Below are 57,671 nucleotides of genomic sequence, written 5' to 3' on the forward strand. Positions count from 1 at the left end.
TTCATGAATATTTCATAGGGTATAATGTCAATTCCTTTGACCTTTAAGATAGAATATTGCCCGTTGGATTTTTATGTCGAAAATCATTTTTCCATTGATAAATACTACAGAAACAACTTTCAGAACGGTTGCAAACAAAGTATATTGTGGTTGAACTCTCTTTAATCAACTAAATCAATATGACTAATAATTCAGCGGAGCCATTAAAAGATGGCGATCAATGCACAGTTATTGTAGGCACACATAAAGGAAAATCTGGTACAGTAAGAGATTTAAATACTAGTAAAACCGGCCACCTGACAATTACGGTGGTACAAGAAAATGGTGTTCGGTTTAAAACGCTTGCGAAAAATGTAGTGGTTCAAAAAGAGTGATTATTGTAAGCTTTTTGTATTAATCTTTTTGTTGGGTTATGTATTTGAAAATTAGAATATTAAATGATATAAATAAGTCGTTTATATTTTTTAATTTGATAGTATAAAACTGAAGCACTATGAATCCTAACAAAGCATTATGGGAAAAGGGTGATTTCACCAAGATAGCAGAAACCATGCGGGAAAGTGGAGAGGCACTTGTCTCTAAACTAGGAATCACAAAAGATCTCAATATTCTAGATCTTGGCTGTGGCGATGGTACCACAGCAATACCTGAAGCAAAGCTTGGAGCAAATGTTTTAGGTGTTGATATAGCAAGTAATCTTGTTGAAGCCGGAAACATTCGGGCAAAAACTGCGGGCCTCACCAATTGCACTTTCCAGGAAGGGGACGCGACGGATTTACAAGATTTAAAAGATGAAACTTTTGATCTTTCTGTTAGTTTCTTTGGTGCAATGTTCGCACCCAAGCCATTTGATGTAGCCAAAGAAATGGTACGCGTTACACGTCCTGGTGGAAGAATCGTTATGGGAAACTGGATACCTGGTGATCCTACTCTTGTAGCACAAATACTAAAGATAAGCTCAGCGTATACACCCCCGCCTCCAGAGGGCTTCATTAGTCCTATGTTATGGGGGGTAGAGGATCATGTAACAGAACGTTTTGGAAACGCCGGTATTGCAAAAGAAAACATATCCTTTACTAAAGATACTTTTACATTTAATGCCTCTTATGCACCGTCAGAGTTCGTAAAAACCTTCAAAAATTATTACGGACCTACTATGAATGCTTTTGAAGCAGCCGAAAAAAATGGAAAGGCGATGGACTTGCAGCATGAATTAGAAGAACTGTTTAACAGTCAAAATAAAAGTGCAGACAAGAACGCCACTTCTATACCTGCTACTTTTTTAAGAGTGACTGTAATTCGCTGAATGTAAATTTTCTAAGTAAAATAGTTCGACATCTTAAATAAATTGATGCCGAGGCGGCGTTTGTGCATTTGTGAGATGAACGTCATAACAAGTCAATAATCACGAGATTTAATTATTTGGCGTGATTTGGCCGCTATACCTCTGGCTGAAAATCAGCTGATTATTCCCTTTACAAGGTGATATGTCCAAACAAACCATTGCCGAGGTGATCGTTAATTCGTAGTTTCGTTCCATAATAGCTTTTGATTACGTTGGATAGAAATGATAAAGATCACCAAAATCATTCCTACAGTTCTATCCTGGTAGTGTCATACACAAATAAAATGAACAAAATGTGTGGACTGATTTTGACTGAATACTAATAATAAAAGAACGATTATGTCTGAAGAGATGAAACCTTGTCCACAATGTGGATCACCTTATGGATACTTTTTAAGTGAAGAATTATATGCCTGCCCTGAATGTGGTCATGAATGGAATCCGGCAGAAGTGATTGACGAAGGCAAGTTGGTAGTAAAAGATTCGAACGGAAACTTATTGCAGGATGGAGATTCGGTTATTGTAATCAAGAACTTACCTGTTAAAGGAGCATCGGGGCCAATAAAGGCTGGAACCAAAGTGAAAAATATTCGCTTAAAAGAAGGCGACCATAACATTGATTGCAAAATTGATGGATTTGGTGCTATGGCATTAAAATCCGAATTTGTAAGAAAAGCTTAAAAAAAGCACTAAAATACCCCCAGAATAGGAACAAGGAACCCATTTTTGTACCTTATAAAAGGTGAACTTTAATGGTTCTTTGTTCCTATAAATTCAAGAAGTATTATACCTCTCCCTATCTCTTTATAGAAATCCACCTGATTTCCTACCTTCTAAATTGTTCCGACAAAAACATTTTTATGCTTCATAAAGCGGTTCGTTAAATAGTAAGTAAAAATGTACTTTGTTAGGCATAAGATTAAAAATCAATCCAAATAACTACAAACATAAAATATGAAATTAGGCGCTTTTTCAGTAAGTCTGAATGTCAAGGACATTCAGGTATCAAAAAAATTCTATGAAAATTTTGGATTTACCATCTTTGCCGGAAGCGAGGAAATGAATTATCTTATCATGAAAAATGGAGATACACTTATAGGGCTTTTTCATGGCATGTTTGAAAATAATATTTTAACATTTAATCCGGGATGGGATCAAAACGCCAATTTAATGGAGTCGTTTGACGATGTACGTGAAATCCAGCGCCAATTGAAAAGTAAAGGCATAAAATTAGAAAATGAAACGGATGAAAAAGGCTCTGGTCCGGGAAGCTTTATGGTGTTAGACCCAGATGGCAATGCAATACTGCTGGATCAACACGTGTAATGCTTCTGATAAACATTGACAAATCATTAATTGTTATTGATTTGTCAATGTTTAAGTTTTTAAAATACGTCGACTTTCATTTCCTCAAAATGCTTATATTGTATCATTCCTTGAGATATTAAGCATATACCTTCATCCTCAACGTCATTTCCACCGCATATACCTGTATCCAGTTCAATTAGTAAAAACTACGGATTTTTTTTGGATGTTAATGTAATTTAGGAGATTAGGTTTTTAATGAAACGATTATGGCACAGGAGTTTATGTTTTATATACGGAATTCTGGAGATGCGAAGGCTGCATTAAGCGATGATGAACATTTGAAGTTCATAAAACAATGCGAAGTATATATCGGACAGCTAAAGTCAGAAGGTAAGCTTGTTGCTGCACAGCCGATTATAAGAGAAGGAGTTGTAATTCGTAAAGTTAATAATGAATGGACTGAAGAATCGATCGATCCGACAAAAGAAGTCCAGGTGGGTTATTACCATATTATTGCGGATAGCATGAGCGAAGCTGTTGAAATCGCGAAACGTAATCCTGAGTTTGAATACGTTTCATCAGCAAGTATTGAGATCAGACCTGTTAAAACAAAAGAAGAGCAAACGGATTTTGAATATCCTAAATAGAATATGCATTTAGCGTTATCTTCATCTTAATCTCTCCGGCTTTAAGCTGCTGAGAGCTACTACTTAACTATTTTTCCTTATCCTCCATTTTTCTAGATAGCTAGCTAAAAAAGAGTTGGTGCTTATCTGCAAACATATAGTAACCATAAGCTCCAAAATGATATATTGCAGTTCCGCTCTCACAACTTTAGTGACTATTCAATAACCATTTTATGCTATTAAAAGGAAAAACAGTTTTAATCACAGGAGGAGCTTCAGGTATAGGTAAATTAATGGGTGAAATAGCCTTGCAAAAAGGAGCGAAGCTGATCATTTGGGACATCAACAAAGAAAAGATTGACGAAACAATAAGCGAATATTCTTCAATTGGTGATACGAGCGGATATGTTGTCGACGTAACCAATATTAAACAAGTTGATGAAATGGCTGCCATGATGAAACGTACTCATGGAGCAGTTGATGTTTTAATCAATAATGCCGGTATAGTTGTAGGTAAATACTTTCATGAGCATACAACAACCGATATTTCCAGAACCATGGATTTAAATGCCAATGCCCCAATGTTCACCACACTTGCATTTCTACCGGATATGCTAACTCGCAATTCCGGACATATATGTAATATCGCATCTTCTGCCGGATTAATTTCCAATCCAAAAATGTCTGTTTATGCCGCCAGCAAATGGTCGTTAATAGGCTGGTCCGACAGTTTACGTCTTGAAATGAAACAACTAAAGAAAAATATAGGCGTAACTACCGTAACCCCTTATTACATTAATACCGGAATGTTTGATGGAGTTCGTTCAGTTATTCCTTTGCTGAAGCCTGAAAAAGCAGCCAATAAAATCATCAAAGCCATTGAAAATAACCGGATTTTCCTAAGCATGCCTTGGAGCGTTCGTTTTGTGCGCTTTTTTCAAGGATTGTTACCTATTTGGTTTTTCGATTGGTTTGTTGGGAAAGTAATGGGTATTTATTCAACTATGGAGCATTTTAAGGGAAGGTAAATCAAAATAATCAGATCCTTTCAAATTATGCAACCGATAACTACAACAGATATAAAAGAAGTTCTTTTACAGACGTTGCCTGCACAAAATGATTTTTCTGAAACAGATTATTCCGAATTGCTTGGAGAGTTACTTTATTTAGGAGTAACGACTAAGCTGGCATTGTTAGATATTATTGTTAAACATCGGGAAACTCTACTGGAAATTGATGCAGAACCCTTGGATGAAGAGCACATTAGATGGTATAGTGCAGATTATGGAGAAGAGTATGTAAATGCGAGAGTAGAGAATGGGTATTGGTTTTCGTTTCAGGCTTTATTACGAATAGCTTTGGAATTAGAATTTGGTGAACGATACCAGGAATATGCAAATAAAAGAGATGGGATTTAGTAGTAAGTATTTGAGGTGTTTTAAAGTATTTGGTTGGATAATTATCTCGTCTTTTTTGGCTTGCTCTAATGAGCAGAACAACTCATATGAACTTAAATTGATTAATCAATTTAATAAGCTCACATTACGGCATGATGATGATAACTGTGGGGAGTGGGGAGGAAATATAGAAACAATAATAATTTATAGAAAGACTGAAGATGGAGATCTACTTGCCGATTATTTGAAATTAGTGAAATACTGTGAGAAACCAGATTCAATAAGTCGGATATTGGCTAAAAACCAAGTAGTAATTACTAATAAAGAACAGAAATTAGTCCTGGAAAGTATTCACCAATTAATAAATGAGAAACTACAACGAATGGACGTTCCACCTTCTTTTGGTTATTATAACGAAGTTTCCTTAAGTGGCTCTGCTTTAGAGGTTAAAGATATTCCTTCAATTAAATGGACGAAATTTGAAGAACTTCGCGAATCTATTTTAAAAAGATAATAAATTAACTATCCAATGAACGATCCCTATCAACAAACTTTTCAAACCTGGAATAAAGTAGCCTCGCTCTATCAGGAGAACTTCATGGATCTTGATCTTTACAATGATACTTATGATAGATTCTGTAAGCTCATTGAGAAAGAAGGAGCTAAGGTGTTTGAAATAGGCTGTGGTCCGGGAAATGTGACAAAGTATCTTTTGGCCAAGCGTCCAGATTTGTATGTCGAAGGTATCGATATAGCTCCAAATATGATTGAATTGGCTAAAAAGAACAATCCAACAGCTAACTTTCAAGTGATGGATTGCAGGGAAATCGATAGGCTTACAGATATGTTTGATGCAATTATGTGTGGCTTCTGTATGCCTTATCTATCGAAGGAAGACTGTGCGAAATTAATTAAGGATTGCTCAAATTTATTAAACCCCGGTGGTGTTTTATATTTCAGTGTAATAGAAGATGAGTACAGTAAATCAGGCTGCGAAACCAATAGCCTTGGCGACAAAATGTACATCTATTATCATGAAGTGCCTTATTTGCAGGATTATCTGAAAGAGAATAGTTTTGATCAAATTGAAATAGAGCGTAAGGAATATGTTAAAGCAGGAGAACTCCATTCAATTCATATGATCTTTATTGCGAAGAAGAAATAGCGGATGCTGATAAAAAGTTAATAAAGAGGTTCATTGCCGTCAGTTTTAACTGATGGAGATGAATAAATGAACAGGATGAAAATACTAATTAACTTTTGACTTAACTTTACCCTTCCTTCTTCAAATTGCCTATAAACTGCGACGGACTAATCCCAAACTGTTTCTGAAAATCCCTTGAAAAGTTAGACGACAACGTATACCCGATTAAATCCGCCACTTCATTGATCTTGTAATTTCCTTCAGCCAATAATTCTGCACCTTTTTTCAAACGAGTTAGGTTAATCAGCTCGTTGGGGGTAAGGTCGGATAAGGCTTTGATCTTGCGGTACAACGTAGGTTTACTCATGTTCATCATTCTCGACAAGGTTTCCACATCTAAATCCATGTCGGTTATATGCTGATAAATAACCTGGTTTAATTGGTCAATAAAGGCTTTGTCAGCTTTCGAAAAGGAAATTCCCTTTACATGCGATAGAGGAGAGCGCGAAAAATAATCTTTAATAATGGTACGATTCATCAACAAATTATTCATTTGCGCAACTAAATGGTCGAGTGAAAATGGCTTTTCAATATAAGCGTCGGCCCCAACCTCCAAGCCTTCAATTTTTGAGTTTAGCGAATTTTTGGCCGTTAATAAGACAATTGGAATATGGCTGAATTGCAGATCAGATTTTAAATGACGACATAATTCAATACCATCCATCAATGGCATCATAATATCTGAAATAACCAATTGCACGTTTTCTTTTTGCAACACATCAATCGCCTCCAAACCATTTAACGCATGAACAATATTATAATCGGTTGAAAGCTCCTTTGAAAGGTAATTCAAAATCTCCACGTTATCCTCCACAATCAATATCAGCGATTTTGATTTATCCATTTCCTTGTTCGCAGCCGGTTCTACAATACTCTCCGTTTTATCTTCATAATTTCGCAAATTGATTTCGGTTTCCTGGTGGATAGGCAGCGAAAGCAAAAACGTATTGGTATCGTTGGAGGTGTGTTTTAACCCAAGCTTTCCATTATGCAACTCGGCAAGTGATTTGGCCAGTGATAAGCCAATTCCGGTTCCTGCTTCTTTGTCGGTTTCTTTAATGCGGAAAAACGGCTCGAATATCTTTTCACCCAATTCATTCGGAATAATAAAACCGTCGTTAATCACTTCAATATGGAATAACAGATCTTCACTGCTAAATGCCAGCAACTTTACCAAAACCTTTTGTGAAGAATACTTTATGGCATTATTGATCAAATTGCTGATAATTTTGCGTAAAGCCTCATTATCCGTGTAAGCGTGAAGCACAATACGTGGCATTTCCAATTTATAGTGTAATTGTTTTTGCTCAGCCACTGGTCTGAATTGCTCAAAGACCTCATTCAGTAAGTTATTAATGTTGTTGTCTGTAAAACTTAGGCTGAAATTGTTGGCTTCAGCTTTACGAAAATCCAACAGTTGATTGGTCAGATCAATCAGGCGGTTAGTGTTTTTATTCATCATCTCAAGACTTTCATTAATTTCTCCATCATCAATTTTTTGTGCGATCAATTTATCCAAAGGCATTTTTATCAATGTTAATGGAGTACGGATCTCATGTGTAACATTGGTAAAGAAATCAATTTTTGCATTGTAAATTTCGCGCTCCTTATTGATTTCCAATGCCGCTATCTGGCGTTTACTTTTCTCGCTAATGGCCAGGTAATAATACCTGAAAATCGTGAAAATAACAGCACCTATAATAATTGCATAGATCAGATAGGCCCAAATTGTAGCCCAGAAAGGCGGCAATATGTTAATTTTTAAAGTAGCTTCCTTCTTATTCCAGATGCCTTCACTGTTCGACCCTTTTACCTTGAAAGTGTAATTTCCGGGTGGAAGTTTGGTGAAGTAAATCTTCCGGTTGTTTTTTAGGTCCACCCAGTTTTTATCTAAACCTTCCAGCTTATATTGATAAGCATTCATTTCTGGGATGATAAAGCTCAAGGCAGCCACATCAATACTGATATTTGATTGATCATAAGGCAACGTAATGGAAGTAAGGTAAATTTGCGATTGTTTTAAAGGCGAATTCGTTGGGTTGATCGTTACTTCATTATTATTAACCTGAATACCGGTAATGTAAATAGGAGGGACATAGCTGTTGCGTATAAAATCTGAAGGATTAAAGCTGATCAGGCCTTTAACCGTTCCAAAAAATAGCGTTCCATCGTCATTTTTTAATGCCGAATTATAATTGAATTGTTCAGTTGGTAATCCGTTAGGTGTATGATAAATAGTAAACGTTTCCGTTTTGGGGTTAAAACGACATAAACCTTTTGAGGTGCTGATCCATAGTAATCCGCTGTTATCTTCCAACACCTTGAAAACCTGATTAACCGATAACCCGTTCTCCACTGTATAGTTCTTGGTTTTTCCGGTTGATGGCTCATAATGGATCAAACCACCTTCTGTACAAAACCAAAATGTTCCGTTACTATCCTGGTACAACGAGTTCACATAGTTATTAAAGAGCTTTACTTTATGGGGTTCATAAGTCTTTTCGCCATTTGACTTCGTTGCAATCTTGCAGAAGTAAACGCCATTCCCGTAACTGCTTATCCAAAGTGTTCCATTTTTTTCTTCATAGATCGATTGGATAGGGAAGTCGAAAAAGGGAATAGCTGAAAAATTATCGGCGCCTCGGTTATACTTAAACAGACCACTCCACGTGCCTACCAAAATATCCTTATCAGCAGTTCTGTAAAGCGTCACGATGAAATTGCTTCTGAAAGATTTTCCATCCAAGGCGGCATTATAGTGTTTAATTACCTTGTTTGTTTTCAAATCCATTACATCTAAACCGTGCTCATAAGTTCCGATCCACAATTTATCATCATCAGCCACCAATCCATGAAGATTATGATAAGATATGCTACCTGGTTTTTTATCCGGAAGAAAACTTTTTACCTCTCCGGTTTTGAGGTCCATGCGGTTTAAACCTGCATCTTCGGTACCGATCCAAAGTTTTCCATAGTTATCTTTACAAATCTCATGGACAATATTGCCGCTCAGGGTGTTCTTACCTGGTTCAGGAAAGTATTTTTGAAAATTGTTAAATTGTTTCGAATAATAATTGATCCCTCCAAAATAGGTTCCTACCCAAATGCCACCTTCTTTATCCCGATTAATAGCCGAGATCACATTATCGGTAATAGAATAGGGGTTGCTGAACTCTTTAGCCACATAACGATAGTTGCCCGTTTTTAGATTGTAAATACATAACCCTGCTTCAGTGCCAAGCCAGTATTCATCGGCAGCCTGCTTAAATATGGTATGTACATGAATATCCGTTTTACCATGATTCGGAAAAAGATTGCGAAGCTGCTGCGTTCTGTAATTAAAATGTAAAGCTTGGTTCATCGTTCCTATCAACAGTGTTGAATCACCGATAGAACATAAATCCAAAATCGAAGAAAGTGGTTTTCCTTTGTTTAATTTCGTTATATCAAAGCTCTGGAAATTATCCGTTTTAGACTGGTATTTCCTTATCAAACCATTTACTGTAGCGGTCCAAACTTCATTTTTTTCTGAAATATGTAACGCGATGGTATGATCCTGACTTTTAGAAAGCGGGTATGAAACTACCTTTTTGGAAACCTGATTATACTTATATAATAAGGAATTCGAAATGATCCAGATATTATTATTGCCATCACTCTTAATATACCTTACCTCACCAGAAGGTATTTTAGTAAACGTTGTAAAGTTTTCAAGCTGAGGATTATATAAATAAATTCCCTTGTAAGTTCCAACCCATAATTGTTCATTTGTATCCTCGTAAAGACTTAATATAGAATTGCTGCCAATGCTGGTAGCGTCTGCAGGGTTATTATTGAAAACTTTAAACGAAGTGCCCGAAAAGCGGTTAAGGCCATTTCGGGTACCAAACCACATAAATCCCTTTTTATCCTGTAAAATGGAGGTAATGATATTATTGGAAAGGCCATTTGAAACCTGGTAATTTTTAAAGTAAAAAGTACCCGATTGCCCCTTAACGGTCAAGGAAATTAGGCTAAATACGAATGCAATGATAAATTGTCTCACAATACAGTATTGAAAAGGTGGTCAGGTAAATGTATCGCCCTCAAAATCATAAACCAACACTTTTCAAAAAATGATACATTTTGAATTGAAATTGATAATCTCTGATTGCCTCTCTATTTCTAAAATCGATTACTTAGTTCATTATTATGAAATGGCTAGAAGCTGATTACTACGCACTGCAGGCCTAGGTAACAGCATAAATAGCAGCTATAGAACGACCAATTTAACACTGTATTAAAATTATGAATGTAATCTTATTTAACACCTCGTTGAACTTACTTGCTGTTGGTTGAATAAATGCGTATGTCCTACAGCAGCTCTTTAAATAATTCAATTTTTTCATATTGAACTAAGTGAACATGAAACACTTTTTACAAAAAAGAGGCTTACAATACGCTTCAGCGATTTTTTTAAGCCAGGTAATAGTAGCATCAGCAATAGTACCCTCTATTGCCGGTGTTCTGACCAAAACAACGTTTTCAGTATATAATAATCGTATTTCAACTCCAGTAAAAGGAGTGGTAACCGATTCAAAAGGCATGCCTTTACCGGGAGTTTCAATTACCGAAAAAGGAACAACAAATGGAACCTCAACAGATGCCGATGGTAATTTCAAATTGAATGTAGCCAATAATCAATCGGTATTGACTTTCAGTTATATCGGTTATACTCCTAAAGAAGTAACCGTTGGCAACAATCAAAATCTTTTTATCAAACTTGATGAAGATGTTAAAACCCTTGAACAAGTAGTTGTTGTGGGTTATGGAACGCAACGTAAAAAAGACTTAACGGGTGCGGTTGGTTCCATCAGCGGAAAAGATATTGCCTCACAACCGGTTCCGGATATTGGTCAGGCTATTCAGGGGCGTGCTGCCGGTGTACAAGTAGTATCAACCGGGGCTCCTGGAAGTAATGTAACCCTTCGCATAAGGGGAGTAGGAACCATTAACAATAGTGATCCATTATTGGTGATCGACGGTGTTCCTTCTGATGTACCCCTAAATACAATCAGTCCGGATGATATCGCATCCATGGATATTTTAAAAGATGCTTCGGCCTCAGCAATCTATGGTTCTCGTGGGGCAAACGGCGTAGTGTTAATTACCACTAAACGAGGAGTAGAAGGCAAAGGAAGCCTGGAGTTTAAAGTGTTTACGGGCGTTCAGGATGCTACCAGTACGATTGATATGCTCAATGCATCGCAGTTTGCATCCTTAAGTAATGAAATGCTGGCTAATAATAACCAGCCTCAAAACCCTGCATTTGCGAATCCGCCTGAGTTAGGTACCGGAACCAATTGGCTGAATGAATTATTCAGATCAGCTCCGATGCAGAACTATTCGTTAGCTTATTCAGCAGGAACAGAAAAATCACATTTTTACTTATCAGGTTCTTATTTAAACCAGAATGGTATCGTAATTAATAATTACTATAAGAGATATACGATCCAGTTTAATAGTGATTCAAAAGTATTCGATTGGTTAAAATTCGCTAATAACATAACGCTTAACCATGATGTAAAATCAAGTGGTTCATATGATATTCGTAATGCAATGGCAGCTTTGCCAACACAATCTGTATTTAATACCGACGGTACCTATGCCGGTCCGGTGGGACAAGCATTATGGTATGGCGATATTGCCAACCCTGTAGGTAAGGCGACAATAAATAATAATGCTACCAATGGCTATAACATTTTAGGAAACATCAATGCTGAGGCCACCATTATTCCTGAGTTAAAATTCAAAACTACGTTAGGTGCACAAGCGGTATTTTACGATTCAAAAAATTGGGCGCCAAAATACAACTGGCAGCCTATTCCACAGCCTGAAAGTTATTTGGCAGAAAGCTATAATAAAAGCCTTACCTGGATGTGGGATAACTACCTGACCTACGATAAATTCCTGACAGATAAGCATCATTTAACGGTTTTAGGTGGCATTAGCGCACAAACCAATCGTTACGATAACATGAATGGTTCTGTACAAGGATTTGTAAGTGACGCTACCCAACAACTGGAAAACGGAACGATGCTTCCTTCAATTGGTGGTACTGCAAATGAGTGGTCGCTACTTTCATTTATTGGCCGGGCAAATTATGCATATGACGATAAATATTTAGTTACTGCAACGCTGAGAAGAGACGGTAGTAGTCGTTTCGGTTCCAACAACCGTTGGGGATGGTTCCCGTCGGGTTCAGTGGCTTGGAGAATATCGCAGGAAGATTTCTTTGGTAATCCTTCATGGATCAATGATTTAAAGATAAGAGCAGGTTACGGTATCACCGGAAATCAGAATATCGGTAACTATTCATTTGCATCCGTTTATCAAACCGGACAATATGCTTTTAATGGTACAGCTGTAGGTTCAGTAATACCTTTAAGAATACCTAATCCAAGTGTTAAATGGGAGCAGGTAGAGCAAGCCAACTTAGGCGTTGATGCTTCTCTATTGAATAACAGAATTACTGTATCGATCGATGGTTATATCAAAAATACCAATGATATGTTGGTGCCAATGAGTGTGCCGATCTCTACGGGTTATTCAGACATAGATGTACCTAGCATTAATGCTGGTAATGTTCGCAATAAAGGGGTTGAGTTTACTGTTGCTGCTGATATTTCTAAAGGCGACTTTAACTGGAATGCCGGAATGAACGTTTCTTATAATGTTAACGAAGTGTTGAGCTTAAATGGTGATGTTCCTCTTTATGGAGGAAGCGTTGTTAACCAAAACGTAAACATCCAAAAGAATGGATTACCAGTAAATGCCTTTTATGGTTTCTTAACCAACGGATTATTTCAAACACAGACTGAAGTTGATAATTACGCAGTGCAAACTCCTGGTAATGATGTATACAACCGTACTTCAGCGGGCGATGTAAGGTTCCTTGATATTAATAACGACGGCCGAATTGATGATGCCGACAGAACATTCTTAGGAAATCCAAATCCTCGTTTCATTTTTGCGATGAATAATACCTTGTCTTATAAAGGAGTGGATTTAGCCATTTTCTTACAAGGAGTGGAAGGTAATCAGATCTTTAATGCCAATCGTATTTTCCAGGAAGGAATGGCCGTGGCCCAAAACCAAACTACCGCAGTTTTGGATCGCTGGCATGGAGAAGGAACAAGCAATACGATGCCTCGTGCGGTATTTAATGATCCAAATAAAAATACTCGTCCGTCAAACCGCTTTATTGAAGATGGTTCTTACTTAAGGGTTAAGAATGTAACGCTTGGTTATACGCTTCCGCAAAGTTTAATGCAGAAGATCAAATTGCAAAAAGTCAGAATCTATCTGTCTGCTCAAAATCTCTTCACATTCACTAATTACAGTGGATTTGATCCGGAGGTTTCGGCCAACGGAATTGATTTCAACGTGTACCCGGTTACTAAAACCATCAGTGCCGGAATTAATCTAAACTTTTAACAGTACGGAGATGAAACTATTCACAAAATATATAAGTGCCGCAGTGCTTGTTGCTGCCCTCACCAGCTGTAGTGATTTTTTAGATAAAGAGCCATTAAACAGTATCGGTACAGAAAACTTTTTTCAAACAGAATCGGATGCGATTGCTGCTATCAATGGTGCTTATCAGCCTTTGCAATGGCCTAAACTGTATAATTTCCAGTTATGGACAACAGATATATGGGCAGGTAATAGTATTGTAGGTGCTGGTGGTGGTACAGATGGTATTGCCACTCAAGATGTTTCCAACTTTGTAACCACAACCGCTAATGAAGCGGCACTTGATATTTGGCGCGGTCCTGCACCGGGTATCTTGCGCTGTAATACCGTACTTCAAAAAGTACCGGATATGGCTATCAATGAAACGATAAAAAAAAGGATTATTGGTGAAGCCAAATTCTTACGTGCATTGTATTATTTCAATTTGGTGAGAATTTTCGGAGATGTTCCTTTGATTACGGTTCCTCAAACTCCTGATGATAATTTATTGGTACCTCGTACTTCAAAATCACAGGTTTATGATTTGATCGTGAAAGACCTTACCGAAGCAGTTGAAATGCTTCCCAATAAACAAGCTTATAGCGGTAGTGATATCGGCAGGGCTTCTAAAGGCTCAGCAGCTGGTTTGCTAGCGAAAGTGTATTTGACGCTTGGCAACTATCAAAAAACACTTGAACTGTGTGAGTTCGTAAACACACTGGGGTATAGCCTTAATGAAGATTATACCAACAATTTTAACGCCTTAATGAAAAATACCAATGAGTCCTTGTTTGAAGTTCAGTATTTGGGTAAAACAAATGCTGATTTCTGGAACAATGACAATCAGGCGTCGTGGGTAAGCACTTTCACAGGGCCGCGTAACTCTGATTTTGTAGGTGGATGTTATGGATGGAATCAGCCTACGCAAGAATTTGCAAATGCATACGAGGCGGGCGACAAGCGTAAAGATCAAACCATTTTTTACGAAGGTTGTCCGGATTTCGATGGTAAAAAGTATAAAAGCTCGTACTCAATGACAGGGTATAACGTACGCAAATTCCTGGTTCCAAAATCGATCTCTCCAGACTATAATACCAACCCGTCTAATTTTCCGGTATTGCGCTATGCGGATGTATTGTTAATGCAGGCTGAAGCGCTAAATGAACTGGGCCGAGGTAACGAAGCGCAAGCCGCAGCAACTTCTATCAACAGTGGTGGACCGTTAAACCGTGTTCGTTTGCGTTCGGGCTTGCCAAATGTATCAGGACTTTCGCAGGCTGAGTTGAAGCAACGCATTTTGCATGAAAGAAGAATAGAGCTGGCTTTTGAAGGTCAACGTTGGTTTGATTTGGTAAGAGTTGATGGTGGCCAGTACGGATTAAACTTCCTTCACTCAATTGGAAAAGCAAATGCAACCACTAAGCACTTGTTAATGCCAATTCCGCAGAAAGAACGCGATGCTAACCCGAATCTGACTCAAAATGCTGGTTATTAAGCGTATTGCTAACTGTTAAAAACAAACAGAAATGAAGACGATCATCTCAACAATAAATAAAAAAGCAGTCGGATCGCTGCTCTTTATAATAATTTGTGCTGCCTTTATCTCATCGTGTAAGAAAGATATCTACGATTTGGGAAATATAGCAGATCAGCCTTTGGCCTTATCTGCTGTTAAGGACACATTGGTTTTGGAAGAAAAAAATTATGCAGCAGATGCACTGGTGCTAAACTGGACAAGCGGAACCAATCAGGGAACAAATGCTGCTATCAGTTATACCCTTCAGATTGATACAAAGGGTAATAATTTTCAGAATGCTGTTACAGTTGATTTGGGTAAGAGTATTTATACGAAAAAATATACCGTAAGAGAGTTAAATGACCTGCTAGTAACGAAATGGAACATTACTCCTGGCGTAGCAGCTGTTTTGGAGGCCAAAGTTAATACTACTGTGGCCGGCCATGATTCATTTTCAGAAACATCGGTGAAAGAGATAAAGGTTACTGCTTATGAGCCTGTAACCAAAACATTGTTTCTTATCGGCGATGCTGCTCCTAATGGTTGGAGTGCCGACAATGCCACTCCAATGAAAAATAATGCAGACGTTCCTGGATCATTTACATGGAAAGGTTTGCTGAACCCTGGTGAACTTAAATTTATCACTACAAAAGGTCAGTTTTCACCTTCTTATAACAAAGGAGCCGACAGTGGTCATTTGATGTATCGCACAAGTGATGAGCAACCGGATAATAAGTTCGCAATCGCTAAAAGTGGTGTATATGAGGTGACCATCAATTTGCTGGATCTTTCGATCTCTATCAGAGAAGGGAATGAGCCTCTTTATTCAAGATTATGGATTTTGGGAGATGCTGTACCAAATGGATGGGATATTGGTAACCCGACCGAAATGAGGGTTGACTCAGGTAATTTGTTTGTGTTCAATTATTATGGAGTGTTAAAGGCGGGTGAATTTAAAATTCCGGTCGCAACAGGCAATTTCGGAACGGATTATTACATGCCATTAACCAATCACCCTGATTTGAGCACTACCACAGTTCAATTAACTCCGGGCGGACAACCAGATAATAAATGGCAAATTACCAATGCCGGTCCGTATAAAATTAAACTCAATATGGAGAGCATGACCATCAGCATAAAACCATTTACTCCTTATGCCAAAGTATGGATGGTAGGTGACGCTACTCCAACCGGTTGGAATATTGATAACCCAACGGAGCTCACACGCGACGCCGCTGATCCGAATGTATTCAGTTATACAGGCTGGATGAATGTAGGTGAGTTTAAACTTCCTGTTGAAACCGGTGATTGGGGTGGAGATTTCTTCATGCCAGAAGTAAACGGAGCTGGTCCGGGCAGTACCCGTATGAAGTTTGTACCAAATGGTGCCCCTGATTTCAAATGGAAAATTACAGCCGAAGGAAATTATAAGATCACGATCAATCAATTACTGGAAACAATTTCTATTCAGAAACAATAACCTCCCCCGACCCCTCCTAAAGGAGGGGAGTCAATGGAGCAGAAGGATTCCACTCCAGGGAGTGGAATCCTTAATCAATGTAGTTGATAAAAATCCCCTCTTGAGAGGGGTTGGGGGTGTGTTATAATGCAAAGGAGGACAACATGAATTATGGTCTTCCTGATGAAAAAATTTAAATGATAAATAAAATGAAACTAGGATATGTGATTGCATGGGCGTTCTTTTCGTTTGCCGCTTGCAAAAAAGAAGCTCCGGCAACTGATAGGGTTGTTTATGGTGCAAGCTACAGGGTAAATATCGCTACTGATAAGGCGTTTTATAAACCAGGCGATAAAATAGAATTTTCAATTGATAAAGATTTGGCCGGATCTCCTAAGGTTAGGTATAAATTGTTGAATAATGTGATTCAAGAGGTGTCTTTAACAGGTAATACCTGGAGTTGGACAGCACCTGCCGCGGATTTTACAGGTTATATGGTGGAAGTGTATGATGTAGTGGATAAGGAAGAAAAAATTTATTGCACCATTGGCGTGGATGTATCTTCTGATCCCGCTCGTTTTCCAAGAAATGCCTTCCTGTCAGAATACGGTGCTATCGGTAACGAACAGATCGGAAAGGTAATGAAACAATTGAACCGTTATCACATGAACTGGGTACAGTTTCAGGATTGGGAATATAAACACCACAAACCATTAGCCGGAACACCTGAAAGTCCAAGCGAACAATGGATCGATATTGCAAGTCGAACCAATTATTTAACTACCGTTAAAGGATATATTGATGCAGCGCATTCGTACAACATGAAAACGCTATCTTATAATCTATGTTATGGTTCATTAAGTGATGCGGCAAGTGATGGCGTTTCAGAAGAATGGTACGCCTATACCGATAAAAATCATACCGCTAAAGATAAATTCGAATTGCCAAAGCCTCCGTTCAAGAGCGATATCATGTTCATGAATCCGGGCAATAAAGGTTGGCAAGATTACATTATAGCGGCTAATAATAACCTGTATAAAGTATTTGATTTTGACGGATACCAGATCGATCAAGTGGGGAACAGAAATAAAACTTTGTACGATTATAATGGAAATGCCTTTGACCTGCCTACTGGGTTTAAATCATTTATTAATGCAATGAAAACGGGAGCACCTCACAAAAGTCTTGTGATGAATGCGGTAACACAATATGGGCAAGAGCAAATTGCCACGTCACCGGTTGATTTCTTGTATAGTGAAGTTTGGGCGCCGGACGAAGGTTATAAAGACCTTGCAAGAATCATTCAAGCCAATAATTCCTTAAGCAACAATAAAAAAAGCACTGTACTGGCTGCTTATATGAACTATAATGTGGCGTCTAATAAAGGTTATTTTAATACACCTGGCGTTTTATTTACTGATGCGGTAATTTTTGCATTCGGGGCCTCACACCTTGAGCTTGGCGAGCATATGTTAGGAAAGGAATATTTTCCTAATAATAACCTGGAGATGAAAGACGACCTGAAAGCCGCAATGATCAGCTACTATGACTTTTTGGTAGGTTATCAAAACCTGCTCAGAGATGGCGGAACATTTAATAACCCGGTTGTTGCTTCTGCTGACGGAAAGATCAAGCTAAATAACTGGCCACCACAATCCGGACAGGTTTCTGTAATCGGTAAATCAGTGGGAAATAAACAGGTGGTTCACTTGATCAATTTCGCAACAGCCAGCAGTTTCGACTGGAGAGATACCAACGGCACTCAGACTGCTCCTCAATTAATTTCTTCTGCAAAAGTGAAAGTAACCACCGAAAAATCGGTGAAAAAGGTATGGGTTGCATCTCCGGATGTTAATGGTGGAGCATCTACACAGCTGGCTTTCACACAGTCGGGGAATGAAACATCGTTCACTTTGCCATCCCTTAAATATTGGGATATGGTTGTGATGGAATATGAGTAAAGGCTGGTAGAATAACATAAGCTGTCATCCTGAGGTAAGAAGGATTTTTTGCTTGAGATTGAATAGTTGCAACGGCAATGCTTCCATTTTTCGGAAAGGATGCTTCGTGCCTCAGTATGACACTATTGTTGTTTTTTATAACTAAAACCAAACCATTTAAGATGATGTGCTCGATGATCTACTAAATCATCCATTGTCTGATCATCGCAGAGTTCAACATTTTCCAAAGATTTCATCTATAAAAAACATTGGAATGAAACCTATCATTACAAATCTAATGCTATTGCTGTTTGCAGGTGCGGCCTCGGCCCAAAGCAGTAAAGAACTTTACCGATCGAAGGAGTTCTCCATTTATACAGATAAAGTTGTACAGGGTAAATACATAGCAAAAGTGTTATCTCCTACAGAAATGACCTCTGATTACCAGAGTCCGGTTAACCTGTATAAAAGTCCGAAGCTGACGTTTAAATTCAGCATAAACGGAAAAGATAACGAAATGATCTCGGGTCAGGATCATAGCATCAATGTTATGGCTAAAGATGGCAAGTTCATTAGTCCGTTGATCACTTTTGGTAAGCATTATGTGGATAAAAAAAATGTACCAGATAATACCTACCTCGAACCTAATATTGATTTTACAATCCGTTTGGATATGCGCAACGTATTGAACGCTTTTAAAACCGACGGATTTTACAAGGGAGCAGACGGGAAGAAGGTTTATAAAGAAGATTTTAAAGGCGTGTACGTTGCCGGAAGTACATTGCCGCTGATCTGGGATTTCGATAACCTGGTTCACCATCCTGATCTTCAATTAAAAGATGATGATGGTGATGGCATTTATGAAGTGAAGGTAGTGTTGAATGAATTTAAAGAACAACCCAGTGTCTCGTCGAACTGGAAACTGAAGAGGAATATATCTGCATTTCCACAATATCAGGCTTCATCTCCAATTGAAAACGCAATGTATAATTTATCGTTGGATGAAATGGAGAATGCCATAGAAGCCGATAGTACACTGCGTACAGGAAAAGAATGGGCAGGCGTGTGGACCCGTGATGTAAGCTACAGCATCATTTTATCGATGGCAATTTTGCAACCCAAAGTAGCCGAATATAGCTTGCTGCGAAAGGTTAAAAATGACCGCATTATTCAGGATACAGGGACAGGAGGGGCTTACCCGGTTTCAACAGACCGCATGATTTGGGCCGTTGCTGCCTGGGAAATCTATAAAACTACGGGCGACAAAAACTGGCTTTCAAAGGCTTACTCCATTATTAAAAATTCGATAGAAGATGATTGGAAAAATGCTTACGATCCCAAAACGGGATTGGTAAAAGGAGAATCTTCTTTTCTCGACTGGAGGGAACAAGAATACCCGAAATGGATGCAGCCGGCAGATATTTATGAATCGGAATGCTTAGGGACAAATGTGGTGCATTTCCAGGCCAATAAAGTATTTGCTGAAATGGCCATCTTGTTAGGCCAAAAAACAGTATCCGATGAACACAATGCAATTGCTCAAACGATTAAAACGGGTATTAATAATTATTTGTGGATAGCGAATAAAGGTTATTACGGACAATATTTGTACGGAAGAAATTATAAGATCTTGTCGCCACGTTCAGAAGCGTTAGGTGAGGCATTGGCGGTGATCTTTGGGGTTGCAGATAATGAACGACAAAAAACAATCGTACGCAATACGCCGGTAAATAGCTTCGGTATTCCCTGTTTTTATCCTCAGTTACCCAATACTCCGCCTTACCATAATAATGCTGTCTGGCCATTTGTGCAAACCTATTGGGCTCTGGCTGCTGCAAATGCCGGAAATGAGCAATCGGTAATGGAAAGTATTGCCGCTATTTATCGTCCTGCGGCTTTGTTCTTAACCAATAAAGAAAATTTCGTAGCAGACAATGGCGATTTTGCGGGGACGCAAATCAATTCGAGCAACATGCTTTGGAGCTTATCAGGAAATATTGCATTGGTTTATAAAGTGTTGTTCGGCATGCAATTCGGCGCCGATCGGTTAACATTTAAACCAACGGTTCCGCAAGCGTTGGCAGGCACAAGAATGCTTACTAATTTTAAGTATCGCAACGCTTTGCTTACCATTTCGATGCAAGGTTTCGGGACTCAAATAAAATCCATTACGATGGACGGAAAGCCATTAGTTAATGCAATAGTTCCGGCTTCACTAACCGGAAAACATACGATCAAAATGGTGTTGACGAATATGATGGAATCAAGCTCGACAACCATTTTGCCTGCTTATACTTCACTTACTATACCTCAAGTGGAACTGAAGAATGATGAAATTGTATGGAAAAAAGTGCCGAACGCGGTTAGTTACGTCTTTATAAAAAATGGCGATCGAATTGATAATGGCATTGATACGGCTTGTATCATCAATAATAACAGTTTTGCAGAATACCAGGTTATTGCAGTCGATAAAAACGGTGTGGAATCCTTTGGGAGCGAACCCTTGCAAATAATCCCGGAACAAACAGTAAAAACTATAGAAATTGAAAATTTGACATCAAAAGCCGATTTGCCTTATAAAGGATATTCAGGTGATGGTTTTGTGGAAATATCCACCCAGAAAAACACTATTCTTTCATTTGAAACAACCATTACGGAAGCCGGAACCTACGCGATCAATTTCAAGTATGCAAATGGGAATGGTCCGATTAACACGGAGAACAAATGTGCCTTCCGAACACTAAAACTGAACAATAAGCAGGTAGGTACAGTGGTGTTGCCACAAAGAGGCACCAATGAATGGTCGGAATGGGGAATGAGTAACTCCGTTATCGTTGAACTAAAAGCCGGAACCAACAAGTTTGATCTTACCTATGAGACTAATAATGCCAATATGAATGGAACGGTGAATCAGGCCATGTTGGATTATGTGAGGATAGTAAAGGTGGAGTAGAACAAATCTTATTGAATAGTAGTTAGCGTCCCTATTTCTTCTATAGGGACGTTTTCTTTTTTTATAAAACCACCAATTCTGAACCTTATGTAAATAATTAATATTGTTAACTATTATTTATATTGAGCCCGAAAACTAAACATTCCATGGAAAAGCAGGAAATAAATGATCAGCTTAAAAAAGCTTACCTGGCCTTTACAGTTTATATTGACTCTTTAACTGATGAGGAATTTATTGTGAGTCATGATGGAAAATGGACTCCGGGACAGCAGCTGAATCATATTTTAATTAGTGTTAAACCGTTAACTCAAGCTTTGATTTTACCCAATTTCTTGCTTAAAATACTCTTTGGAAGTGCTAACCGGCCAAGTAAAACCTATGATGGGCTGGTTGCAAAATACCAGCAGAAATTAGCGAATGGCGGTCGAGCTACAAATAGATTTATTCCTAAAGAAGTTACTAGTGATCAAAAAGATAAACTAATCGATTCATTAAACTCATCTGTTGAAAAATTGATGAAGCAAGTTCAGGGGTTCTCTGAGAGTGATCTCGATCGATTAATATTACCACATCCGTTATTGGGCAAGTTAACCGTAAGGGAAATGTTGTACTTTACTATTTATCATGTGGGGCATCATCACGAAATAACTAAAAGAATTATTCATAATCACAATTCGGCTTTAAATGATGAAGCTTAACAAACATGGCCAAAATAGGTAGGCATTGTATCAAATTTTTACTTGAAGCAAATTCGCTATTTGATATATTCCTTTTAAATCATCTAGATTGTCTGTTTACTTTATAAAATATGGCAGGAGCCAAACAAAGCCAAATTGGAACCAAAACCCAAAGGCGTCCTTTAAAAATGTTGTAGTCTTCAAGCAACTTTTCCCAGCTATTGCCTCCGTACAAACCGAAACCAAATTCAAATAATAAGGTCATTAAACACCACAATATTCCAATGTACATTGCCTGATTTAATGAGAGTGGAGGGAACTTTTTGATAACAAAGTATATGTAAATCGCGAAAATTAGTAGCAATGATAGCGTAGAAATTTGTCGGGCTGCTAAGTCTCCTAAATAATTAGTGTATACTAAATCTCTTAATGCGCCATTCATTATAGCCAAAACAACCATTGGAAACCAGGCAAGAAAGTACTTTAAATAACTCATGACATTCATATAGACAGACTTAAAGTTGAATGAATTTTTATGCTAATCCTATGATTTTCATCAATGGATATATTCTCAATCTTATAAAAAACAGCCTTTTTTAAAAAAAATAAAAAATACTTTAATCCCTATGTCCAATTTCTGTTCGCTCAGTCATTATTGTAGTGTAAATCAATTATCACTAACAATAAATAAAACAGAAAATGGAACAACGTATCAATGTATTCGAAAAAGGCCGTCCGGCAATGCAAGCACTTTATGCTTTAGGTATTTACCTTTCAAAATCTTCGGTAGATCAGCATTTGTTAAACCTTATTTATTTCAGGGTGTCGCAAATTAACGGGTGTGCAGCTTGTTTGGATATGCACTCAAAAGACCTGCGTGTTAAAGGAGAAACCGAACAACGATTGTACCTGTTAGATGCATGGCGCGAAGCTCCTTTTTACACCGAACGTGAACGCGCCGCTCTTGCCTGGGCTGAAGCCATTACCGATTTGAAAGATGGTCATGTAAAGGATGAGGTTTATCAAGAAGTAACCCAACACTTTTCTGAACAAGAAGTTATCGATCTAACTTTTGCGGCAATCACCATTAACAGTTACAACCGGGTTAATGTGGCCTTTCGAGCTCCAGCTGGTTATTATCAACCAACATCAAACGGAACTCACGCAAAGTAACACATCGGTTAAAAAAACTCAGCTAATTCATACATTTAAGAACCATTAAACAAAAGCAAAATGAAAGACTTCTTATTAATATTTCGCCAACCAAGCTATGATTATAGCACAACTTCAGCTGCTGATATGCAAGCTCTTACTAAAAAATGGCAAGACTGGGTGGGAGGAATAGCTGCTCAGGGAAAATTAGCTAGCAATGGAACGCGACTTTCATTAGATGGTAAAGTATTAAAAGCAGGTGGAGTTGTTACAGATGGTCCTTTTGTTGAAATTCGAGAGCGTTTAGGCAGCTTTGTTATTGTAAAAGCCGAAAACCTGGAAGAAGCAACAACCTTGGCTCATGGTTGTCCGGCATTAGATGCTGACGGCAGTGTTGAGATCAGACCAATTATTGGATAATACAATTTATTAAAACTCAACCCATTTTTTATTTTAAAAGGTGGGTAGTATTATAGATATGCAACGAGAATACGAACCACTAAAACAATTATTTCAGCAGGAGTTTTCCAAAATGGTAGCTGTAATTAGTAAACTATTTGGTTTACAGCATATCGAACTGGCTGAAGATATTGTGAGTGAAACATTTTTGCTGGCAGCTGAAACCTGGGGGATAAAAGGCATTCCACCAAATCCGGCTGGTTGGCTTTATACAGTGGCTAAACAAAAAACGCTGTATCAATTCAGGCGAAATAAAATACTGGAAGAAAAAGTAATTCCTGAATTAGTCATTAGTCAGCATACGGAGGAAGAAATGACTTTACAGTTTACTTCACAAAATATTAAAGATAGCCAGTTGCAAATGTTATTTGCGGTCTGTAATCCGGTAATTGCCAGCGAGGCCCAGATTGGTTTAGCGTTGCGTATTCTTTGTGGTTTCGGAATCGACGAAATTGCAGAAGCGTTTTTATCAAATAAAGAAACCATAAATAAACGTTTATTCCGGGCAAAAGAAAAACTCCGTACCGAAAAAGTGGAAATGGAATTTCCTGCGGAAAATGAAATAGGTGAGCGATTGGATAATGTTTTACGTGTTATTTACCTATTGTTTAATGAAGGATATTACTCTAAGACTGAAAACAAGGTCCTGCGTCAGGATTTATGCCTTGAAGCCATGCGATTGGCGGTAATGTTAACCGAGTATGAGCGCACAAATCTACCCTCAGCTAATGCACTCCTGGCATTAATGTGCTTTCATGCGTCACGATTCAACGCACGTTTGTCGCAAGAGGATTCGTTAGTACTCTACGATCAGCAGAACGAAAATTTGTGGGATAAAGGGTTAATAAACCAAGGTTTACATTATTTAAAACTTTCTGCGGCGGGGAATGAGATCACCTCTTATCACCTGGAAGCTAGAATTGCTTACTGGCATTGCATAAAAGAAGATACAGAAGAAAAGTGGCAGAGTATCTTGGAATTATACGATAGGCTGCTTCAAATCAATTATTCACCAAGTGTGGCTCTTAATCGACTTTTTGCACTTTATAAGGTAAAAGGGGCAGAAGTTGCATTGCTCGAAACTGAAAAGTTAAAATTAGAGAACAACCATTTTTACTTCATTTTTCTTGCCGAACTTTATAAAAATATAGATCATCAACAGGCAAAATTGCATTTACAAAAGGCCTTTTCCTTGGCTAAAACTCAAGCTGAAAAACAAGGAATACAAGCAAAAATGGATGGATTGGAGTAATGTAGGTAAGCTGATCAATCATTGGAAAAGAACCAAGAAGATAAACAAAAAAGTGCTCAAACATCGGTTGAGCACTTTTTGTTATACGCTTTTTATTCAGGTTATTACCCGCCAAATTTCATATCATTCATTACGCTAAACGGTTTCATTGCCGATTTTAAGCTTTCAATTACTTCTTTGATTGATTTGTCTGTTGAAGTTGCATGCATTTTATAAAGAGGTTTATAATCACCGTTATCTTTAAATGCGATATCACTTAAAATCAAATCCTCGATAGGAGTAGTCCAGCTTTGTGTATAGGCATTATTCCCCGAAGCATATTCAGATGAATAAATATCAGTCATTTCATAGGTGTAGCCTCCGTTTTTAACTGTAATGGTCATTGTCCAGGTAAGCTTATGCTGAAAATCTTTTGCATTCAATTTAGTGGTATAACCTGCAAAACCTTTTGCGATCAACACTCCATTATGAAGGTCATCTCGGTGAAGCACTTGGTTTTCTAACTGAAAGTTTAGTGTAATCCAATCTTTTGCACGTTGAAACAGTTCCACTTTAGTGCTCATTGAATCTAAACGAATACCACCAACATAACATACCTTGTTTGTGCTGTCGCTAACTGGAAATGTTATTTTTCCGGTGCCAATGCCTAATGCAGTCATCGTAACACGAGGACTATCAGGCATAAAAAACTCCGGTAATGCTTTAACCGGTGCAGAAACTTTTACAGGCTGAGCAACAGTAGTAGTAGTAGGTGCTGTAGCCGCTGGAACAGTAGCAACCACTTGTTTATTGCTGCTGTCAACTTTCGCTATTACTGGCGAAACAACTATTGCAGACTTAATGCTATCTGCCTTTACCACCGCAACTCCCGGTTTTTGAACTTTAGCAGCTACCTGGGTGCTGTCAGTTTTTGCGACAGCAGGTTGTGTATTCGGAATAGCCACTTTAGTTGAAGTTTCAATAGGAGCCACCACTACAGCATCTTTCGTTTTAACCGAATCCTTTTTAACTATTTCAGCTGATTTATTTGGTGTAATAACCTTTTCATTAACAGCATTTTTAGTGGTGTCATTTACTGCAATAGTGTTTTGTTTTTTAGTCAATGCCTCCTTCTCTGCCATTAAATATTTCATAACGCTATCGATAGCTTTACTGTCATTTAAGTTTTTCAGGCTATTAATTAACGACTGGGCAGTGTTCTGATTGGTTTTGACTGTATCACCTACCTTAGGTGCTGTTACTGCAACTGCCGGAGAATTGGCAGGAACAGCTTTAACCAAAGGTTCCTGTGCTTTTAACTGATCACTCATCTTAAACGGCTGCATAGCCGATTTAAGGCTTTCAATTACTTGTTTTGCATTTTTATCCAAGGCCATTGCATGCATTTTATAAAGCGGCTTATAATCGCCGTTTTCTTTAAAAGCAATGTCGTTTAACACCAGATCTTCCAAAGGAGTAACCCAGCTTTTGGTGTAAGCATTGTTACCCGATGCATCTTCAGTTGAATAAAAATCGGTCATTTCATAACTGTAGCTGCCGTTTTTTACCCGGATAGTTACCGTCCAGGTGAGCATATGATGAAACTCTTTCGCATTTAATTTAGTAGCATATCCGGCAAATGCTTTACCTACTATGATGCCTTCTTTCAGATCATCTTTATGTAGTACTTTATTTTCCTCCAAAAAATTCAGCAGAATCCAGTCTTTGGCTCGTTGGTGCAATTCAACTTTCATTAAATCGGCATCAACTTTGATTTCTGCTTTATAACTGATTTTATTTGTCGTATCTCCTAATGGAAATTCAAGCTTCTGGGCAAGCAATGAACAGGGGAAGAGGAAGAATAAGGCCAGTAAAAATTTATTCATAAAATTTACGTTTAATTCTTTCTGTAATAATTTGGTTAATTAAAATTTAAGGATGATTTAGTTTGGTTTAGAGAACGCGAGTTTTAATACCTGTTTTTGGTAATAAAAGTTACATTCTTAAGAAGAAAAAAAAATAACAAGCAGTAATCTTACAGAGATAAGCAATTGGATAACAGTGTTTAATTATTGAATATTTTTTAGTATTTTTTTGTTGCGATAAATGTTGTTAACAAATCCCTTTTTAATAACGTATAATAGCTTTTAGGAAAGACTGAAAAGAGATTTTCGAAGGTTTAGCAATTAACCATATATTTTAAGTTTAATAATGAAACTTATACTAATGTTTTACCGTACAAATGTTGTAGGATTGCCCAACAACAGACCATAACCGTAATTTTTAATGAAGAATTTTTTACTTACTATAGCTCTCTCTTTATTAATGGCATGTGCCTACGCTCAGCAGCGTCCTCAATACACCCTCTACATGCAAAATAATTACATCTTAAATCCTGCCATTGGTGGTATTGAAGATTATTATGACTTGAAGTTGAGTTATCGTTCTCAGTGGGTTGGATTAGAAGGGGCTCCCAAAACAGGTTATGCCTCATTTCATGCTCCTATTGGCGATGTAGATGAGAGACACCATGGAGTAGGAGGGTATATTGTTTCAGATAAAACTGATGCAACCAGCCGATTATCGTTCGATTTATCTTATGCTTACCACTTGCCGATTTCAGGAAATATGAAAGTTTCATTTGGCGTTGCCGGAGGCTTTACCCAGTATTCTACGGATGCTGATAAACTTAACCCTGCAAACCCTGGAGATATGGCAGTTGTAAGTGGAACACAATACTTACCTGACGTTACAGCTGGTATCTGGTTATATTCAGATAAGTTTTATGTAGGGGCTTCAGGTTTACAGCTGATCCCTGCTACCTTAAGCAATTCTACTTCGTCTGAAAAAGCATTGAATAAATACCGTGCTCACTATTTCTTTACTACTGGTTACCGTTTCCCTATAGGATATGATTTTATGGCTACACCATCAATTATGGTTAAATGGATCGATCCGGCTCCGGCTTCTATGGATTTTAACTTTAAATTGATGTATCAGGAAACAGTTTGGGCTGGGGTTTCTTATCGTAAAGCAGACAGTTTTTCAGCGTTGATTGGCTTAAATATCAGTTCGTTAATTAACGTTGCCTATTCATATGACTATGGAGTAAATGAGTTAACCAACTTTAACAAAGGTAGCCACGAGATCATTTTAGGCCTACAGCTTAATAACTCAGGCAAAGTAAAATGTCCGCGTAACGTTTGGTAAAAATTAATAGAATTTAGCAAGATATAAATCGTCTCTGTTAGGTCAGAGACGATTTTTTGTTTAAATACTACCCCTTTATCCGATTTGATGTTTGAACTAACAATTTTGTTTCAAAACTAATTTTTCTACTTTCCCCTCTGTAAACTCCCGCATTTTTTTCTTAAATTACTACTACTGATAGTATTAAAGTGGAAAATGATTATTTCCTCCTAATAAACATACCTGTTTAATATTTCAGGAAACGCTCTCAAATCTATATTTACATGCGCTACTCTCCATTAAGAAAAATGCAGTGTCTCCTGTTTTTTTTGGCGGTATCTGCTTGGTTATTTCCTAATAGTTCAATAGCTCAAAATTCAAATAAGGGTACGGATTTTTGGATAGGCTTTATGAGTCATATCGAGGGTGTTGGAGGTCCTCGTGGTGCAATTATGTCAATTTACATCACCTCTGACGTTTCTACCTCTGGAACGGTGTCTATTCCGGGTATAAATTCAAATCAAAATTTTAGTGTAACAGCAAATTCAGTAACTACAGTTGATGTTCCTGCATCGGCTTATATTGATAATACTCAAGGTGTAATAAATCGAGGTATTCATGTGGTTTCAAATGAACCGGTAGTTGTTTACGCACATATCTATGCTTTTGTCATCTCTGGTTCTACTCTTGTTTTGCCGACCAATACCTTGGGAAGAAAGTACATTGTATCCAGCTATCAGCCAAATGGCAGTGAAGGAGGTTCGTTCTCGCAGTTTCTGGTTATCGGAACAGAGGATGCTACTACAGTTCGCATAATGCCCCGTAGCGCCACTACAAACGGAAATCCTGCAGGTGTACCATTTGATATTGTGCTAAATATGGGAGATGTTTATGAGGTGCAATCGAAAGGAGATCTTTTCGGCTCTACGGTTGAGTCAATTAGTTCAGGGAGTACAACGGAAACTTGTAAACGAATTGCTGTGTTCGGCGGAACAACCTGGTCGCCTTTGGGATGTCCCAATGCGGATACGGGCGATAATCTCTTTCAACAAATGTATCCCATTAACTCATGGGGACGAGAGTTCATCACAATGCCTTTTAAAACTCGTGCAGGCGATTTTTTCAGGGTTTATGCTTCCGAAGCTAATACTCTCGTGAGTATGAATGGTAATAATACAACGCTAACTGCCGGCAGCTATTTTGAAACCAATATTATTGACCGACCACAGCACATTACTGCTAATAATCCAATTTCGGTCGTCCAATATAGCATAACTCAAATCTGTGACGGAAATTTGGGCGATCCGGAAATGATTATACTTAATCCTGTTGAGCAAAACCTGAAAAGGATTACCATGAACTCAACACTTAACTACCAAATCTCCCGTAATTATGTGAATGTGCTGATAAAAACTGCTGGTAAAGATAGTTTTCGCATCAACGGCAGAGTTTCCCGTTCAGCCTTTACACCAATTCCTGGCACTAATTATTCTTATTTACAGGAAGAAATTCCGGCGGGGAGTTTTACTTTAACGGCTGACTCAGGGTTTAATGCCATTGTTTATGGCTTCGGTGATATTGAGTCATATGGGTATTCTGCAGGCTCTAACCTGGAAGATGTTGATAAACGTATTATTGCCCGCTCAGGGAATGTGGAAGTTGATGGGGCGTGTATCGGTGTGCCGCTTACCTTTGATGTTCAGTTGCCTTATCAACCTACTAAGTTAGTTTGGAATTTTGCTAACGGGACAATAGTTACACAGGATAATCCTACAACCACCTCTACTCAACAACCGTTTATCTATCACTTTATTGATCTTTCCAATAATAACTTAGTTACCTACCAGCAACCTGGCGTGTATGTGGTAAGAGTAACAGCAACACGGCCTGGTGAGCAAGGATGTGAAGCAATTGACGAACTAATTTATAGCATTAATGTGGAGGCATTACCCGATTTGCGCGCATTACCAATCCCCGAAGTTTGTGAACGGGATGGAAACATTAATTTAATTACGCTGTTAAGTAGTCGTCCCGGCAATAACTATACGTTTACTGGCCCAGGTGTTACTGATAGTACGTTTAACCCTTTACAGGCAGGTGGAGGCACACATACGATCAATCTTTCTTACTCAAGTCCTAACGCAATTTGTAGTAAGTTTTTGTCATTTTCGATAACCGTAAAGCAATCGCCAATAGCAAACGCCGGAGAAGATGTTACTATTGATCTGGGAGAATCTACTCAGTTAGTAGGAAGTGTGAGTAGTGATGTTGATACATTTTCGTGGTCGCCAACAGCAACCTTAAGTAATCCACAAATTCTTAATCCAATTGCCACGCCAACAGAAAATACGGATTACATACTTGCGGGAGTCGGCTCAAATGGGTGCCCTTGTAAAGACACAGTAACCGTAAAGGTACTAACCGACCTAAAGATCCCAAATGTATTTAGCCCGAATGGTGACAATGTAAATGATACCTGGGTAATTGACGGAATAATCAATTATCCTGAGGCTATTGTCGAAATATTTAATAGGTGGGGAGATCGCATGTTTTATTCACAAGGTTATGGAGTTCCATGGGATGGAAGGCAGAATGGGAAAACCATTCCGCAGGCAACTTATTATTACGTCATAAGACCTAATAATCCGCGATTACAGCCTGTCTCTGGAGCAGTAACGGTTGTGTATTGAGGCGAAGCATAAAATAGGGCAGTGTTTCTCTAAATCGTTACCGTAATGCAAAATTGTAATTCCTGTGTATTTTCGGTATATTATCTATTACTTTTTTGAAAGGTTAACATTCCAGATTATGTTTTGCGTTTCAAAAAGATTTTTATGCGCCAGCTTGTTCTATATGTGATCTGCTATTTTCTTACGCCGTTGTTTGTTAAATCCCAAACGGTCGTATCGATAAATATTGATGCAGTTATTAATCCTGCTACAGCGGAATACATTCATAGGGGTATAGAAAAAGCTAAAAAAGAAAAAGCCACCTGTCTCATTATTCACCTCAATACTCCTGGAGGGCTGCTTAAATCAACACGGATTATTGTAGGAGATATCATGGAATCTACGGTCCCGGTAATCGTTTATGTTTCGCCAGCTGGTGCTCAGGCAGGTTCTGCAGGTGTATTCATTACATTAGCCGCACATATTGCTGTAATGGCACCTGGTACTAATATTGGTGCAGCGCATCCGGTAGATATGCAAGGCAATAAGGACAGTATTATGGCTGAAAAGCTCACAAACGATGCAGCAGCTTTTATTCGCACTATTGCCGAAAAAAGAAAACGCAATACAGAATGGGCTGAATTAGCTGTTCGGAAGAGTGTTTCTATCACTTCTACAGAAGCACTTGATAAAAAGGTGATTGATCTGGTGGCTAAAAATGATCATGAATTATTGCAACGTATTGACGGTAGAAAAGTGGAAGTAAATGAAGGTTCCGTTATCCTTCAAACTAAAACGGCACGTGTGCAAACGTATGATATGAATTTTGCGGAAAAGATTCTTTCTATCATTGGCGATCCTAACGTTGCTTACATATTACTTATCCTTGGATTTTATGGATTATTGTTTGAATTATATAATCCTGGCGCCATTCTTCCGGGAATTATTGGTGTTATCAGTCTTATCCTTGCTTTTTATGCTTTACATACATTACCTCTTAATTACGCCGGATTGGCATTAATTGCATTCGCTATTATTCTGTTCTTGTTAGAGATAAAAATAGTTAGTCATGGTTTACTTGCCATTAGTGGGGTTATATCAATGTTGCTAGGATCACTAATGTTGATACGGGAAGATACTGGTGAGGTGGGAAAGATTTCGTTGAGTGTGATCCTTACAATGGTTTCCGCTTCTGCGCTTTTTTTCTTATTTGTAATAGGCTTAGGTCTGAAAGCGCAACGAGCAAAACCGGTAACCGGTGTAGAAGCACTTATTGGCGAAACCGGCTCGTCATTAGAAATGCTTGATCCAGTAGGAACTGTATTTGTACATGGTGAAATATGGAAGGCTGAATCAACTGCCGGAATAATAAATAAAGGGGAAAAAGTTCGTGTTATTAAAAGACAAAATTTTAAACTTTTTGTTGAAGTCGTTCAAAAAGATACTTAAACTATATAAAATGGAACAAATACCCGTATTGCTTCTGGTTATTATTCTTTTTGCAATTATTATTCTTGCCAATGCTATACGTATTCTGCGAGAATATGAGCGAGGTGTTATTTTTCGATTAGGACGATTGATTGAAGTAAAAGGGCCCGGACTCATTTTACTGATTCCCATTGTTGATAAAATGATTCGGGTGAGCTTACGTACAGTGGTGCTTGATGTAACGCCGCAAGATGTAATAACACAGGATAATGTTTCTATAAAAGTAAATGCTGTTGTTTACTTCCGAGTTTTGGAACCTCAAAAAGCCATTGTGCAGGTAGAAAATTATTTAGCGGCCACTTCTCAAATATCACAAACTACATTGCGGAGTGTGCTTGGACAATCAGAATTGGATGACCTTTTGTCGCAACGTGAAAAAATCAATCACAAGTTGCAGCAAATAATTGATGCTAATACCGAACCATGGGGTGTAAAAGTTTCAAATGTAGAAGTGAAGCAAATAGATTTACCACAGGAAATGCAGCGTGCAATGGCTAAACAAGCTGAAGCTGAACGGGAACGCCGTTCAAAAGTAATAGCTGCAGAAGGAGAGTTTCAAGCGGCTCAACGCTTAGCTGATGCAGCAAAAATATTGAGTGAAGTGCCCAGTGCTTTAACATTGCGCTACTTACAAACATTAAGAGAAATAGCTACTGAAAAAAATTCAACCACTATTTTCCCAGTGCCTATTGATTTGTTGAAACCATTTATGAAACGAGACGATCAACCCTGATTCAATTTGAATGTGTGAATTGATCGTCTGTTTTTGTCAGCCTTTAACGCTAATGGAGGGTGGATTAATCCGCCTCTACTTCCACATCGTATAGTTCGTCAATTTCTTCTGCATATTTCTTCTCAATTACACGTCGTTTAGCTTTAAGTGTGGGAGTTAGCTCTCCGCTTTCTATGCTGAAAGGATGACGTTTTATAATGAAGTTTTTAATACGCTCAAATTTTGCCAGCTCATTCGAAAGTTTGCGAATATCTTCTTTAACCCAGTTAGTGATGCGTTCATCCTCAATAAACTGATCAGGTTCATTGAAAAAGTCTTCATCAAAGTCAAAAGACTCACGTAATGAATCATGAGAAGGAACAACAATGGCTGTTAAATAATCACGCTTATCTCCAATAAGGAAGATTTGTTCGATACGCGTACTTTTCAGGTAAATATTTTCAACCTGAGTAGGATATATATTCTTGCCGTAAGAGTTGATCAGAATATTTTTGATACGATCGGTGATCTGTAAGTTGCCTTTATTGAATTTTCCAACATCACCTGTATGAAACCAGCCCTCATTGTCGATAACGAATTTGGTTTCTTCAGGTTGATTCCAATAACCTTTCATTACACAATGTCCTTTCACAATGATCTCTCCTTCAGCAGATTCAAAATTTGGGTCGAAACTTTCATGAGTTTGTTTGGTAACAATTTCTTTGGTGTCAGTATTTTGGATGGCTACAACTATACCCGGAATGATACGACCTACCGTACCTATTACTTGTCTGTGGAACTCAGTAACCGCCATAACAGGTGCTGTTTCGGTTAACCCGTAGCCTTCGAGGATTTTAATGCCTAAGTTTCCGAAGAATTCACCTACATTTTTAGGAAGAGCAGCTCCTCCAGAAATCATGAATTTTAAATTACCGCCTGTTTTCTCTTTTATCTTGCTAAAAACTAATTTTTCAGCTAGTGTAGCTTTTACAGATAATGGAAACCCAACAGAACTGCCAGCTTCTCTCTTCTGACGAACTTCCTTTCCTACTTCAAATGCCCATAAGAATATCTTTGATTTAAATCCGCCGGCAGAAGTTCCGCTTTTAACCGCTTTTTCAGTTATTCGCTCTAATAATCGCGGTACTACACTCATAATGGTAGGTTTAACTTCCATCATGTTTTTTCCCAATAATTCCAAGCTTTGTGCAAAAGCAATGGAACTTCCCACCGTACAGCAAACATGGTAAGTTGCAGTACGCTCAAAAACATGGGAGAGAGGGAGGAAGGATAGAAATACATCTTCTGGTACAATTCCAGGAATTTGCTCTAAGCAGGCTTTAACGTTGCTTACAAAGTTATAATGAGTGAGCATAGCACCTTTAGGTGTGCCTGTAGTACCTGATGTATATATTAAGGAGGAAAGGTCTTCCGGTTGCACCATTTCCCGGGCCTGGAAGATTTTTGTTGTATAGTTAGCAAGTAAACTCTTTCCTTCTTCTAAAACCTCACTAAAAGCAAGGATTTTTTTGGTAGAAGTGAAATGTGAAGTAATCTTATGATAGTCGTCAAATGCAGGGATAAGGTATTCGAGTGTATTACAGTTCTCCGCTATCTTTAATATTTTACGTAATAAGAAATGGTTACCAATTAATATCGTTTTTAATCCTGCATCCTTGATGATAAACTCAATTTCACTTTCCGAAAGGGTAGGGTATATGGAGACGTTTACCGCTCCGATTTGTTGTAGGCCTTGGTCATAATAAACATATTTCGGACAGTTTTCGATAAGGAAACCTAAGCGATCGCCTTTTTGAATGCCTTTATCTAAAAACCAGGCTGAAAGAGCGTCGGCATTGGCTAATGTTTCACCAAAAGTAATGGGTTTATAATCATCTCCGTTTTTCTCCAATAAAAAGGTTGTTTGAGGAGATTTAACGTTTTGAACCACATTTCTTAATAATTGTGGGATGGTGGTCCTCTCGGTGATCTGTGCCATAAGCTCTTTGCAAAAAGTTTTTTTTATTTATTGGTCCTGTAATTGTGTCGTAAATATCAGATAAAGCTTTAATCAATAGCTGATTAGACTTTTAATCAGTATTGATTTTTAGAAACAAGCCTTCAAAGGTGCAAAAAAAAATCTCAACTATAAAAACAAAGAGCCCCATTTATTGTATGGATTAGCGGTTTTGCCAAATTATTTTCTGAACAGATCGTAAAGAGAAAATTTGGAAGGAGCGAAGAAAACAACAACGGAATGGAGAAGTACATGCAAATAATAAGGGCTTCTGATTTACATCAGAAGCCCTTATTATTTATTTAAAATCAGAAGGTTAAACAGAAAAACTTTCTCCACAACCACAAGTGCGGCTTGCATTAGGGTTAACGAAATTGAACCCTTTGCCGTTTAAACCGTCGCTAAAATCAAGTTCTGTTCCCGCCAAATAAAGAAAACTCTTCATGTCAAGGGCGATTCTCAGACCTTTATCTTCAAACATTTGGTCACCTGTTTTAACTTCATTGTCAAAATCCAAATTGTATGATAAGCCAGAGCAGCCTCCACCTTGAACACCTACTCTTAAAAAGTAACTAGCATCAAGATGAGCTTCACTCATTAATGAATCAATTTTTGATTTTGCTTTATCTGTTATAGTAATCATATTTATTCAGATATGAGATTTGAGATATGAGATTTGAGAAGGAGACTTTAAGATTTGTATCCTACACCTGAAATCTCACATCTCACATCTAAACTATTAATGGTGCGATTTTTCTAAAGCAATTGGCTCCATACCGTTTTTAACACGGTAATCATTAATTGCCGATTTAATTGCATCCTCAGCCAATACCGAACAGTGGATTTTAACCGGAGGTAAAGCCAACTCTTCAACAATATCCATGTTGTCAATTTCAAGCGCTTGGTCGATCGTTTTACCTTTCAACCATTCAGTTGCTAAAGATGAAGAAGCGATAGCCGAACCACAACCAAAAGTTTTGAATTTTGCATCTGTGATCAGGTTGTTTTCATCCACTTCAATTTGAAGGCGCATCACGTCGCCACATTCCGGGGCACCAACTAAACCTGTACCTACATTTTGTTTAGCTTTATCGAGAGTACCTACGTTACGTGGGTGAGTGTAATGATCGATAACTTTTTCTGAGTAAGCCATATTTTCTAAAATTTTAAGTCTAAAGTAATTTTTTAAGTTCTAAGCCTGAATGGTAAGTTTTAAGTAATTAATAGGAGTTAGCTTTATTAAGCAATTCAAACTTATTACTTATATCATAACACTCAATACTATTTTAATGTTCAGCCCATTCAATGCTGTTAAGGTCAATGCCTTCTTTAAACATTTCCCACAGCGGACTTAATTCACGTAAATGAGTAACTGCTTTTTTAGTTACTTCAATAGCATAATCAACTTCTTCTTCAGTTGTAAATCTACCTAATCCAAAACGGATTGAGGAATGAGCAAGATCATCATTTAATCCTAAGCTCTTCAATACATATGAAGGCTCTAATGAAGCTGAAGTACAAGCTGAACCCGATGATACAGCTAAATCTTTCATAGCCATCATCAAACCTTCTCCTTCAACATATTTAAATGAAATGTTGGCAACATGAGATAAACGGTGATCTACATTACCGTTTACATAGGTTTCTTCCATTTCAGTAACGGCTTTCTCTAATTTATCACGTAAAGCACCTAAACGCTTAGCTTCAGATTCCATTTCAGCCAGTGCAATTTCACAAGCTTTGCCAAAACCTACAATACCTGGAACGTTTAATGTACCTGAGCGCATGCCACGTTCGTGTCCGCCACCATCAATTTGAGCTGTAACTTTAACACGAGGGTTTTTACGACGTACATATAAAGCACCACAACCTTTAGGACCGTAAAGTTTATGTCCGGTGAATGATAATAAATCGATACCGTCAGCGATAACATCAACCGGGATCTTTCCAACTGCTTGAGTTGCATCAGTATGGAATAGTACTCCGTGTTTGTGCGCAATTGCAGAGATTTCTTTCACAGGTTGAATAACTCCGATCTCATTATTAGCATACATGATCGAAATTAAGATGGTTTTATCAGTGATCGACTTTTCTAACAAGTCTAAATCAACCAATCCATCTTCTTTAACAGGTAGAAAAGTTACTTTTCCACCCATTTTTTCAATATGATGAGCTGCGTCAAGTACGCATTTGTGTTCAGTAACAACAGTAATTATATGATTACCTTTTTGCTGATACATTTCAAACACGCCTTTAAGAGCCAGGTTATTAGATTCAGTTGCGCCAGAAGTAAAGATGATTTCTTTCTCATTGGCACCAATAATTTTGGCTACTTGTTCACGAGCATATTCAACAGCTTCTTCAGCTACCCAACCAAAAGGGTGATTACGGCTGGCTGCGTTGCCAAATTTATCAGTAAAGTATGGCAACATTGCTTCCAATACGCGAGGGTCCATCGGCGTAGTTGCATTGTTGTCAAGGTAAATAGGTAACTTCAACATAATTTGTAAATTGTCTAAATAAAGCAATGCAAAAATAACACAAATATTTTTGATTTGTGTTTTTAATCACGTTTTCTTTGTTTGATTTTTACTTTTGCCTTACATTTTTTATGATGTTTATAAGGTGGAAAAATAGAATCAAACTTATAACATCATTAGTCAGCAATAGTTTTGCTGCATTCACAGAATTTCGAATTACAAAGTTCAACCTCAACTTAAATCTTTATTTTACCATAATATCAATAAATCAATGCTACGAATTGACCACATAGGAGTTGCCGTTAAAGACCTTCAGTCTTCCACTAAGTTATTTGAACAACTTTTAGGAACACCGAGCTATAAAACAGAATCAGTTGCCTCAGAAAAGGTTACTACTGAGTTTTTTGAGATAGGAGAGAGTAAAATTGAGTTATTGTTGGCGGAAAGTGAGGATAGTCCCATCGCAAAGTTTATTGAAAAACGGGGAGAAGGCATTCATCACATTGCTTTTGAAGTGGAAAATATTGAGAACGAAATTGAAAGACTTAAAAATGAAGGATTTCAGTTTATTGCCGATCATCCTAAAAAAGGAGCTGACAATAAATTGATTTGTTTTCTGCACCCAAAATCAACGAATGGTGTGTTGGTTGAATTATGTCAAAGTATTTACTAATTAATCCAAAATAAAACTCGCCGCCCTGCCGTTTAGTTCTATATAACTATAATAGAAGTTGCTGTTCTCATAGTAGAACTGTAACTTAAATCTAAATTTTACCCACGTTGATCTGGAAATTAAAATCGTTTGAGGAGCTGAATGTAAATGAGCTGTATGCAGTTATTCAATTGCGTGAAGATGTATTTATTGTTGAACAAAACTGCCCGTTTTTAGATTGTGATGGCAAAGACCCGCAATGCTGGCATTTAATGGGTTGGGCTGATGGTAAATTGGCAGCGTATACACGGATTGTACCCCCTGGAGTTATTTTTGATACTGCCTCAATTGGTCGTGTGGTAACTAGCAGAGAATTTAGAAGACATGGAATCGGAAAAGAATTGATGGAAAAGTCAATTGAAGAAGCCGAAAACTTAGGTTATAAAAACCTGACCATAGGAGCTCAATATTATCTGTTAAAGTTCTACCAAAGCTTCGGCTTTAAGGAGTTTGGTGAAATTTACCTGGAGGATGGAATTGAACATGTGCATATGAAGAGATGATTTTTTAGTCCGTGGTCCATAGTCCATAGCTTGACGTCTGAATTACTGTATAAATAAAAACTTAAGTAATATACTATGGACTATGGTCTATCGACTATGGACACTATTAAGAAAAGTAAATATAATTTGCACATCATATTGCAAAGTTCTATATTTGCACCTCATTTAAAAATTAAGTGCGAAAATGAAAGCTGATATCCACCCAAAAAATTATAGATTAGTAGTGTTCAAGGATATGTCGTGCGATTACGCATTCCTTACTAAATCAACTGTTGATACTAGAGATACCATCGTTTGGGAAGATGGAAATGAATATCCATTAGTAAAATTAGAGATCTCTGACAAATCTCACCCGTTCTATACTGGTAAGATGAAGTTAGTAGATACTGCAGGTCGTATCGATAAATTCAAAAACCGTTACGCTAAAAAATAGTTCCGGTTTACATGATATAAAAAAGTCCACTAATAGTATTGGTGGACTTTTTTTATTTTTGAAGTGTCCCGTCCTGAAATAGCGATACACAAAAAAAGAATCGTTATGGAAACCAAGCATTATGAGAAACGAAGTCAACGAGATTACAGTATGTCGTTTAAGCTTCAAGTCGTACAGGAAGTAGAACAAGGAGAGTTATCCACCACAGGGGCCCAGCGTAAGTATGGAATCCAGGCCCGTTCCACCATAGTGAATTGGTTACGAAAATATGGTAACTTGGACTGGGAAAATCAAACACCTTCGAATATGCCTAAAACCCCGGAGCAAAAGATTCTGGAACTTGAGGCCAAGGTAAAACTGCTGGAGAAACAGAAAGCCACCCTGGAGCGTCAAGCCTATGTAGCTGACAAGAAAGTGATCATTTTCGATATGATGATCGATCTTGCTGAACAGGAATATAAAATCGACATCCGAAAAAACTTACCACCCGAACAATCGATCGATTTAAAGAACAAAACCAAGAAACCTTAGTGTTTTCCTGTCATTTGTTCGGGATAGACAGACAGGTTTATTACCGTAAACTCAAAAGAAAGGCCATCAAACAACATAAGGCAATGAAAGTGATGAATCTGGTAAGGAGCAAACTAATGCACATGCCCAGGCTGGGCGGAAAGAAGTTGTACTGTTTATTGAAGGAAGACCTAAAAGCGCTAAAAATAGGGCGAGACAAGCTTTTTGACATCCTTAGGGCTAACCATTTACTAGTGCCTCCTAAGCGGAGCTATCTGGTTACTACCAATTCGCATCATCGGTTCAGGAAGCATTCCAATCTTATTGCAGAGATGGAAATTCATCGACCCGAGCAGGTATGGGTGTCAGACATTACTTACATTGGCAAACGAGATAAGCCTTGTTACCTGAGCTTGGTTACCGATGCTTATTCAAAGAAAATAATGGGTTATTATGTAGCCGACAACCTGAATGCGGAAAGCAGTTTACAAGCATTGAAAATGGCTATTAAACAACGAGTGTATAAAACAGCACCCTTGATCCATCATTCAGACCGAGGGCTTCAATACTGTGCCCAGGACTATCAACATGAATTGATCAGTAATAAGATAAAATGCAGCATGACCCAGCATTCCGACCCGTATGAGAATGCTGTTGCTGAACGGGTAAACGGTATATTAAAACAGGAATTTAGGATTGATACTCATTATCTGGACTTAAAGACAATGAAAACTATTGTAAAAGAGTCTATTGATATTTATAACAATCAACGTCCGCATTATTCCAATTTTATGCATACGCCTAATCAGATGCACCAGCAAAATGAAATTAAAATGAGAACCTATAAAACAAAAACTAGCAGCAAACTTGAATTTGCTGCTAGCTAAAATTGTACTTTTATTTACCTTTAATCCTGTATCATTATTCCAGGACTAGACAAAGAATGCGAAACTACATATTGTTCGACGATGATACTCATCATCGCTTACGGCCTTTGACATTCACCCGTCCGGTATCTGAAATTCGGCTTGGGATATTAACCATCCGCCAAAAATGGGAGCTTTATTTAAAAACTACCGTTTCGTATAAAACAGAAGTCCATTTACAAGAAAAATACCCGATAGTTCTTAGCTCAGAGAATGTATTTATAAATGCTTCCTTTTTACCTGATGAAGCTATAACAGAGCAGATTAATAAGCTTAAACCGAATGAAGCAATTAAAGCAGGTGGTAAGCTGATTGCTGTTTGTCTTGCAGAAACATCATCTGACTTCAACCATACTCTTTATTTAAATAGCGCCGCCGAAATACAGTTAACGTCATTGTCTATTAATTACCCTGAGCATATTTTTCTGTTTAATAAACAAGCGCTGATTGATGATTTTACCCTGATAACTAAGGGGCGAATTTCAGCTGCTGTTCCGGAAGGAACGCGGGTGTTAGGAGATAGTTTGTTTATTGAAGAAGGTGCAAACGTTAATTTGGCTACCATTAATACGCAAACAGGTCCGGTTTACATTGGGAAAAATGCAGAAATAATGGAAGGTGCACTTATCAGAGGACCTTTTGCTGCCTGTGACGGGGCGGTTGTTAAAATGGGCGCAAAGATCTATGGAGCAACTACCTTGGGGCCCAATTCGGTTGTTGGAGGCGAGGTAAAGAATTGTGTAATAATTGGCAACTCAAATAAAGGGCACGAAGGTTACTTAGGAGATTCTGTAATAGGAGAGTGGTGTAATTTAGGGGCAGATACTAATAATTCTAACCTAAAAAATAATTTCGGATCTGTTAAAGTTTGGAATTATGCGGATGCTGATTTTCGTGATACTCAACTGCAAAAATATGGTGTTATTATGGGCGACCATTCCAAAACATCAATAAATACAATGTTAAATACCGGTTCGGTAATTGGGGTGGGATGTAGTATTGCAACAACAGGTTTTCCTCCTAAATTTGTTCCCGATTTTACATGGCATCAGAACGAAGTTTACTCTGTTTTTCAGTTGGAAAAGTTTTGGAAAACCGCTTTAGAAATGATGAAAACGAAAAAAACTGAGTTTAATGACGAAGAAAAGCGTATACTTGAATACGTTTATTCAATAAGTAGAAAAGGCTATTGATTAGTCTTAATTTGCTGATATATAGCTGATAAAAAAGATTCCTCTTCGGAATAAGTTAACACGAAAACACACAAACTATTTTAAATACAAATGAGAAAGAAAATCGTTGCAGGAAACTGGAAGATGAATAACGATTTACAGGAATCGTTGAAATTATTTTCTGAAGTAGCCAATATGGTTAAAGATGAAGTAAGTAATGACGCAGAAATTATTGTTTCAGCCCCGTTTACTAATATTTATGCGCTAGATCAGTGGAAAAATGGGTCTGATATTCACGATAAAATCAAATTATCTGGTCAGAACTGTTGTTGGGAAGAGTCGGGTGCTTATACCGGAGAAGTTTCTGCAAAAATGTTGAAATCTATCGGAGCTGAATATGTTATTATCGGCCACTCTGAACGTCGTCAGTACTTTGCTGAAACGAATGCGTTGCTAGCTAAAAAAGTAGATTTAGCTTTGAAACATGAGTTAATTCCGATCTTCTGTATTGGTGAAACTTTGCAGGAGCGTGAGAAAAATATCCACTTGGATCTTATTAAAAACCAACTTCAAGAAGGTTTATTTCACTTAATTAAAAGTGTAGTAAAAACAGTAGTTATTGCTTATGAACCAGTTTGGGCTATTGGAACAGGATTAACTGCAACTCCTGAGCAGGCTCAGGAAATTCATGCATTTATCCGTCAGTTAATTGTAGAAGGTTACGACGAAGAAACTGCAAATGAAGTAAGTATTTTATATGGTGGAAGCTGTAATCCTTCAAATGCAGCATCTTTATTTTCACAAAAGGATATTGATGGTGGATTAATCGGCGGTGCCTCTTTGAAATCACGCGATTTTACAGATATTATCAAAACTTTTAATTCTTAGTTCTTTTTTGTTTCTTGTATCACTGATTCATTTCATGTTTAATGCTGTGGATCAGTGATTTTTTTATTTAAATGCGCTCTGTGTTTCATGAATTATTACGAATTAGTATTTACCGTAGTTGACCCTGAAGGGTTTGTAAAAGATCTACTTATCGCCAGTTTATCAGAAATTGGTTTCGACACTTTTGAAGATACCGAATCAGGTTTTAAAGCCTACATCCAGGCTGAACAGTTTAATGAGCATCTGGTTAGCGAACAGTTATCGGATTATAAAGATCAGTTCAATTTTTCTTACGAAACCAACCTTATTCCACATAAAAACTGGAATGAAGTGTGGGAAAATAATTTTGAACCTGTAATCGTTGCCGACAAGCTGTACATCCGTGCAACTTTTCATCCTGCGCGTGCTGAGTTTCCTATGGAGATTGTTATCGACCCTAAAATGGCTTTCGGTACCGGTCATCATGAAACGACCTATTTAATGTCGGAGTTCTTGTTACAGACAGAAGTAGAAGGCAAAAAAGTGCTTGATATGGGATGTGGATCGGGTATTTTGGCTATTCTGGCTTCAAAACTGGGTGCTGAGGATTTACTTGCAGTAGATATTGATCCTATCTGTGTGAGCAGTAGTATTGAAAATGCCCAACTAAACGAGGTTGACAACATGAAAACAGGGTTAGGTGATATCGATCAGGTAAATGATACTGGTTTCGATCTAATTTTGGCTAACATCAATCGTAATATCTTATTAAATCATATGTCGCATTATGCTGCTATGCTGGCTGATGAAGGAGAGCTGATTATGAGTGGCTTTTATGAGACTCCCGATCTGGCAATCATTCAGGAAGAAGCTGCTAAATATGATTTGAAATATATCAGTCATTATACCCGTAATAATTGGGTTGCAGCAAAATTTGTAAAGTAGTTGCAAATAAGATTGCCGGTTGGATAAACTTTTGATTATGTCCCAATTAATTAATCTGACTGAAGAAAATATTTGCAACGAGCATATCTGCTGTGCAATTAGCGATAAGAAATGTGCTAAAGGCTACGAATTAAAAAAGGAATGGCTGAAAACACAATTTGAAAAGGGGTATCGTTTTCAAAAGGTTGATGTAAGGGGAAAGGTGTTTATTGAATACATTCCAATTGAAGAGTCGTGGTTGCCATTTGATGGACAAAATTTTATGGTGATCAATTGTTTTTGGGTATCAGGGCAGTTTAAAGGTCAAGGGTACGGTAAGCAATTGTTGGAGCAGTGTTTTAAAGATGCTGTTGCTATGGACGGGGTTATTGCTATTACAGGTGATAAGAAGAGAGGCTTCATGAGTGATCCGACATTCTTTAAACACATGGGCTTTGAGATTATCGATGAAGCTCCTCCTTTTTTTAAGTTATGGGGAATCAGATTCAATCAAAATGCTGATTACCCTAAATTTAAAGAAACTGCCAGAAAAGGTTCTTGTTCAAATACGGAAGGGATTACAGCTTACTATTCTGATACGTGCCCGTTTACTGACTATTACATTGGTCAGGAGCTTCAGAAATACGCTAAGAAAACAAATACACCTATTCAAATCATTAAAATTGATAGTAAAGAAAAGGGGCATCAGATGCCTATTCCATGGATTATCAGCAGTATTTTTTATAAAGGTGAGTTGATAACATTGGAAATGAAACCGGAGAAACATCTGGATAAACTTATCGGAACATCGCATTCTTAAATTATTACCATGATACAAACCGTAAAATCAATTTTCGTCAGAGATCTTCAAAAACTAAAAACAGAAATTGAATCTTATCAGCAAGAGAAAAATATCTGGTTGGTACGGGATAATATTGCTAACTCTGCAGGGAATCTTTGCTTACACCTGGTGGGTAATCTTAATCATTTTATTGGTGCTACATTGGGAAATAGCGGTTATATTAGAAATCGTGAGCTGGAGTTTTCACTAAAAGATGTTCCTCGCACAGCGTTGATTAGTAAGATTGAAGGCACGATTAAGGCTGTTGAAAACGGTTTAGATCAAGTTGCTGATGAACAATTGCAAATGGATTATCCGATTATTGTTTTTAGTGAAAAAACGAGTACGGAGTTTATGCTTTTTCATCTGTTAACACATTTGTCTTATCACCTCGGACAAATAAATTACCATCGAAGATTATTGGATAAATAATTTCTATCAGAATTTTTAACGAATGGATTGTACCAAACCGAATATAATCCGATTTTCGTTTTCTCAATAGCTCAACAATTACATGAACGTACATTTTATTTCAATTGGCGGAAGTGCAATGCACAATCTGGCCATTGCATTACATAAAAAGGGATATAAGGTTACCGGATCAGATGATGAGGTTTTTGAACCTTCAAAGTCTCGTTTAGCAAAACACGGATTGTTGCCAGAAAGTATCGGGTGGAATCCGGAGAATATTCACTCCGAGCTAGATGCTGTTATTTTAGGTATGCATGCCCGCGCCGATAACCCTGAGTTGATCAAGGCAAAGGAGTTGGGACTTAAAATCTATTCTTATCCTGAATATATTTATGAACAATCAAAAGACAAAACACGTGTGGTAATTGGTGGTAGTCATGGTAAAACAACCATTACTGCAATGATTCTTCATGTATTGCATCAATGTAATGTTGATTGTGATTATTTGGTTGGTGCACAATTGGCCGGTTTTGATACCATGGTTCGTATTACCAAAGATGCTCCGGTAATAATTATTGAGGGCGATGAATACTTGTCGTCACCGATCGATCGTCGCCCGAAGTTTCATTTGTATAAAGCCAATTTGGCAATTTTAAGCGGTATTGCCTGGGATCACATTAATGTATTTCCAACTTTTGAGAACTATGTTGAGCAGTTCAAAATCTTTTTGGACACTATTGAGCCTAAAGGCTTTTTAGCTTATTGTGAGTTGGACGCTGAATTAAAAAAACTAGTTCAAAGCTATCCGAATACTCATTTTGAAACAGTTGGGTATGGCTTGCCTAAATTTAAGGTAGAGAATGGAGTTACAACTTTGTTAACTGCGGACGGTGATGTTGCAATAGAGGTTTTTGGCGAACATAACCTGATGAATATGAATGGTGCCCGTTTAATCTGTAATAAATTGGGCGTTTCGGATGTCGAATTCTATAAAGCAATCGCAAGTTTTAAGGGGGCTTCAAAACGTTTGGAGCTGGTGGCTAAAAATGATCAAACTGCAGTATATAAAGATTTTGCCCACTCTCCTTCGAAGTTAAAGGCCACCACAGCAGCAATGAAGGCTCAGTTTCCGGAGCGAAAATTAATCGCAGCAATGGAATTGCATACGTTCAGTAGCTTAAATAAGAATTTTCTAAAAGAGTATGATGGATCGATGGCTACTGCAGATGAAGCATTGGTTTATTTCAATCATCATACAATTGAGCATAAAAAATTGGAACCTATTTCAGAAGAACAGGTGAAAGAAGCGTTCAATTCGGATAATATCCAAGTATTCACCGATTCAAAAAAGCTGGAGACTTACCTCTTGGCTCAAAAATGGAAAAATGCCAATCTGCTGTTAATGAGTTCCGGCAATTTTGATGGTATTGATTTTAAAGAATTAGCAGAAAAAGTGCTTAACTAATTGTTAAGAACTTTTTTTTTAACTAATCGTTAGCTGTTATATATAATGAATAAATTAAAATTGAAGGACCTTGTTTACAAGGTTAATGGAGCTGCTATTGAGGTACACAAAGCTTTGGGTCCTGGTTTGCTGGAAAGTGTTTATCACAAATGCCTGATGCATGAGTTGCAATTAAGGGGTGTTGATTTTTATCCGGAAATGTCAATTCCGGTTAGATATAAAGACATTGAGATTAATACACAGCTTAAATGTGACTTGTTTATTGAGAATTGTTTGGTTGTAGAGTTAAAAGCTGTTGATGAAGTCCTTCCAATTCATCAAGCTCAGTTACTGTCTTATATGAAACTGTTAAAGGCTCCCATGGGACTTTTGATCAATTTTAATTGTGTTAATGTTTTCAACGCGGGACAGAAAACCTATGTAAATGAATTCTATGAGGTCCTTTCTTAATAAACCATATAAGATATATAAGATCATTTAAGAAAAAACTTATCTGTTCCTTATATGGTCTTATATGGTTCAGAAATAATCAACCATATAAGACATATAAGATCATTTAAGAAAAAAACTTCTCTGTTTCTTATATGCCTTATATGGTTCAGAAATAATCAACCATATAAGACATATAAGATCATTTAAGAAAAAAACTTCTCTGTTTCTTATATGCCTTACATGGTTCAGAAATAATCAGCCATATAAGACATATAAGATCATTTAAGAAAAAGCTTATCTGTTTCTTATATGCCTTATATGGTTCAGAAATAATCAACCATATAAGACATATAAGATCATTTAAGAAAAAACTTATCTGTTCCTTATATGGTCTTATATGGTTCAGAAATAATCAACCATATAAGAGATATAAGATCATTTAAGAAAAAAACTTCTCTGTTTCTTATATGCCTTATATGGTTCAGAAATAATCAACCATATAAGACATATAAGATCATTTAAGAAAAAAACTTCTCTGTTTCTTATATGCCTTATATGGTTCAGAAATAATCAGCCATATAAGAGATATAAGATCATTTAAGAAAAAGCTTATCTGTTTCTTATATGCCTTACATGGTTCATAAATAATCAACCATATAAGATATATAAGATCATTTAAGAAAAAGCTTATCTGTTTCTTATATGCCTTATATGGTTCATAAATAATCAGCCATATAAGAGATATAAGATTATTTAAGAAAAAAACTTATCTGTTTCTTATATGCCTTATATGGTTCAGAAATCATAAGACGTGTAAAATGCCTTACATGGTTTACCTATTTCGGCCGTTTTCATTCGGATAGAGCGTTTGTACAATGTCACTCTGAAAAACCTCCTTAGAATCAATGTTCACAGCGGACAGTTTTCCAAGAAAAGCTGCGCCAGTATCGATATTCCAAACATTACAAGCCTGCATAGGTACGCCTACATCATAGTTTAAAGTTGGAGTATGGCCTATGTAAATTTCGTTGAACAACAGTAATCGTTTGGGATACAGTTTAGAATCTTTGGTAATACGTTTATCCATTGTCAGAGCCATTTCCCATAAGGTGCGATCCCAGGAAAAATTGCTTGAATATTGTTCCTTCTCTGGTCCGTGCATAGAAGAAAAGCCAGCGTGAATAAATAGTCTGTTTTGCTCATCTATAAAGTAATTTAACATTCTGCGAAAGAACTTCAGATGCCTTTCTTTTTCTTCAACCGGAAAAGTGATATAACTTTCAATCGTTGAGTCACCTCCATTAAAAAACCAGGTTTGATTGGGCACATTGCCGTTTAACCAGGATTCACACCAAGCGTCGTGGTTGCCTTTAATAAACATGCATTCAAAAGATTCATCAAGTTTAATCAAATAATCAATTACACCTGATGATTCAGACCATCCATCTACATAATCCCCTAAAAATATAAGCCTGTCGCCAACAACAGGGTTGATTTTGCTTATAAGTTGTTTCAAAGCTTTCAATGCTCCGTGAATATCTCCTATGACAAATGTTCTGGGCATATATAAGTTAATTAATACTGTCCTTTAATTAGGTGTTCAATTCTTAGTCTTGAAATGAAAAGCTTGCATCAGTGTTTCGGATTGGAGGAATTCGGACAAATAACTAGTAAATAACGGCAAAAAGTTTTTCACTAAGATTTTCTATGTCAGTACGCTTAACAAGTAAATTCAGCCATTCCGGAGGAATTTCCTGCCAACCGTATAATAACCCAGCCAATCCTCCAGTGATGGCACCTGTTGTATCTGTATCACTACCTAAGTTAACCGCTTTTAATACAGCATCGTTGTAATTGTTAGTTGAAAGCACACTCCAAATACTTGCTTCCAGAGAATGTAAAACATAACCTGATGAATGAATTTCAGTTTCGTCGAGATCGTTGATAGTTACAATGCCAGTTTCATTTGGCAGTATTCTTTTAAATCTATCAAACTCTTCAATGGAAATTAAATCATGCATTATTAAAAAGTTTTTTACATCAAGTCCAGCCTGAGTTAGAGCCAGAAGTTTATCGACGCCATTCAAAAGTTTTAGTGCATATTCGAGATAAATAAAGCATGCGACTGCCGAAATAATATGTCGATGAGTTAATGAAGATATTTCTTGAACACATTTAAACCTTTCTTGAATTGGTTTTTCTTTAACATAGAACAATAGTGGAAGTATTCTCATTAAAGATCCATTCCCATTGCTTTGCTCGCTATTGCCGCCAGACAATAAAGGAGAAATTCCCTTTTTTAACAAATTGATAGCTTGGGAAGTGGCTATTCCTATATCAAATACATGGTTATGAGCTGTCCAAAAAGCACTTTCTTTCCATCTAATCATATAAAGAGCCAATTCATCTAAATCATACCCCTTACAAAGCATTTCGGCTAAACAAAAGGTTAGTGAACTATCGTCAGACCAAGTTCCTGCAGGTTGATTATGAGTGCCAAATGCTTGCATTGTTGTAACCGGATTCGTCCTTATTTCTTCCCGTGTCATAAATTCAACCGGAACGCCTAATGCATCACCAACAGCTAAGCCTAATAAGGCATCTTTGATATAATTTCGGTGCATTTTTACTTAAAACTCAATATACAAGTTGGGAACACTATCAGTTAACCAAACTCCATTATCAGAAATGAAGAACGGGAACCCATCACGATGCATTGCCCCACTTCTGATTGATAGTATAACTGGAATGCCTATGCGACTTCCGACTTTTTCCGCAGTTGTTCGGTCCATGCTTAAGTGAACATGCTGGCGACTCATCTTCTTTAGACCTTCTGATTTAATAGCGTTGATAAACTTAGTAACAGTGCCATGGTATAAATATTCAGGAGGTTCTGTCGTTTTTAAATCAAGCTCAATGTTGATCGAATGGCCTTGGCTTGCCCTAATTTTAGTATGTTCATCGTTAAAAGTGAAACGTTGTTTATCATTTTGCGATACGATCACTTCTAACTCATCTATTGTGATTTCAATGTTCTTTATTCTAGCTTTTTCAATCAGTTCATTAACGGATGCCCAGCCGTTAGCATCAAGAGAAAGATTGATCTCTTGAGGATTATGTCGAAGAACATAGCTTAAAAATTTGCTTATTCCCTTAATTTGTTTTTCATTCATTTTATTAATAGTTTCTTATATAATTCATAGTTCTCATCATCAAAGCAGACAAAAATTACTTTATCCAATAATTCCTGTTGCTTAAAATGCTGAATGGTATCAACCGCTATTTGAGCTGCTTTATTCTTTGGAAAATGATAGACCCCGGTACTAATATTTGGAAAAGCAACAGTTTTACAACTGTTGTCAATCGCTAACCTTAATGAATTTGTATAGCAATTGCTTAATAGCAAGTCTTCGTTGTTGTTACCCCCGTTCCATATCGGACCGACAGTATGTATCACATGTTTTGCAGGTAAATTCCCCGCTGTTGTAATTACAGCTTCGCCAGTAGAGCAACCGCCTTGTCGTTCACGGATTTTAATACATTCCTCTAAGATTGAGCTGCCTCCTTTGCGATGAATAGCCCCATCAACGCCGCCTCCGCCCAGTAATGAAGAATTAGCAGCATTTACAACGGCATCAACTGCTATAGTTGTGATGTCCGCTTTAATAACTTCAATTTTCATACTATTTAAGTTTATCTCTTACTTCCATTAATGCATAACCAAGTAGATTTTCTCCTCTCCATTTCAACGGATTTTCGATATGTTCATGATCTGCAGCCATACCGATTCCCCAAATATTATCTACAGGACTAGCTTCAACTAAAACACGTTCTTTAGTATTTATCAAAAAAGTTTTCATCGCATCATGCTGAGAAAACTTATGAAGATTTCCATTTACAACAATTTCAAATTTATGTTGATCCCAAATTACTGCATTGAAGTTTTTTACCAATCGTCCCATTTTCTTGGCTTCAGCAGGAGTGTTGGTTTTTAATATTTTCTCAATTGCGATATCGTCATCGAATAAACGAGCTTTTTCAGCCATCATCCAATGTTCGGCAGTTTTGTATTTAACTCCATCAACCTCAAAAGAGGAATGCCACCATTGGCTGAAACACGATTGAGTTATACTTCCATTTTTTGAAGGGTGATGTCCCCAAAAGAACAAGTATTTAATTTTTTCTTTTGACTTGAATTTCTCTACAAGCCAGGTGTTATTATAATTCATGGTTTTAGTTTATTATTGATATCACAGATTTAATATGAATTAGACCCCGCGAATTGATATAAATCCGGATGTCTGTTTTTTGCACCTTCTCTTTTCTTACCGGTATTAATTAAATACCCCGAATCGAGTATCTTTCTTCTGAAATTCCTTCGGTCCATTGGAGTATCAAGAATACATTCAAACAATTCATGCAATTCAGTCATTGTGAAAAGTTCATCCAATAATTCAAAACCAACCGGGTGGTAACTAATCTTTGATTTAAGACGATCTAAGGCTTGTTCAAAGATCTGAATGTGATCGAAACCTAATAGTGGTATTTCCTTTACATTAAACCATTTTACATCGTTAGCCATTGTTCCGGCAACCACTTTAAACTTTTGAGGGTTGATTAATGCATAATAAGCCACAGAGATAACCCGCCCGCGAGGGTCCCTTCATCAAATGAATAGAGCTGCTCCAAAAACAAATCATCAATTCCCAATTTCGTTTTTAGTACACGCGAACATGTGTTTCTAAAGGTTTCCTCCATTTGCAAAAATCCTCCGGGCAGCGTCCATTGGTTCTTAAATGGCTCTTCATTTCTGTTCAACAGCAAAACAGATAAAGTATTTTCATGATAACCAAATACAACAAGGTCGATTGCCAGTGATGGATTTTGATAAGAGTGAAAGGCTTTCATTGTTTTGTTTGCGTTATTATGACACAAAGTAAATTAATTTTTATGAATTGAACTAATAATTCAAAATAGAAGATAGTTTTTATTGAAAAAATATTGTTAATGAGGTGTTTGTATGAATGAGGTTCAATATTTTTTCTTTATATTAATTAAACATTGCAAAAATCCTTTGACATTATTTTTGGAAAACAATGCTCAATTATCGATCTGCGCTAGTGCTGTCTTTCCTAATAATTAATGGATTTTTATGTTTTGCTCAGCAGGATAATGGTAGGATAGTAGAAATATTCCCATATCCATTAAGAAAGTTTGCCTACATCAGTCCGAGGTATGATCGCTTAAATTTGAAAAATGACCTTTTCTCAGAATCTTATTACATACGTTTTTTAGCCACTTCAAAAGGAAATCTGCATTTAAAATTGGATTTACCTTTTGGAAGAACCAATGCAACCGATGATGGTAACATTGATTTTGGTTTGCAGGACGTAGATTTTAGGTTTACCCAATTACTTGGAAGGTCTGAGAACTTCTTTTATGGTTACCATGTCAGGTTTTATTTTCCAACAGCCACACAAGAGTCATTGGGATCCGGTAAATTTCAAGCTGATCCTGGAGCAGGATTTGCTTATTTCTTTCCAGGATTAAAAGGCTCAATTGTGTTTGCGGTGGATTATCGATTTTCATATTTAGGAGATGGAAGCAGGCCTGATATCAGTATTTTAGGTATCGCTCCGAATATCGATTATTGGGGGAATAATTGGTATATAGGTTATTATCCCACTTATACTTATGATTTTAAGAACGATATTTTTGATTTTCCTTTAGATATTGAAGCTGGATATTTTTTAACATCGGCTATTGTTCTTTCGGCCGAGTTTATTCAACCACTTTTAAAGACCAGAACTTATGAAAATGAATTTTCAATCAAGCTCAGGTTTAGTTTATTTCAAAAATAAGCTGGTCAGTAGCAGTCAATTGGTGCTATGATTTGTTTTTATTCAATAGCGATCTGCCTTTTTTCGTTCATTTATTCTCCATATTTTACTAAATCTATTTGCTACTTTTGGGTTGCTCACTATCTTTGAGAGTTATATTTGTCTGATGCAAGAACGTACCAACCGTTTTAGAAACGAAAACCAAGAGCCTCAAGCTGAGAAAATTAGTCAGAAGGGCAAAATAAAATATCCACCTAAACAACAGGAGGAAAAGAAACCTTTTTTTAGCTTACCCGAAATAGATCCTAAGGTTGTTAAGATTACAGGTCTGTTTTTATTGATCATGTCCATCTACTTTTTGGTAGCTTTTACCTCTTATGTGCTAACATGGGGAGAAGATCAGAGTGTGGTGATGAATATGACATGGGGTAAGATTTTTTCTCCACAGGAAGCACCTGTTGAAAACTGGATGGGATTATGGGGAGCAATGATTGCACACCAGTTTATCTATCAATGGTTTGGGGTTGCATCCTTTATTTTTGTATTCGTATTCTTTGTTTTGGGATACAGACTTTTATTCAAAGTGGCTGTATTACCGGTGATAAAGGCTTTAGCTTATTCATTTTTCTTTTTAGTATTCATATCGGTATTAGCAGGTTATTTAAATGGATTTTTTAGCCCAATTCCTCATTTCCTGGAAGGTGTATTCGGATATCAAACGAATCAATGGCTAGCGGCAACGCTTGGCAAGACAGGTATTTTGGGATTATTAGTATTTGCAGCATTGGTTTTTGTCATTATTGCATTTAACCCTGATTTTTCTCCTAAGAAAAAGCCATTGTTTGTTCCTGAACTTGAAGAAACAGGCCCTCGCAAGAACAGGTTTGAGGATATGCAAGACGAAGATAAGATTGATTTTACTCCACGCAGGGAATACTCACATACAACAGGACCTATTAAGCCTAACCTTGCTTATTTGGAAGAGGAACTAACTCCTGAAGTACGTACAATGGAGCTTGATAATAAGCCGCAGAACGAAAAAACTCAGGTAGTGGTTGAGGAAGAGGAAAATGAAGAAATTGATTTTTCTTTACCTCAACAACCAGAAGAACCGTTGCCGATAGCTGAAAAGCCGGTAGAGGATGATTTGGAGCTAAGTGTAGAGCGGACCCCTGAAGAAAAACTGGCAGAGGACCTGGTTAGTCAGCATGGCGAATTTGATCCAACCTTGGATTTGGCTACCTATAAGTATCCGATAATTGATTTGTTGGATAATCATGGTTCTAATAAAATTCATGTAGATCAGGAAGAGTTAGAGGAGAATAAAAACAAGATTGTAAACACGCTGGGGCATTATGGAATTGAGATTGATAAAATCAAAGCTACTATTGGTCCTACTGTTACATTATATGAAATAATCCCGGCACCGGGAGTTCGTATTTCAAAGATCAAGAATCTTGAAGACGATATTGCATTAAGCCTTGCAGCGTTGGGTATTCGTATTATTGCTCCTATTCCTGGTAAAGGAACCATTGGTATTGAGGTTCCGAATCAACATCCGGAATTAGTTTCAATGCGTTCTGTAATGGCAACGGAGAAATTCCAAGCTTCGACAATGGATTTGCCTGTGGCTCTAGGTAAAACAATTTCGAATGAAGTATTTATTGCAGATTTGGCTAAAATGCCGCACTTACTAATGGCAGGTGCAACCGGTCAGGGTAAATCAGTTGGTATTAATGCACTAATTGCTTCATTATTATACAAAAAACATCCATCTCAATTAAAATTTGTATTCGTCGATCCTAAAAAAGTGGAATTAACACTTTACAAGAAGATCGAAAGACACTTTTTGGCCAAACTTCCGGGTGAAGGTGAAGCTATTATTACTGATACCAAGAAAGTAGTTTACACGCTCAATTCATTATGTATTGAGATGGATAACCGATACGAACTATTGAAAGATGCAGGTGTTCGTAACCTGAAAGAGTATAATCAAAAGTTTGTTTCCAGAAGACTGAATCCTGAAAATGGACACAGGTACTTACCGTATATCGTTCTGGTAATTGATGAGTTTGCCGATTTGATCATGACTGCAGGCAAGGAGGTAGAAACCCCAATTGCACGTTTAGCTCAGCTGGCCCGTGCTATTGGTATTCACCTGGTAATTGCTACTCAACGTCCGTCTGTAAACGTAATTACCGGTATTATTAAGGCTAACTTCCCAGCTCGTTTAGCATTCAGGGTAACTGCGAAAATCGATTCAAGAACAATTTTGGATGCAGGAGGTGCTGATCAGCTGATCGGTAGAGGAGATATGTTATTCTCAACCGGAGCAGATCTTATTCGTTTGCAATGTGCGTTCCTTGATACCCCAGAAGTGGAAAAGGTATGTGATTATATTGGATCGCAACGTGGTTATACCAGTGCATATGAACTTCCTGAATATGTTGGTGAGGATGGAGAAGGTTCAGTGAAGGATTTTGATATGAGCGACCGTGATGCGTTATTTGAAGATGCTGCCAAATTGGTCGTTATTCATCAACAAGGTTCAACCTCTCTTATTCAGCGTAAACTTAAATTAGGTTATAACCGTGCAGGTAGAATTATTGATCAGCTGGAGGCAGCAGGTATTGTGGGGCCATTTGAAGGAAGTAAAGCTCGTGAAGTATTATATCCCGATGAATATTCGTTGTTGCAATATCTTGATAGCTTAAATTCGAAAGATAATTGAGTCATGTGTAAGTAATAATTTACATACATGATTTTAAACGGTGTGGCTTTTGCTAAGTCATAACCCATAGTATTGACAAGTATATTTTTGTAATGAAAAAATCAATTTTTATCTCGGCCTTGGCGATGGTGGTATCGGTAGCGGCTTTTGCGCAATCGCCGGCAGAAAAACAGGCAAAAGACATTTTGACAGGTGTCAGTGCCAAGTATCGTTCTTTTGACGCTATTAAAACTGACTTTTCGTATACGCTCGAAAACCCTTCAGAAAAAATCAATGAAACTCAAAATGGAACTTTATACATTAAACAAAAATCGAATAAGTATAAAGTGATTTTGGGTGGAACGGAATTGTTTAGTGATGGCAAACTTTCTTATACCTACTTGAAGGATTCAAAAGAAATACAAATCAATAATTTAGAGAAGAACGGTGAGGGGTTGAACCCAGCGCAGATCTTTACTATTTATGAAAAAGGTTTTAAATATTTGTTGAAAGGTGAGAAGAAGGAAGGGGCTACCACTGTTCAATTGATTGACCTGGTACCTGTAGTTACAAAGCAATTCTCGAAAATTGAATTATCTGTTGATAAAAAACAAAAACAGTTAAAGCAGATTAAAATTTTTGATAAAAACGGTAATCGTTATACTTATAAGGTGAAAACATTTGTTCTGAACCCTAAAGTTGATGATGCATTTTTTGCTTTCGACAAAAAGAAATATCCTGGTGTTGAGGTGGTCGATTTACGATAAGATTCAACAGGATTCATAAAATTTATATCCCAAATGCTATTTTAGCGTTTGGGATTCTTTTTTGATTAAAGAACGGTATCTCCGGGTGACTAAATCCTAACCCAAAGAAAATTTCAATGTTAGCCATTACAAATCATACATTAGAAAAACTTGAAACCTTGCTTCGTGACCTGGAATATAAAGTGCGTTATGAAAAAGGCAATTTTAAGTCAGGGGCATGTTTGTTGCAATCAACAAAAGTGGTAGTTGTAAACAAGTTTATAACCCTTGAACAAAAGATAAACGCCCTTGTTGAAATTGTTAAGCAGGTTAATGCTGATGAATCTTTATTGGATGAGAAACAAAAAGCATTTTACCTAAACCTGAAACAAACGAAATTGGAGTTGGAGTAAAAAAGACCATGGTCTATGGTCCATGGTCCATGGACTTTTATTAAGTAATGCATATCAAATGAAAATAACCTTCCTTGGCACCGGAACATCACAAGGTGTACCAGTAATTGCATGTGATTGTGAGGTTTGCACATCGACAGATAAAAGAGATAACAGATTGCGGTCATCAGTGCTGATTGAATGGAATAATACTGTGGTGGTAATTGACTGTGGTCCTGATTTTCGTTACCAGATGTTACGTGCGAAGGTTAAAAAGTTAGATGCCATTGTTTTTACTCATGAACACAAGGATCATATTGCAGGTTTAGACGACGTTCGGGCGTTTAATTTTAAACACGATCGAGAGATGGATGTTTACGCCTCTCCTCGTGTTCAGGAGGCTGTTGTGCGTGAATTTGCTTATGTTTTTGCTTCCATAAAATATCCTGGAATTCCTAAGATAAATCTGGTGGAGATTGGTAATAAGCCATTTACTGTTCATGGCATTGATTTTATTCCAATTGAAGTGATGCATTATAAACTCCCTGTTCTTGGCTTTAGAATAGGAGATTTTACCTATATCACAGATGCTAAAACTATTTCTGCTGAAGAAAAGGAAAAAATAAAAGGATCAAAAGTTTTAGTGCTGAATGCATTGCAGCGGGAAAGTCATGTTTCTCATCTTACTCTCGATGAAGCAATTGAATTAGCTAAGGAATTAAAAGTAGAACAAACGTATCTTACACATATCAGTCATCGGTTAGGTAAACATGAAGATGTGGAGAAAATACTTCCTAAGGGGATTAATCTAGCCTATGACGGAATGGTGTTAACCTTATAGATTATTTAAACCATGTAAGACATATAAGATCATTTAAGAAAAACTTATATGTTCCTTATATGCCTTATATGGTTCAGAAATAATAAACCATGTAAGACATATAAGATCATTTAAGAAAGAAAACTTATATGTTCCTTATATGCCTTACATGGTTCAGAAATAATAAACCATGTAAGACATATAAGATCATTTAAGAAAGAAAACTTATATGTTCCTTATATGCCTTACATGGTTCAGAAATAATAAACCATGTAAGACATATAAGATCATTTAAGAAAGAAAACTTATATGTTCCTTATATGCCTTACATGGTTCAGAAATAATAAACCATGTAAGACATATAAGATCATTTAAGAAAGAAAACTTATATGTTCCTTATATGCCTTACATGGTTCAGAAATAATAAACCATATAAGACATATAAGATCATTTAAGAAAAACTTATATGTTCCTTATATGCCTTATATGGTTCAGAAATAATAAACCATATAAGACATATAAGATCATTTAAGAAAAACTTATATGTTCCTTATATGCCTTATATGGTTCAGAAATAATAAACCATGTAAGACATATAAGATCATTTAAGAAAGAAAACTTATATGTTCCTTATATGCCTTATATGGTTCA

The 57,671-nt window shown here is 37.2% G+C and carries 53 protein-coding genes; 39 read left to right on the forward strand and 14 right to left on the reverse strand.

The window, feature by feature from the left end; genetic code table 11:
* Nucleotides 1-179 precede the first annotated feature (179 nt).
* The 9 genes from SOLCA_RS03665 (at nt 180) to SOLCA_RS03705 (ending at nt 5,841) form a co-directional block, all read left to right on the forward strand.
* On the forward strand, nt 180-374 hold the full coding sequence (locus tag SOLCA_RS03665) for an RNA-binding protein (protein ID WP_014679099.1): 195 nt from the start codon (nt 180-182) through the stop codon (nt 372-374).
* 119 nt (nt 375-493) lie between these two features.
* Nucleotides 494-1,306: a class I SAM-dependent methyltransferase gene (locus SOLCA_RS03670; RefSeq protein WP_014679100.1), complete on the forward strand. Its 813-nt coding sequence runs from the start codon at nt 494-496 to the stop codon at nt 1,304-1,306.
* Between the two features lie 378 nt (nt 1,307-1,684).
* Nucleotides 1,685-2,026: a zinc ribbon domain-containing protein YjdM gene (locus SOLCA_RS03675; RefSeq protein ID WP_014679101.1), complete on the forward strand. Its 342-nt coding sequence runs from the start codon at nt 1,685-1,687 to the stop codon at nt 2,024-2,026.
* 273 nt (nt 2,027-2,299) lie between these two features.
* The gene (locus tag SOLCA_RS03680) at nt 2,300-2,671 is read left to right on the forward strand and encodes a VOC family protein (protein ID WP_014679102.1); all 372 of its coding nucleotides are present in this window, start codon (nt 2,300-2,302) and stop codon (nt 2,669-2,671) included.
* A gap of 248 nt (nt 2,672-2,919) precedes the next feature.
* Nucleotides 2,920-3,300, forward strand: a complete 381-nt coding sequence (locus SOLCA_RS03685) for a YciI family protein (RefSeq protein ID WP_014679103.1) — start codon at nt 2,920-2,922, stop codon at nt 3,298-3,300.
* A 212-nt stretch (nt 3,301-3,512) separates the two neighbouring features.
* A complete protein-coding gene (locus SOLCA_RS03690; protein WP_014679104.1) occupies nt 3,513-4,307 on the forward strand; it encodes an SDR family oxidoreductase in 795 nt (264 codons plus the stop codon).
* A 27-nt stretch (nt 4,308-4,334) separates the two neighbouring features.
* A complete protein-coding gene (locus SOLCA_RS03695) occupies nt 4,335-4,697 on the forward strand; it encodes a hypothetical protein (protein WP_014679105.1) in 363 nt (120 codons plus the stop codon).
* Nucleotides 4,698-4,794: 97 nt separating this feature from the next.
* Nucleotides 4,795-5,190: a hypothetical protein gene (locus SOLCA_RS03700; RefSeq protein WP_157604506.1), complete on the forward strand. Its 396-nt coding sequence runs from the start codon at nt 4,795-4,797 to the stop codon at nt 5,188-5,190.
* Between the two features lie 15 nt (nt 5,191-5,205).
* Nucleotides 5,206-5,841: a class I SAM-dependent methyltransferase gene (locus tag SOLCA_RS03705; protein WP_014679107.1), complete on the forward strand. Its 636-nt coding sequence runs from the start codon at nt 5,206-5,208 to the stop codon at nt 5,839-5,841.
* 106 nt (nt 5,842-5,947) lie between these two features.
* Here SOLCA_RS03705 and SOLCA_RS03710 read toward each other — a convergent pair whose 3' ends face one another.
* Complete coding sequence (locus tag SOLCA_RS03710; protein WP_245536748.1) at nt 5,948-9,925, reverse strand: hybrid sensor histidine kinase/response regulator transcription factor; 3,978 nt, start codon at nt 9,923-9,925, stop codon at nt 5,948-5,950.
* A gap of 359 nt (nt 9,926-10,284) precedes the next feature.
* Between SOLCA_RS03710 and SOLCA_RS03715 the strand changes: the two genes are divergently transcribed.
* The 6 genes from SOLCA_RS03715 to SOLCA_RS03740 all read left to right on the forward strand — a co-directional run bounded on the left by SOLCA_RS03715 (nt 10,285) and on the right by SOLCA_RS03740 (nt 21,940).
* Nucleotides 10,285-13,356 carry a SusC/RagA family TonB-linked outer membrane protein gene (locus SOLCA_RS03715; protein WP_014679109.1) on the forward strand — a complete coding sequence of 1,024 codons (3,072 nt, stop codon included), beginning with the start codon at nt 10,285-10,287 and terminating at the stop codon, nt 13,354-13,356.
* 10 nt (nt 13,357-13,366) lie between these two features.
* Nucleotides 13,367-14,869 (forward strand): RagB/SusD family nutrient uptake outer membrane protein, encoded by a 1,503-nt coding sequence (locus SOLCA_RS03720; RefSeq protein WP_014679110.1) that lies wholly within the window; start codon nt 13,367-13,369, stop codon nt 14,867-14,869.
* A 31-nt stretch (nt 14,870-14,900) separates the two neighbouring features.
* Complete coding sequence (locus SOLCA_RS03725; protein ID WP_014679111.1) at nt 14,901-16,370, forward strand: SusF/SusE family outer membrane protein; 1,470 nt, start codon at nt 14,901-14,903, stop codon at nt 16,368-16,370.
* Between the two features lie 188 nt (nt 16,371-16,558).
* Entirely contained in the window at nt 16,559-18,310 is a 1,752-nt protein-coding gene (locus SOLCA_RS03730) for an endo-dextranase (RefSeq protein WP_014679112.1), read from the forward strand.
* Nucleotides 18,311-18,563: 253 nt separating this feature from the next.
* Entirely contained in the window at nt 18,564-21,242 is a 2,679-nt protein-coding gene (locus SOLCA_RS03735) for an alpha-L-rhamnosidase-related protein (RefSeq protein WP_014679113.1), read from the forward strand.
* Between the two features lie 146 nt (nt 21,243-21,388).
* Nucleotides 21,389-21,940 (forward strand): DinB family protein, encoded by a 552-nt coding sequence (locus SOLCA_RS03740; protein ID WP_014679114.1) that lies wholly within the window; start codon nt 21,389-21,391, stop codon nt 21,938-21,940.
* A 79-nt stretch (nt 21,941-22,019) separates the two neighbouring features.
* On the opposite strand, the gene SOLCA_RS03745 is transcribed toward SOLCA_RS03740, so the two are convergent.
* Nucleotides 22,020-22,415: a hypothetical protein gene (locus SOLCA_RS03745; protein WP_042479238.1), complete on the reverse strand. Its 396-nt coding sequence runs from the start codon at nt 22,413-22,415 to the stop codon at nt 22,020-22,022.
* A gap of 203 nt (nt 22,416-22,618) precedes the next feature.
* Between SOLCA_RS03745 and SOLCA_RS03750 the strand changes: the two genes are divergently transcribed.
* From SOLCA_RS03750 to SOLCA_RS03760, 3 genes are read left to right on the forward strand one after another with little or no spacing between them, the layout of a single operon-like run.
* The gene (locus tag SOLCA_RS03750) at nt 22,619-23,092 is read left to right on the forward strand and encodes a carboxymuconolactone decarboxylase family protein (protein WP_014679116.1); all 474 of its coding nucleotides are present in this window, start codon (nt 22,619-22,621) and stop codon (nt 23,090-23,092) included.
* A gap of 60 nt (nt 23,093-23,152) precedes the next feature.
* Nucleotides 23,153-23,491, forward strand: a complete 339-nt coding sequence (locus SOLCA_RS03755; protein WP_014679117.1) for a YciI family protein — start codon at nt 23,153-23,155, stop codon at nt 23,489-23,491.
* A gap of 58 nt (nt 23,492-23,549) precedes the next feature.
* Nucleotides 23,550-24,782 carry an RNA polymerase sigma factor gene (locus tag SOLCA_RS03760; protein ID WP_042479240.1) on the forward strand — a complete coding sequence of 411 codons (1,233 nt, stop codon included), beginning with the start codon at nt 23,550-23,552 and terminating at the stop codon, nt 24,780-24,782.
* A 104-nt stretch (nt 24,783-24,886) separates the two neighbouring features.
* Here SOLCA_RS03760 and SOLCA_RS03765 read toward each other — a convergent pair whose 3' ends face one another.
* Entirely contained in the window at nt 24,887-26,647 is a 1,761-nt protein-coding gene (locus SOLCA_RS03765; protein ID WP_014679119.1) for a DUF4468 domain-containing protein, read from the reverse strand.
* 400 nt (nt 26,648-27,047) lie between these two features.
* On the opposite strand from SOLCA_RS03765, the gene SOLCA_RS03770 reads away from it, so the two are divergent.
* The 4 genes from SOLCA_RS03770 to SOLCA_RS03785 all read left to right on the forward strand — a co-directional run bounded on the left by SOLCA_RS03770 (nt 27,048) and on the right by SOLCA_RS03785 (nt 32,840).
* The gene (locus tag SOLCA_RS03770) at nt 27,048-27,971 is read left to right on the forward strand and encodes a PorP/SprF family type IX secretion system membrane protein (RefSeq protein ID WP_014679120.1); all 924 of its coding nucleotides are present in this window, start codon (nt 27,048-27,050) and stop codon (nt 27,969-27,971) included.
* Nucleotides 27,972-28,360: 389 nt separating this feature from the next.
* Nucleotides 28,361-30,640 (forward strand): gliding motility-associated C-terminal domain-containing protein, encoded by a 2,280-nt coding sequence (locus SOLCA_RS03775; protein ID WP_157604507.1) that lies wholly within the window; start codon nt 28,361-28,363, stop codon nt 30,638-30,640.
* A 144-nt stretch (nt 30,641-30,784) separates the two neighbouring features.
* Nucleotides 30,785-32,068, forward strand: coding sequence for an NfeD family protein (locus SOLCA_RS03780; RefSeq protein WP_014679122.1), 1,284 nt, complete (start codon nt 30,785-30,787; stop codon nt 32,066-32,068).
* Between the two features lie 10 nt (nt 32,069-32,078).
* On the forward strand, nt 32,079-32,840 hold the full coding sequence (locus SOLCA_RS03785) for a slipin family protein (RefSeq protein WP_014679123.1): 762 nt from the start codon (nt 32,079-32,081) through the stop codon (nt 32,838-32,840).
* Between the two features lie 64 nt (nt 32,841-32,904).
* Here the strand turns inward: SOLCA_RS03785 and SOLCA_RS03790 are convergent, their stop codons facing one another.
* From SOLCA_RS03790 to SOLCA_RS03805, 4 genes are all read right to left on the reverse strand, one after another.
* Nucleotides 32,905-34,818 (reverse strand): AMP-dependent synthetase/ligase, encoded by a 1,914-nt coding sequence (locus SOLCA_RS03790; RefSeq protein ID WP_014679124.1) that lies wholly within the window; start codon nt 34,816-34,818, stop codon nt 32,905-32,907.
* 334 nt (nt 34,819-35,152) lie between these two features.
* Complete coding sequence (locus tag SOLCA_RS03795) at nt 35,153-35,479, reverse strand: HesB/IscA family protein (RefSeq protein ID WP_014679125.1); 327 nt, start codon at nt 35,477-35,479, stop codon at nt 35,153-35,155.
* Between the two features lie 96 nt (nt 35,480-35,575).
* On the reverse strand, nt 35,576-35,989 hold the full coding sequence (gene iscU / locus SOLCA_RS03800; RefSeq protein WP_014679126.1) for a Fe-S cluster assembly scaffold IscU: 414 nt from the start codon (nt 35,987-35,989) through the stop codon (nt 35,576-35,578).
* 133 nt (nt 35,990-36,122) lie between these two features.
* Nucleotides 36,123-37,337 (reverse strand): IscS subfamily cysteine desulfurase, encoded by a 1,215-nt coding sequence (locus SOLCA_RS03805; RefSeq protein WP_014679127.1) that lies wholly within the window; start codon nt 37,335-37,337, stop codon nt 36,123-36,125.
* A gap of 250 nt (nt 37,338-37,587) precedes the next feature.
* Here SOLCA_RS03805 and mce point away from each other — a divergent pair, with 250 nt between their 5' ends.
* The 12 genes from mce (at nt 37,588) to SOLCA_RS03865 (ending at nt 46,530) form a co-directional block, all read left to right on the forward strand.
* Entirely contained in the window at nt 37,588-37,989 is a 402-nt protein-coding gene (mce, locus tag SOLCA_RS03810; RefSeq protein ID WP_014679128.1) for a methylmalonyl-CoA epimerase, read from the forward strand.
* 107 nt (nt 37,990-38,096) lie between these two features.
* On the forward strand, nt 38,097-38,531 hold the full coding sequence (locus SOLCA_RS03815) for a GNAT family N-acetyltransferase (RefSeq protein ID WP_014679129.1): 435 nt from the start codon (nt 38,097-38,099) through the stop codon (nt 38,529-38,531).
* Between the two features lie 184 nt (nt 38,532-38,715).
* Nucleotides 38,716-38,964: a type B 50S ribosomal protein L31 gene (locus SOLCA_RS03820; RefSeq protein WP_014679131.1), complete on the forward strand. Its 249-nt coding sequence runs from the start codon at nt 38,716-38,718 to the stop codon at nt 38,962-38,964.
* Nucleotides 38,965-39,069: 105 nt separating this feature from the next.
* Nucleotides 39,070-39,495 (forward strand): helix-turn-helix domain-containing protein, encoded by a 426-nt coding sequence (locus SOLCA_RS23895; protein WP_042479244.1) that lies wholly within the window; start codon nt 39,070-39,072, stop codon nt 39,493-39,495.
* Entirely contained in the window at nt 39,495-40,361 is an 867-nt protein-coding gene (locus SOLCA_RS03830; protein ID WP_245536749.1) for an IS3 family transposase, read from the forward strand. Before SOLCA_RS23895 ends, SOLCA_RS03830 begins: the two co-directional genes overlap by 1 nt.
* Nucleotides 40,362-40,417: 56 nt before the next feature.
* The gene (locus SOLCA_RS03835; RefSeq protein WP_014679133.1) at nt 40,418-41,593 is read left to right on the forward strand and encodes a putative sugar nucleotidyl transferase; all 1,176 of its coding nucleotides are present in this window, start codon (nt 40,418-40,420) and stop codon (nt 41,591-41,593) included.
* Nucleotides 41,594-41,683: 90 nt separating this feature from the next.
* Nucleotides 41,684-42,460: a triose-phosphate isomerase gene (tpiA, locus tag SOLCA_RS03840; RefSeq protein ID WP_014679134.1), complete on the forward strand. Its 777-nt coding sequence runs from the start codon at nt 41,684-41,686 to the stop codon at nt 42,458-42,460.
* A gap of 87 nt (nt 42,461-42,547) precedes the next feature.
* Nucleotides 42,548-43,384, forward strand: coding sequence for a 50S ribosomal protein L11 methyltransferase (gene prmA / locus SOLCA_RS03845; RefSeq protein WP_014679135.1), 837 nt, complete (start codon nt 42,548-42,550; stop codon nt 43,382-43,384).
* 37 nt (nt 43,385-43,421) lie between these two features.
* Nucleotides 43,422-44,183, forward strand: coding sequence for an N-acetyltransferase (locus tag SOLCA_RS03850; protein WP_014679136.1), 762 nt, complete (start codon nt 43,422-43,424; stop codon nt 44,181-44,183).
* Nucleotides 44,184-44,192: 9 nt separating this feature from the next.
* A complete protein-coding gene (locus SOLCA_RS03855) occupies nt 44,193-44,636 on the forward strand; it encodes a DUF1572 family protein (RefSeq protein WP_014679137.1) in 444 nt (147 codons plus the stop codon).
* 82 nt (nt 44,637-44,718) lie between these two features.
* On the forward strand, nt 44,719-46,080 hold the full coding sequence (locus tag SOLCA_RS03860) for a UDP-N-acetylmuramate--L-alanine ligase (RefSeq protein ID WP_014679138.1): 1,362 nt from the start codon (nt 44,719-44,721) through the stop codon (nt 46,078-46,080).
* Nucleotides 46,081-46,125: 45 nt separating this feature from the next.
* Nucleotides 46,126-46,530, forward strand: a complete 405-nt coding sequence (locus SOLCA_RS03865; protein ID WP_014679139.1) for a GxxExxY protein — start codon at nt 46,126-46,128, stop codon at nt 46,528-46,530.
* An 814-nt stretch (nt 46,531-47,344) separates the two neighbouring features.
* On the opposite strand, the gene SOLCA_RS03870 is transcribed toward SOLCA_RS03865, so the two are convergent.
* The 7 genes from SOLCA_RS03870 to SOLCA_RS23405 all read right to left on the reverse strand — a co-directional run bounded on the left by SOLCA_RS03870 (nt 47,345) and on the right by SOLCA_RS23405 (nt 51,420).
* A complete protein-coding gene (locus tag SOLCA_RS03870; protein ID WP_014679140.1) occupies nt 47,345-48,076 on the reverse strand; it encodes a metallophosphoesterase in 732 nt (243 codons plus the stop codon).
* Between the two features lie 103 nt (nt 48,077-48,179).
* Nucleotides 48,180-49,136 carry an ADP-ribosylglycohydrolase family protein gene (locus SOLCA_RS03875; protein WP_014679141.1) on the reverse strand — a complete coding sequence of 319 codons (957 nt, stop codon included), beginning with the start codon at nt 49,134-49,136 and terminating at the stop codon, nt 48,180-48,182.
* 6 nt (nt 49,137-49,142) lie between these two features.
* Nucleotides 49,143-49,685, reverse strand: coding sequence for an RNA 2'-phosphotransferase (locus SOLCA_RS03880; RefSeq protein ID WP_014679142.1), 543 nt, complete (start codon nt 49,683-49,685; stop codon nt 49,143-49,145).
* Nucleotides 49,682-50,194: an O-acetyl-ADP-ribose deacetylase gene (locus SOLCA_RS03885; protein WP_014679143.1), complete on the reverse strand. Its 513-nt coding sequence runs from the start codon at nt 50,192-50,194 to the stop codon at nt 49,682-49,684. Before SOLCA_RS03885 ends, SOLCA_RS03880 begins: the two co-directional genes overlap by 4 nt.
* Nucleotide 50,195: 1 nt before the next feature.
* Nucleotides 50,196-50,741, reverse strand: coding sequence for an NADAR family protein (locus SOLCA_RS03890; protein WP_014679144.1), 546 nt, complete (start codon nt 50,739-50,741; stop codon nt 50,196-50,198).
* Between the two features lie 29 nt (nt 50,742-50,770).
* On the reverse strand, nt 50,771-51,148 hold the full coding sequence (locus SOLCA_RS23400) for an NUDIX hydrolase (RefSeq protein WP_052308541.1): 378 nt from the start codon (nt 51,146-51,148) through the stop codon (nt 50,771-50,773).
* The gene (locus SOLCA_RS23405; protein ID WP_052308542.1) at nt 51,130-51,420 is read right to left on the reverse strand and encodes an NUDIX domain-containing protein; all 291 of its coding nucleotides are present in this window, start codon (nt 51,418-51,420) and stop codon (nt 51,130-51,132) included. Before SOLCA_RS23405 ends, SOLCA_RS23400 begins: the two co-directional genes overlap by 19 nt.
* A 188-nt stretch (nt 51,421-51,608) precedes the next feature.
* Between SOLCA_RS23405 and SOLCA_RS03900 the strand changes: the two genes are divergently transcribed.
* From SOLCA_RS03900 to SOLCA_RS03920, 5 genes are all read left to right on the forward strand, one after another.
* Nucleotides 51,609-52,373 carry a hypothetical protein gene (locus tag SOLCA_RS03900; protein ID WP_014679145.1) on the forward strand — a complete coding sequence of 255 codons (765 nt, stop codon included), beginning with the start codon at nt 51,609-51,611 and terminating at the stop codon, nt 52,371-52,373.
* A gap of 145 nt (nt 52,374-52,518) precedes the next feature.
* Nucleotides 52,519-55,083, forward strand: coding sequence for an FtsK/SpoIIIE family DNA translocase (locus tag SOLCA_RS03905; protein ID WP_014679146.1), 2,565 nt, complete (start codon nt 52,519-52,521; stop codon nt 55,081-55,083).
* A gap of 92 nt (nt 55,084-55,175) precedes the next feature.
* Complete coding sequence (locus SOLCA_RS03910) at nt 55,176-55,829, forward strand: LolA family protein (RefSeq protein ID WP_014679147.1); 654 nt, start codon at nt 55,176-55,178, stop codon at nt 55,827-55,829.
* Nucleotides 55,830-55,945: 116 nt separating this feature from the next.
* Nucleotides 55,946-56,221 (forward strand): hypothetical protein, encoded by a 276-nt coding sequence (locus SOLCA_RS03915; RefSeq protein WP_014679148.1) that lies wholly within the window; start codon nt 55,946-55,948, stop codon nt 56,219-56,221.
* Between the two features lie 58 nt (nt 56,222-56,279).
* A complete protein-coding gene (locus SOLCA_RS03920) occupies nt 56,280-57,041 on the forward strand; it encodes an MBL fold metallo-hydrolase (RefSeq protein ID WP_014679149.1) in 762 nt (253 codons plus the stop codon).
* Nucleotides 57,042-57,671 lie beyond the last annotated feature (630 nt).

Source organism: Solitalea canadensis DSM 3403, assembly GCF_000242635.2.
Classification (GTDB): domain Bacteria; phylum Bacteroidota; class Bacteroidia; order Sphingobacteriales; family Sphingobacteriaceae; genus Solitalea; species Solitalea canadensis.

Bases quoted from the DNA above. Each gene is read 5' to 3' on its own strand.
- SOLCA_RS03920 (WP_014679149.1), top strand. From the start codon at position 56,280: ATGAAAATAACCTTCCTTGGCACCGGAACATCACAAGGTGTACCAGTA.
- SOLCA_RS03780 (WP_014679122.1), top strand. From the start codon at position 30,785: ATGCGCCAGCTTGTTCTATATGTGATCTGCTATTTTCTTACGCCGTTG.
- SOLCA_RS03795 (WP_014679125.1), bottom strand. From the start codon at position 35,479: ATGATTACTATAACAGATAAAGCAAAATCAAAAATTGATTCATTAATG.
- SOLCA_RS03850 (WP_014679136.1), top strand. From the start codon at position 43,422: ATGTCCCAATTAATTAATCTGACTGAAGAAAATATTTGCAACGAGCAT.
- SOLCA_RS03835 (WP_014679133.1), top strand. From the start codon at position 40,418: ATGCGAAACTACATATTGTTCGACGATGATACTCATCATCGCTTACGG.
- SOLCA_RS03735 (WP_014679113.1), top strand. From the start codon at position 18,564: ATGAAACCTATCATTACAAATCTAATGCTATTGCTGTTTGCAGGTGCG.
- SOLCA_RS03790 (WP_014679124.1), bottom strand. From the start codon at position 34,818: ATGGCACAGATCACCGAGAGGACCACCATCCCACAATTATTAAGAAAT.
- SOLCA_RS03695 (WP_014679105.1), top strand. From the start codon at position 4,335: ATGCAACCGATAACTACAACAGATATAAAAGAAGTTCTTTTACAGACG.
- SOLCA_RS03680 (WP_014679102.1), top strand. From the start codon at position 2,300: ATGAAATTAGGCGCTTTTTCAGTAAGTCTGAATGTCAAGGACATTCAG.
- SOLCA_RS23405 (WP_052308542.1), bottom strand. From the start codon at position 51,420: ATGAAAGCCTTTCACTCTTATCAAAATCCATCACTGGCAATCGACCTT.
- SOLCA_RS03745 (WP_042479238.1), bottom strand. From the start codon at position 22,415: ATGAGTTATTTAAAGTACTTTCTTGCCTGGTTTCCAATGGTTGTTTTG.
- SOLCA_RS03765 (WP_014679119.1), bottom strand. From the start codon at position 26,647: ATGAATAAATTTTTACTGGCCTTATTCTTCCTCTTCCCCTGTTCATTG.
- SOLCA_RS03755 (WP_014679117.1), top strand. From the start codon at position 23,153: ATGAAAGACTTCTTATTAATATTTCGCCAACCAAGCTATGATTATAGC.
- SOLCA_RS03870 (WP_014679140.1), bottom strand. From the start codon at position 48,076: ATGCCCAGAACATTTGTCATAGGAGATATTCACGGAGCATTGAAAGCT.
- SOLCA_RS03770 (WP_014679120.1), top strand. From the start codon at position 27,048: ATGAAGAATTTTTTACTTACTATAGCTCTCTCTTTATTAATGGCATGT.
- SOLCA_RS03880 (WP_014679142.1), bottom strand. From the start codon at position 49,685: ATGAATGAAAAACAAATTAAGGGAATAAGCAAATTTTTAAGCTATGTT.
- SOLCA_RS03665 (WP_014679099.1), top strand. From the start codon at position 180: ATGACTAATAATTCAGCGGAGCCATTAAAAGATGGCGATCAATGCACA.
- SOLCA_RS03900 (WP_014679145.1), top strand. From the start codon at position 51,609: ATGCTCAATTATCGATCTGCGCTAGTGCTGTCTTTCCTAATAATTAAT.
- SOLCA_RS03865 (WP_014679139.1), top strand. From the start codon at position 46,126: ATGAATAAATTAAAATTGAAGGACCTTGTTTACAAGGTTAATGGAGCT.
- SOLCA_RS03740 (WP_014679114.1), top strand. From the start codon at position 21,389: ATGGAAAAGCAGGAAATAAATGATCAGCTTAAAAAAGCTTACCTGGCC.
- SOLCA_RS03915 (WP_014679148.1), top strand. From the start codon at position 55,946: ATGTTAGCCATTACAAATCATACATTAGAAAAACTTGAAACCTTGCTT.
- SOLCA_RS03670 (WP_014679100.1), top strand. From the start codon at position 494: ATGAATCCTAACAAAGCATTATGGGAAAAGGGTGATTTCACCAAGATA.
- tpiA (WP_014679134.1), top strand. From the start codon at position 41,684: ATGAGAAAGAAAATCGTTGCAGGAAACTGGAAGATGAATAACGATTTA.
- SOLCA_RS03715 (WP_014679109.1), top strand. From the start codon at position 10,285: ATGAAACACTTTTTACAAAAAAGAGGCTTACAATACGCTTCAGCGATT.
- SOLCA_RS03725 (WP_014679111.1), top strand. From the start codon at position 14,901: ATGAAGACGATCATCTCAACAATAAATAAAAAAGCAGTCGGATCGCTG.
- SOLCA_RS03890 (WP_014679144.1), bottom strand. From the start codon at position 50,741: ATGAATTATAATAACACCTGGCTTGTAGAGAAATTCAAGTCAAAAGAA.
- SOLCA_RS23895 (WP_042479244.1), top strand. From the start codon at position 39,070: ATGGAAACCAAGCATTATGAGAAACGAAGTCAACGAGATTACAGTATG.
- SOLCA_RS03720 (WP_014679110.1), top strand. From the start codon at position 13,367: ATGAAACTATTCACAAAATATATAAGTGCCGCAGTGCTTGTTGCTGCC.
- SOLCA_RS03820 (WP_014679131.1), top strand. From the start codon at position 38,716: ATGAAAGCTGATATCCACCCAAAAAATTATAGATTAGTAGTGTTCAAG.
- SOLCA_RS03785 (WP_014679123.1), top strand. From the start codon at position 32,079: ATGGAACAAATACCCGTATTGCTTCTGGTTATTATTCTTTTTGCAATT.
- SOLCA_RS03690 (WP_014679104.1), top strand. From the start codon at position 3,513: ATGCTATTAAAAGGAAAAACAGTTTTAATCACAGGAGGAGCTTCAGGT.
- iscU (WP_014679126.1), bottom strand. From the start codon at position 35,989: ATGGCTTACTCAGAAAAAGTTATCGATCATTACACTCACCCACGTAAC.
- SOLCA_RS03675 (WP_014679101.1), top strand. From the start codon at position 1,685: ATGTCTGAAGAGATGAAACCTTGTCCACAATGTGGATCACCTTATGGA.
- SOLCA_RS03730 (WP_014679112.1), top strand. From the start codon at position 16,559: ATGAAACTAGGATATGTGATTGCATGGGCGTTCTTTTCGTTTGCCGCT.
- SOLCA_RS03905 (WP_014679146.1), top strand. From the start codon at position 52,519: ATGCAAGAACGTACCAACCGTTTTAGAAACGAAAACCAAGAGCCTCAA.
- SOLCA_RS03910 (WP_014679147.1), top strand. From the start codon at position 55,176: ATGAAAAAATCAATTTTTATCTCGGCCTTGGCGATGGTGGTATCGGTA.
- SOLCA_RS03760 (WP_042479240.1), top strand. From the start codon at position 23,550: ATGCAACGAGAATACGAACCACTAAAACAATTATTTCAGCAGGAGTTT.
- mce (WP_014679128.1), top strand. From the start codon at position 37,588: ATGCTACGAATTGACCACATAGGAGTTGCCGTTAAAGACCTTCAGTCT.
- SOLCA_RS03855 (WP_014679137.1), top strand. From the start codon at position 44,193: ATGATACAAACCGTAAAATCAATTTTCGTCAGAGATCTTCAAAAACTA.
- prmA (WP_014679135.1), top strand. From the start codon at position 42,548: ATGAATTATTACGAATTAGTATTTACCGTAGTTGACCCTGAAGGGTTT.
- SOLCA_RS03805 (WP_014679127.1), bottom strand. From the start codon at position 37,337: ATGTTGAAGTTACCTATTTACCTTGACAACAATGCAACTACGCCGATG.
- SOLCA_RS03775 (WP_157604507.1), top strand. From the start codon at position 28,361: ATGAGTCATATCGAGGGTGTTGGAGGTCCTCGTGGTGCAATTATGTCA.
- SOLCA_RS03885 (WP_014679143.1), bottom strand. From the start codon at position 50,194: ATGAAAATTGAAGTTATTAAAGCGGACATCACAACTATAGCAGTTGAT.
- SOLCA_RS03705 (WP_014679107.1), top strand. From the start codon at position 5,206: ATGAACGATCCCTATCAACAAACTTTTCAAACCTGGAATAAAGTAGCC.
- SOLCA_RS03875 (WP_014679141.1), bottom strand. From the start codon at position 49,136: ATGCACCGAAATTATATCAAAGATGCCTTATTAGGCTTAGCTGTTGGT.
- SOLCA_RS03685 (WP_014679103.1), top strand. From the start codon at position 2,920: ATGGCACAGGAGTTTATGTTTTATATACGGAATTCTGGAGATGCGAAG.
- SOLCA_RS03860 (WP_014679138.1), top strand. From the start codon at position 44,719: ATGAACGTACATTTTATTTCAATTGGCGGAAGTGCAATGCACAATCTG.
- SOLCA_RS03750 (WP_014679116.1), top strand. From the start codon at position 22,619: ATGGAACAACGTATCAATGTATTCGAAAAAGGCCGTCCGGCAATGCAA.